Genomic DNA, 57,671 nt, shown 5'->3' with positions numbered 1-57,671 from the left:
CATCCAGAAGGCCATGCAGGCCGGGCAACTCGCTGTATTGAAGGACCCAAAGATGTCCCATCCCTTCTTCTGGGCGCCGTTCAACCTCATCGGCAACTGGCGCCTGACGGTAGGGAGCTGAGCCATGCGCAATGCCATGAAAAGAAACCGCTCTCTTGCTCTTGATCCGCGCAGCGCATTGCGTCCCGTTGCCTGGGCTACCGGCGCGCTGGTGTCGGCCATGTTTTTCATGGCTGCCGATCGCGCGCATGCCCAGGAGCAGGCGCAGGCCGAGTCGCAAGCCACGTCGGCCAACGATGCCGGCGACAGCACCGAACTGCTGCCCACCAAGGACCCCTGCGGCACCTGCGACCGCCCGCTCGCGCAAGCAACCGGCGCCGTCGCACCGCAGAGCCTGCCCGCACCACCACGCCCCACAGGCGCGACATTCAAGCTCAACGACCTGCGGCTCAACGGCGTCAAAGCGCTGACAAACGAAGAGCTGCAGACCATCACCGGCCCCTACATCGGCCGCGACGTCACGCTCACTGACCTCGAAGAACTGGCGAAGGCCATCACCGCCCGCTACAAGGAACGAGGCTATTTCCTCGCGCAGGCCGTGGTGCCCGTGCAGACCGTGCGCGACGGCATCGTCGAGATCAGCGTCATCGAAGGCCGCCTCGGCAAGGTCGACGTGGTGGTTGCGCCCGACGCGCCCATTGCCGAGTCGCGCGTGCGCGGCTTCCTCGCGCCACTGCAGCCCGGCGAGGCCGTGAGCGCGCCGGCTTATGAACGCGCGATGCTGCTGCTGTCGGACCAGCCCGGCGTCAAGGTGTCCTCGGGACTGCAGGAAGGAGCGCAGGCCGGCACCACCGACCTGTCGGTCGAAGTGGCGGCCGCGCCGCGCTGGGCCTTCACGGCCGAGGCCGACAACCACGGCACCAAGGAATCGGGCCGCTACCGCGTGGGCGGCACGGCGCGCTGGCTCAGCCCCTTCGGCATCGGCGACAACCTCGACATGCGCGTGATGGTGTCCGACAGCAACGCGCTGCAATACGGCCGCATTGCCTACGAGGCGCCCATCGGCACCAGCGGGCTTCGCGCGGGCGTCGGCCTGTCGCGGGTGAGCTACGAGCTCGGCGGCCAGTTCGTCGACCTCGATGCACGCGGCCGTGCCAACGTGCTCGACTTTTCGCTGAACTATCCGCTGATCCGCCAGCGCCAGCAGAACCTGTTCCTGCGCCTGGGCGTCGATGTGAAAGACCTTACCGACGAACTGCGCGCAGCCGACTTCAGCTCGAAGAAGCGAGTCAACGGCCTGAGCCTGGGCTGGACCTGGGAGCGCCGCGACGATCTGCTGGGTGGCGGCTACTGGGCCAGCTCGGGCACGCTGTACCACGGCAACCTCTCGATCCGCGACCCGGAAAGCCGCGACTTCGATCGCAGCATCACCGGCCACAACACCGAAGGCGGCTTCACCAAGCTGAGCTTCCAGCTCTCGCGCCTGCAAGCCATCGTGCCGCGCCACTCGCTGTACCTGTCGCTGGGCGGCCAGTGGGCGAGCAAGAATCTCGACGCCTCGGAAAAACTCGCACTCGGCGGCGCGCGCGCGGTGCGTGCCTACCCCTCGGGCGAACTGCTGGTGGACCAGGGCGTGATCGGCACGGTCGAATGGCGCTGGTCGCTGAACGAAGAGCTCACGCCCTTCCTCTTCTACGACGCCGCGCACGGAAAGATCGTGCGCAACCCGACGCCCTACGACGGCATCAACAGCCACAGCCTGCGCGGCTACGGCGTGGGCCTGAGCTGGTCGCGGCCGGGCAATTTCTCGATCAACGCCACGCTCGCCTGGCGCGCCGGCACGCCGCCTGCGCTGACCGATGGCGGGGGCCGCAACCCGCGGCTGTACGTGCAGCTCATCAAGGCGTTCTGACCATGAAGCAACGCAATCGAATTCCACAACAGCGGCGGCTTCAACTGCGGCCCGTTGCGCTGTCGCTCCTGTGCGCGGGCCTCGCGCCGGCGATGGCGCAGGTACTGCCCGCCGTTTCGACGCTCCCTGGCGCCATCGTCGGCAACGTCACGATGACGCGGAACGGCAACGTGCTGAACATCAATCAGCCGTTCCAGCGCGGCATCGTCAACTGGCAGACCTTCTCCATCGGTGCGGCCAACACGGTCGACATCGCACAACCCAGCACGCGTGCGGTGCTGCTCAATCGCGTGGTGGGCGATGGCGGCACCATCCAGGCGTCGCGCATCGACGGCACGCTGAAGACTTCGCTGATCGGGAGTCCGAACCTGCCGGGCGGCAGCGTGTTCCTCATCAACCCGAGCGGCATCGTGTTCGGCAAGGGCTCGTCGGTCAACGTGGGCGGGCTGGTTGCGTCCACGCTGGACATCGCCAACAACAACTTCATGCCCGCGGGCTCGGAGAACAAGGCCTTCGACAAGAGCGAGCAGCTTGTCTTCGTCGGCCCCTCGGGCAGCATTGCGCAGGTGAGGGTGGAGGGCGGCGCGTCGATCACCGCATCGCAGGGCGGCACCGTGGCGCTGGTCGGCGGCTCGGTGCGCAACGACGGCGAGATCAACGTCGCGCGCGGCTCGGTGGGCCTGGTGTCGGCCAGCAAGCTCACGATGAACCTCGACTTCGACGGCGACGGGCTCACGACCTTCAAGGTGCCGCTGGACGGGCAAACCACCTTCAAGCTCGCGGACCTGCAGGCCACCGACACGATCGGGGACAAGAACAGTCCCACCACCGCGCAGCTCATGAACACCAGCAACATCACGGCCAATGGCGGTCGCGTGGTGTTGATGGCGGCCGCGGCGGATGTCGATGCACGCCAGCTCGTGGTGAGCCAGACCGGCGTGATCCGGGCGCTCTCGCTGTCCACGCGCAACGGCGAGATCGTGCTCGACGGTGGCCAGTCGCCGGCGCGCTCGAACGAGATGCTGCTCGGCGGCACCCTCGATGTGACGGGTACCGAAGCGGGCGTGGCCGGCGGCTCGATCACCGCGAGCGCGGACTACGTGCGCCTGTCCGCCCTGACCGCGGATGCAGGCGGCAGCAAGGGCGGGCAGATTCAGATAACGGGCAACAGCGCAGTGAGCATGTCGCCCGATTCGGTGCTTCGCGCGAACGCCACCGGTGCCAACGGACAAGGCGGCACAGTGGACCTGAGCGCCGACTACACGCACGTCTCCGGCCAGCTCCAGGCGCGCGGCGCGGGCAGCGGCGCGGGCGGCACCATCACCACCACGGCGCGGCAGGTCGAGGTGACCGAGCTGGCGCAGATCGACGCGGCGGGCGGCGCGAGCGGTGCCAATGGGACCTGGATCGTCGAGTCGAAGGGCACGCTCAATGTAGACAACACCGTGCCGGCCTACGACCCGTCGGACTACGCGCAGAACACGGCCGACACGCGCATCAGCACGACAGCCATCGGCAACGCGCTGGGCCGCTCGACCGACGTGACGCTGCGCACCGGCTCCAACGATGGCGAGTCGCACGACGTGGTGTTCCAGGACAACGCGAGCATCGTCAAGTCGCAGGGGCGCGATGCGCGCCTCACGGTCGATTCGCTGCGCGACATCCAGATGTCCAGCGGCTCGTCGATCCGCTCGGAAAGCGGCGCGCTGCACGTGGACTTCAACGCCAACTCGGCCGGCGGCACCGACGGCGGCGTGATCGAACTCAACAACGCGAGCATCGCCACCAACGGCGGCAACATCCGCTTCTACGGCCAGGGCGACCCGGTCAACGGCCACGCCGTCGGCGGCATCGCGCCCACCGACGGCGGGCCGAATATCGGTCGCGCGGGCATCTCGCTCTTCGACAGCACGCTGAACACCTGCGCGATGGCCTCGGGCGCTTGCGGCGGCAGCGGCGCGATCACGCTGCGCGGGCAGGGCACCAGCAGCTCGGCGGGCGATCCGAGCTACTACGTGAGCTCCGATGGCGTGCAAGTCTCGGGCAGCAGCCTGACCACCGGCGCGGGCAACATCGCGATCACCGGCGCGGGCGGCATCGGCGCGGGCGGCGTGCTGATGGACGGCACCGAGAGCAACGACACGGTGCTGCGCACCGGCACCGGCGACGTGAACATCACCGGCAGCTCGCGCAGCTGGACGGCCACGGACGCCGTCGCGGTGTACGGCAGCACCGTGGACTTCGTCGACAGCTCCTTCCCCGACGTGACCACGGGCAACATCGGCGGCATCTCGATGCGCGGCGCGATCATCGATGCCGGCGGGCGCGTGGCCATCGACGGCACCGGCAGCGACATGCAGGGCCTGACGGCGAACAGCGCCTTCCTGACCTCGGCATCGGCCGCCAACGGCGGCGCCGGCATGAGCTACGGCGCGGGCAACGGCGTTTCCATCCTCGGGGGCAGCATCACGGCCGGCAAGGGGCGCGACGTGTCGATCTCGGGCACGGCGGGCGGCAAGGGCTTCGACGTGGCGAACGGCGCCGCGACCGTCGGCAATGACGCATCGGCGGTGGTGCTCGGAATGGAAGCCGGCGGCACCGTGCGCGCCGAGGGCGGACGCATCGCGATCGACGGCCGCGGCGGCGACGTGCGCGTGGGGCGCGTGAACCTGCGCGACCTGGAGTCGGGCATCACCATCCTGCCGGTGCTCGACGTCTCGAGCAGCACCGGCGCGGGCGGCACCGTCAGCCTCAGCGGGCGCAACGTGCTGGTGACTGACGCGTTCGACAACGTGACCACCATCGACGCCGGCGGCGCGGGCCAGGCCGGCACCATCGACGTGCGCGCCACCGGCACCATCGCCATCAGCGACCAGGCCAGCCTGCGCGCCGACGCGAAGTCGGCCACGGGCAACGGCGGCACGGTGAACGTGATCGCGGGCGACACGCTGCGCGGCTACGGCAGCCTGTCGGCGCGCGGCGGCAGTGCCGGCGGCAACGGCGGCAACATCGAGACCTCGGCGCCGCACTTCGACCTGACCGGTGTGCGCGTGGACGCCTCGGCGCCTGTAGGCACGGCCGGCACGTGGACTATCGACCCCTACAACGTCATCATCGCCCATGGCACGGCCAGCGGCAGCCTGACGGGCGACCCCTTCGCGCCGATGGCGAATTCGACGGTGCAGGACGGCGACATCAACGCCGCGCTCGACAAGGGCACCAGCGTGACCATCACCACCGGTACCGGCGGTGTGGCGACCGACGGCAACATCAGCTTCGACACGCTGGCGGCGATCCAGCGCACGACCGGCGGTGCGCCCCTGACCTTCCAGCTCGACGCCGCGCACAACATCAGCGGATCGGGCAACAGCAACACCATCCAGTCGGCTGACGGCGCACTCAACGTGGTGTTCAACGCGGGCGTGGGCGGGCAGGGTGGAACGATCAGCTTCAACGGCACGATCAATACCAACGGCGGCAATGTGACGATGAACGCCGATGCCGGTGCGAACAGCAACTCGGCGCTGTCGCTCAACGGAACGAAGATCGACACGCGCACCATCGCGGGCGGCGACGGCGGGCCGAGCGGTTTCTTGCAACTGAGCGGCAGGCGTACCCTGCCGACCACCGTCTTCAGCACGGTGCCCACGGTCGACCTCACGGGCGTGACCATTCAGAGCAGCACCGGCGATGTCTCGATCACCGGCGTCGGCCAGCATGGCGATGGCGTGCGCATCCAGAACGGTACGGCGGCAAGCCAGATACTGACCACCAGCGGCGACATCGACATCGTGGGTATCGGCGCCAGCTACAACTACAGTCTTTCTCCGTTGTCCGTGCAAAGCGTCGAGATCACCGGCGCGACGGTGGTTCGCAGCGTAGACGGCAACATCGGCATTCGCGGCCTTGTGACGCCTGGTCCGCTGGATGCGCCTTCGGGCGGCGTGCTGCTGGCTGGTACAGCGCTGGTCACTACGCTCGGCGTGGGCAACATCGACATCGCGGGCGAGTCGCAGGCCAACGGTACTGGTGTCACCATCGCCGCAGGCGCGCAGGTGAACGGCAACAACAACGTGGTGCTGCGAGCCAGCAACAGCGGCACCGTCGATGCCCTGGTCGTGGGCGGAAACGTGCGCGCGGGCAATGTGCTCAACCTGCGCCCCGGAGGCGTGGACGCGGCAGGCAACGCGGTCGATCGCACGGCCAACCCGATCACGCTCGGCGGCACGGCGGCCACCGGCTTTGCGGTGTCGGCCGACGAGTTCACGCGGCTCGACGCGCCCACCATCGTCGCCGGCAGCAATGCGCATGCGGGCAACATCAACGTCGTCGGGCCGCTGAGCGTACCCAACGCGCTGACGCTGCAGAACGGCGGTGGCGGCAACATCCAGCTCGGCGGTGCGCTCACGGCATCGAAGGTGGGGCTGATCTCGGGCGGCAACATCACGCAGACAGCCGCCGCGCCGATCACCGCCGGCACGCTGCTGGCGCGCTCCACAGGCGGCAGCGTGCTGCTCGACCAGGCGGCGAACAACGTCAGCGCCGACACCGTGGGCGGCGGCGCGGCCGGCGCCTTCCGGTATGTCGATGTCGACACTGTGAAGCTGGGCTCGGTGAGCGTCACCGGCTACGACGCCGCCGGCAATGCGCCGCAGGTCGTGTCGGCCACCTCGATGGCGGCCGAGACCGTGTTCGTGCGCACGCTCAGCGGCGACCTGCTGCTGGGCGCCAACGTGAGCAGCACGAGCGGCACCGATCTCGTGGCGGCCTCGCGCTTCCAGAACACCGGCGGCTACACCATCGCCGGCGCGCCGTGGCGCGTGTGGGCCGACACCTGGGTGGGCGAGACGCGCGGCGGCCTGGCGGGCTCGGGGCTGTACCCCAACCTGTACCACTGCGCGTACTCGGGCCTGTGCGCGGTGAGCATTCCCGCGGGCGCCAACCACTTCATCTACGCGCAGCAGCCGGTGGCGACGGTGATCATCGCCAACGCGAGCCGGCCCTTCGGCTATCCGAACCCGCTGTTCAGCTACGGCATCGGCGGGCTCATTCTGGGCGATACGGGTGCGGGCTTCGCCGGCTTCCTGTTCTCGCCGGCGCTGCAGGCCAGCCCGCAGGGCGCGTACCCGATCAACGGAACCTTCACCTCGGCCGAGGGCTATGCGGTCAACGTGGTGCCGGGCACCCTGTTCGTCGGCGGGCTGCCCAACCTGCCGCGCCCCGACGTGTTGCGCGACCTGCCCGCCACCTGGGTGTACGACCGCAACATCGGCCCGCCGCCGATCTGCTTTGCCACCGGGCCGCTGGAAGGCGACCGCGCAACGCAGGGCAGCGACGTGCTGGCGCGCGAATGGTCGCGCGTGCGCTCGCGGCCCAACCTGTCGAGTTGCGTGGACACCGAAAAGCGCAACGGCTGCGCGGACTTCTGACTGATCCGCGTCCGGTTCAGGCGACGCCGCGTGCTCGGCGGTTGGACATCACGACGTTGTCCTTCGGGATGACCTGGCCTTCGCGCATCGCAGAGATCCACGCTTCGGTCGAAGTCACGGCCGCGAAGTTGCTGTGGAAGACAACGCTGAACACGCGATGGATCTCTTCCGCCGTGACCTTGCCCGCCGCGTTCTCGTACGGCAGCGCGCCGCTGGCGTCGGCCAGGAACTCCACGTTCAGCCCGCGGTGCATGGCCTCGAACACAGTGGAGGCGTCGCAGTTCTGCGTCATGTAGCCGGCCACGCTCAACGTGTCGATTTCGTGGCGCGCGAGCCAGTCGGCGAAGTCGGTGCCGGTGAACACGCTCGGAAAGCTCTTGGTGATGAGGTGGTCGTGCGGCCGCTTCGCGATCTCGGGGTGCAGCTGGCCGTTGTGCGTGTCGGCCTGGAACACCGGCGCGCCCTTGGGCGCATGGTGGCGCACCACGATCACCGGCGTGCCGGCGGCGCGTGCCGCATCCATGGCCTTCGTCACGTTGGGCAGCGTGTCTTCGATGGGTGGGTATTCGATCGGCAGGCCGCCGCCTTCGAAGTATTCGTTCTGCACGTCGATCACGACGAGGGCGCGGCGTGGGGCGTTGGCGGTGTTGTTGCTCATGAAATGCTCCTTCTCTCTGGTTGTTCGGATGGCCTGATTCTTCGCCTTTGCACTGTTTCGCGACAGTGGCCCGAAAGCCATTCATCGATAAGATCGGGCCATGCGCAACCAGGCCATCGAAACCATCGCCGTCGTCGCCTTCGACGGCATCAGTCCCTTTCACCTGTCCGTGCCTTGCATGGTCTTCGGTGAAGACCGCACGGAGACCGGCGCGCCGCGCTTTCGCATGCGGGTGTGCGCGCCGGAGCCCGGAGCGCTGCAGACCAACGCGGGCTTCACGCTCGTGGTGCCGCACGGGCTCGAGGCGATACGCCGGGCGCAGATCGTGGTGGTGCCTTCATGGCGCGACGACGGCAGCGCGGCGCCGCCCGAGCTGATCCGCGCGCTGCAGGCCGCGCACCGGCGCGGCGCCACCGTGGTCGGCCTGTGCCTGGGCGCCTTCGTGCTGGCCGAGGCGGGGCTGCTCGACGGCCGGCCCGCCACCACGCACTGGAAGTTGGCCCCCGCTTTCGCCAAGCAATATCCGAAGGTGCAGCTGCAGCCCGAGGTGCTGTACGTGGACGACGGCAGCGTGCTCACTTCCGCCGGCACGGCCGCGGGCATCGACTGCTGCCTGCACCTGCTGCGCGTGCGCTACGGCGCCGAGACGGCCAACCGCGCCGCGCGGCGCATGGTGGTCGCGCCGCACCGGCAGGGCGGACAGGCGCAGTACATCGAGCAGCCCGTGCCCGCAACAGCCGAGCGCGACCGCCTCGCGCCGCTGCTGGAGTGGCTGGGTGGCCACCTCGACACGCCGCACGAGCTCGACGACCTCGCGCGGCGCGCGCTGATGAGCCGGCGCAACTTCACGCGGCGCTTTCGCGAATCCACCGGCACCACCGTCGGCCAGTGGGTGCAGAACCAGCGCCTTGCGCTGGCGCAGCGGCTGCTGGAAACCACCGATCACCCGGTCGAGCGCGTGGCGACCGGTGCCGGCTTCGGCTCGGCGGTGTCGTTGCGCAAGCATTTCATGTCGGCGTTCAAGGTGTCGCCGACGGCGTATCGCCGGCAGTTCTCGCGGGCGTAGACACAGAAAGAAAGCGCTGGGGTCAGGCGATGTGCACGTGCCGCCGCGTGGTGAGCAACGCCCGCAGCTTCGCCGGCGCAACCGGCTTGGTCAGCAGCATCACCCCGCCATGGCGCAGCCGCTGCAGCACCTCGGGCCCGGTGGCGCCCGACACCAGCACCGCCAGCGCGTCGGGCTGCAGGCGCTTGGCGGCGTCGATCACGTCCACGCCGTCGCCTTCGCCCGCCAGTTGCAGGTCGCACAGCACGGCGTCGTAGTGGATGTCGCCGGTGCCCAGCCGCGCGATGGCCTCGGGCCCGCTGGTCACGCATTCGACCTGGCAGCCCCATTGCTCCAGCAGCGCGCGGCTGCCGTCGAGGATGGCGGGGTCATCGTCCACCACCAGGCAGCGCAGGCCGGCCAGGGGCGCGACGGCGAGCGGCGGCGGCTCGGGTGGCGTGATGTCCGCCAGGCGCGCCTCGGGCAGCGTGAAGCTGAAAGTGCTGCCCGCCTGCAGCGCGGAGCGCACGGTGATGCGGGTTCCCAGCAGCGCGGCAATGCGCGCGCAGATGGCCAGCCCCAGCCCGAAGCCGCGGCGCCGGTCGCGCTCGGTGTTGGCCACCTGGTAGAACTCTTCGAAGATGCGGCCCTGGTGGATTGGCGCGATGCCCACACCGTTGTCGCGCACCTCGATGCGCACGCCGGCCGGACTGCGCCGTGCGGCCACCAGCACGGTCCCGCCCTCGGGCGCATGGCGCAGCGCGTTGCTCACCAGGTTGCCGACGATGCGCCGCAGCATCGCTGCGTCGGTGCGCACGGCCAGGCCGCGGTCGCTCCAGCGCAGCCGCACGCGGGCCTCGACGGCGGTGGCGGCGTGCTGCGCATCGAGCTGGTCGAACAGCGCGGCGAGCGGCACCTTGGCAATCGCCGGCGTCAGCACCTGCGCATCGAGCCGCGAGATCTCGAGCAGGTCGTCGAGCAGCACGCCCATGAACTCGGTGCTCTCCTGCAGCCGCAGCACGGCCGGGCGCTGCGTGGGCGAGGCGCCCGGCAGCAGGCCGTCGATGAACAGGCCCATGGCATGCAGAGGCTGGCGCAGGTCGTGGCTCGCGGCCGCCAGGAAGCGCGCGCGCGACAGTGCTGCCTGCTCGGCCTCGGCCATGCGCTGCAATGCGACGGCGGTGGCCTCGCGCACGCGCTCCTCGCTGACCTGTCGGTTGCGCTGCAGTCGCTCGGCGAGGCGGTCGATGTCGTGCGCGAGCACCGCGAGTTCGTGCGTACCGCGCGTGCCGCCCTCGACCACGTCGCAGCGCACCTCGAAATGGCCCGACTCCAGCGCCGCCACCGTGCGCGACACGCGCCGCAGCGGCCGCGCCACCGTGCGCGCCATGTGGCGCACCGAGGCCCAGGCCGCCACCAGTGCCACCAGCGCTATGCCGATGCCCGCGAAGAGCGAGCGGCTGCGCTCGCGCGTGTAGGCGGTGGTGTCGCGGAAGGTCTGCACCAGGCCGATGGGCGTGTCGCCCGCAGCGGTGGAGCCGGCGGGTGCGAAGGCGCTCGCGCGCGAGGCCTCGCGCAGCGTGACCGGCGAGGTGAACATGCGCAACTGCGCCAGCGGCGGTGTCTTGGGCCCGGCCGTGACGTAGACGCCCGCGCTGTTGCTGATCTCCACGCGCGTCACCTGGCCGCCGCGCAGTGCGGCATTGGCCACGTTCTGCAGTGCAGGCAGGTCGCCGGCGTAGAGGCTCAGGTCGGACATGGCCGCCACCTGCCGCGCCACGGCCTGGCCTTCGGCGTCGAATGCGGCTTCGAGGGTCTGCAGCCGGTTGTGCGTGAACCAGCCGGTGAGCGCCAGCGCCACCGCCGCACACGGCACCACGCCGAGGCGGAACAGATCGCGCTGCAGGTTGCCGCGCACGACCAGCGTGTGGGGAGACTGGGGGGGCGGTGGTGTCGGCGTGGGCATGGGCGCACCGGCCCCGTTTGTTCCCGGCGGGCCTTGAGAGGGCGGTGCGGTGCTCATCGCGGGGCTGCGAGCCGGTCGGTCAGTTCCCGTTCCTCCGGCATGCGCAGGCCGAGTCCGCGTGCCACGGTGGCGTTGACGCGCACGGTGGCGGGCGTTGCCGCTTCCACCAGCGGCGCATTGCTGTTGCTGCTGCCCGTGCCCGCGCTCGCCACTTTCTGGCCGAGCAGCCGGGCCTGCTGCGCGAGTTGCGACGGCGTCGATACCGCCGCGGCCAGGCCACCCGAGCGCACCAGTCCTTCGCTTGCGCCGAACACCGGCAGGCCCGCGCTCGCGCCGGCGCGCAGCACAGAGAGCGTGGCCGCCTGGCTGTCGCCGATCAGGTCGGGCAGCACCATCAGCGCGTCGCTCAGCGGCACCACCTGGCGCAGGGCGTTGGCCAGCGACTTGGCGTCGGGCGCGTATTCCACGCGCAGGTCCCAGGGCGGGTTTGCGCCTTGCGCCGCGCGCTGCAGCTCGCGCACCAGCGGCTCCGACTCGGGCGTGGCGACCACGCCGATGCGGTGCTTCTGCGGCAGCACGGCGGTGATCAGCGCAAGCTGGTCGGCCATGGCGGGGTCGCGCAGCAGCACGCCCACGCGCCGGTCGCCGCGCCGCAGGGCGGGGCTGCTGGCCTTCAGGGTTTCGTATTCGAGCCGGCTCAGCATCGCCAGCACCAGCGGCTCCTGGCCCGGCCGCTCGACGGCGGCGCGCGCGGCGGCAGGGCCCACGGCCATGGTGAGGGGCGCATCGGAGGCGATGCGCAGGCTGCGCGTGCGCACGCCGGCGTTCGCGGCGCGCTCGGTGTCTGTTGCCTCCGCGGGCGGTTGCGGATCGGTGCCACCGGGCGTGAGCCGCACCAGCTCGAACTTGCCGCCGGGCTCCTGGTCCGCACGCAGCTGCTGCACGAACTCGGAAGACGCCGCGGCATCGTCGCCCATCAGCACCGTGAGGCTGGAGGCCGAGGCCGGAGCAGCGAACGAGGCGGTACCGGCCCACACGAAGCCCACGGCCAGCACGGCGCGGCGCAACCTTCCGGGGAAGGGCGAGAGAAAGGAATTCACGGCAACAAACATGGACTGCTTCCGCAGCGAGGGGGCGATAGTCCAATGTAAGGACGGACCCGGCTTGGCGCGATAAGGCGGAGGGCTTATGTCCCTGTCGGCGGGGGCCTGCTCGTGTGACGGATTCCACACGGCAGCAGCCGCACGGCCTATGTCCGATGGACTACCTACGCACCTACCGCCAGCGCTGCAACGGCCCTTTGCGCCTGGATGGCCTGGCGCAGCACGCGCGGCGACACCGGCTTGTATAGCACCGTGATGCCCGCGCTCGCCACTTCGCGCAGGCGGTCGGGCTTGGTCTCGCCGGTGACGAGCAGGCGCGCGGTGCCGGCGCCGATGCCGCGCGGATGGCGCTCCAGCGCGGCGATCACGTCGAGCCCGTTGTCGCCGCCTTGCAGCAGCAGGTCGCTGATGACCACGTCGGGCGGCTGCTCCCAGGTGTCGGCCAGCGCCAGCGCCTCGGCGCGGGTCTGCGCGGGCAGCACCTCGGCGCCCCAGTTGGAGAGCACCACCGTCAGGCCTTCGAGGATGGTGCGCTCGTCGTCGATCACGAGGATGCGCACGTTGGCCAGGCTTTCTTCTTCCTCGATGGCGGCAACGGCAGGCGACCCCGCCGGCGGTGGCAGTGCGGCCGGAGCCGAACGCACCAGCACCCGCACGCAGGTGCCCTTGTGCAGCTTCGAGCTCAGCTCGACGCGCGTGTTGAGCAGCTCGGCCAGGCGCTGCACCGTGGCCAGGCCCAGCCCCATGCCGCGCGCGCCGCGCGCCGCCTGGCGGCCGGTGGGCTCCACCTGGTAGAACTCCTCGAACACCCGCGCCTGGTGCTGCGCGGCAATGCCCACGCCGGTGTCGACCACGTCGATGCGCACGCCCCTGCCGCGTCGCCGCGCGCCGATCAGCACGCCGCCCTCGATGGTGTGACGCAGCGAGTTCGACACCAGGTTGTTCAGGATGCGCGACAGCATCACGTAGTCGCAGCGCACCCACATGTCGGTCTTGCGCACCACCAGCCGCAGGCTCTGCTGCTCGGCCACCGGGCGGAAGTTGCGGCTGATTTCATCGAACAGCCGGTCGAGCGGAAAGTCGATCCACTGCGGCTGCAGCACGCCCGCGTCGAGCTGCGACAGGTTCAGCAGCTCCGAGAACAGCCGGTCGAGCGAATCGACGCATTCGCGGATGTGGCCGATGCGCTGCAGCTTCACCGGGTCGTGCTCGCCGTTGGCCAGCCCGTCGGAGAACAGCGTGAGCGCATGCAGCGGCTGGCGCAGGTCGTGGCTGGCGGCGGCCAGCAGGCGGGTCTTGGCCTGGCTCGCCACTTCGAGCTGCTGGTTCTTGCGGGCCAGCTCGGCTGTGGCCTCGTTGATGCGGCTTTGCAGCAGCCGATGGCTTTCCGCGAGTGCGCGCGCGGCCTGGTTGAAGCCGTGCTGCAGGTGGCGCACTTCAGACGTGCCCTCGATGGCCACGCTCGCGTCCTCGCCAGCGCCGAGGCGGTCGACCGCCTTGCCGAGCGCGCGGATCGGCTCGCTGATGCGCCGCGCCGCCCACCAGCCCGCCAGGCCCACGCCGACGAGGCTGATCACCAGCACCAGCCCCACGTTGAACCAGACCGAGCGGCGCGCGCTCTGCACCGCGGCCAGGCTCATCTCGACCATCACCTGGCCGTTGTGGCGACCGTCGTCGCCCACGATGGGCACCACCACCTGCAGGCCGTCGCCGCGGGCGCGGTCGACGGTTTCGGAGTTGGCCACGATCTCGCCGTCTTCCGTCCAGATCTGCACTTGCTGCACGTTGGGCTGGTAGGTGCCCGACTGGGCGGTGCGCGCCAGCGCGCGGCGGTCCATGCGTGCCAGCGGCGCCTGCGCCACCGTGGCCACCTGCAGCGCCACCGTCTGCGCATTGGCGCGCATCAGCTCGGTGAGGTTGTCCAGGTGTTGCCGCGTCAGCACGGTGATGGCCGCCAGCGTGGCCAGCGTTGCCGGCACCATCGCCAGCAGGATCAGCTGCTGGGCGAAGGTCAGGCGCGCCAGGCCGCGCAGGACACGGAAGTTCCAGTTCATGGGGGCATCGGACGCATGGGCGCCGAGCTTGGGGGGGCGGTCCGGAACTGGAAAGACAGGAAAAACATCACAAAAATTGCTTGCAATTGATATTTAATGGCGTCCGCGCTGCCCATGTTAGACCCGCCGGTGCGCAACGGCCCTATCTCTTTAGGTCCAGAAATGCAGGCTTTCATGCGCCGATTCGTCGATTTCCCGGGTGCCCTCCGTACGGCGGCACTGGCCTTGCTCATGGGCTTTCCGCTGTGGGCCGCGGCCCAGGCCAGCCCGCTGGACGGGCCGGTGCGCTTCGGCATCCTGCCGCTCGGAGGCGCCTTCGAGTCGCGCAGCGACTGGGACCCGCTGCTGGCCGAACTGAGCCGCGCCATCAACCGCCCGGTGAGCGTGCTGTCGGTCAACTCGTACGAGGCGCTGGAGCAGGCCATCCAGCGCGACGAGGTCGACATGGCTTTCCTGTCCGGAAAGATGGCGCTCGACGCCGTGACCCAGCGGCGCATGAAGGTGGTGGCGCAGGTGGTGCGGCACGACGGGCTGCCCGGCTACCGCGCGCTGCTGCTGGCGCGCAAGGCGCCGCCCTTCAACTCGCTGAAGAACATGCTCGACCAGCCCGAGCGCTGGCGGCTGGCGCGCGGAGAGAAGCAGTCGGTGTCGGGCTTCATCGTGCCCCAGCTGCAACTCTTCCTGCCGAACCACATCGCGATGGAGACGCGCTTTCGCAGCGAGATCGTGGGCACCCATCAGGCCAACGCACTGGCCGTGGCCAACAGCGAAGCCGACGTGGCCACCAACAACACGGCCGACTTCGAGCGCTTCAAGCTGCGCTTTCCGGCCGAGACCGAGCGGCTGCAGGTGCTGTGGGAGTCGGACCTGATCCCGCACGCGCAGATCGTGGTGCGCCGCGAATACACGCCCGAGCTGCGCAAGCGCGTGCAGGCCTTCCTGACCGGCTACGGCCGCGCCAAGGGGCCGCGCGGCGACGCCGAGCGCCTGGTGCTCAAGTCGCTGCACGACCTGGCCGGCTTCGTGGCCGCCGACAACAGCTCGCTGCAGCCTGCGGCCAAGCTGGCCTACCAGCTCGCCAAACAGAACGCCATGACCGCGCAATGGGTGAACGACGCCGCGCGCGAAGCCCGCCTGCAGCGCATCGAGAGCGGCTACGCTGAGCAGGTCAGCGTGCTCAAGGACGTGACGCCGTGATGAAGCCTTGGCGCGTGGCTGCCGTGCTGGTGCTGGCCTTCGCCGCCATGCTGGCCGGGCCGATGCCGGCCATGGCGCAGGGCGCCGCCGCATCATCCGAGAAGACGGCCGAGAAGGCCGCGCCAGTGCCGATCAGGATGATCCGCTTCGGCGTGCTGCCGCTGGGCGGCACCGTCGAGTCGCGCGCGTTGTGGACCCCGCTCATGGCCGACATGAGCCGCAGCCTCGGCATTCCGGTGAGCGCCTATTCGGTGCCGACGTACGAAGAGCTCGACCGCGCCATCGGCCGCGACGAGATCGACATGGCCTTCCTCTCGGCCAAGATGGCGCTCGACGCCGTGATGCAGCGGCGCATGAAGGTGGTGGCGCAGATCGCGCGGCACCCCAGCGTGCCAGAGCACCGCGCCGTGCTGCTGGTGCGCAAGGCCGGGCCGCTCAACACCCTCGAAGGCGTGCTCGCGCAGCCGGAGAAATGGCGGCTCGCGCGCGGCGACAGCCGTTCGGTCACTGGCTTCATCGTGCCGCAGAGCCAGCTCTTCCTGCCGAACAACATCGAAATGGAGACGCGCTTTCGCAGCGAATTCGTCGGCACCCACCAGGCCACCGCGCTGGCCGTGGCCAACGGCGACGCCGACGTGGCCACCAACAACACCACCGACCTGGAGCGCTTTCGCCAGCAGTTCCCGGTGGAGGCCGAGCGGCTGCAGGTGGTGTGGCAATCGGAGCCGCCGCCCGGCGCGCCGATGGTGGTGCGGCGCGACTTTCCGCCCGAGTTCCAGGCGCGGCTGCAGAACTTCCTGACCGGCTACGGCAAGGGCAAGGGACCGCGCGCGGACGCCGAGCGCGAAGTGCTCAAGACCCTGCGCGCGGCCTACGGCTACGTTGCGGCCGACGACAGCGCACTGCTGCCGGAGGCGCGGCTGGAGCATCAGCTGGGCAGGCAGCGCGCCATGGCCGCCTCGTGGGTCAACGACGCGGCGCGCGAACAGCGGCTGCAGCGCATCGAGAAGACGTACGCGGAGCAGGTCGAGATCCTGCGCGTGGCTCCGGCGCGCTGAACGCCGGGTTTGACTCTCAACCTAGTCCCTTCGCCGTAGCTCCAAATCCCCCCGCCTAGGCCATTAGCTAGGCCTTAAGGCGGATTTGCCTCCCGTCCCCCGCGCCGGAAACTTCGTGTTTCTTTCAGGCACCCTTGCCGTTGACGGAGTGCGGATGAGTTGGCGAACAAAAGTGGTCTGGAGCGAGGGGATGCTGTTGCAGCCTCAGCACCTGCAGCAGAGCGAGCGTCATGCCGATCATGCGAGGCATGTGCTCCTGCGTTCGACCACCCCCTACGCCTGGGGCTTTGCCGAGCTGGAGATCGACGCCGCTGCGCTCACGCTGGGCAAGCTGGCGCTGGTGCGGGCGGTCGGCGTCTTCGGCGACGGTACGGTCTTCGACATGCCGGCGGTCGACCCGCTGCCCGAGCCCATCGACATTCCCTCATCGATGCGCGACGAGGCCGTGGTGCTCGCACTGCCGCTGCGCCGCGCCGGTGCGCGCGAGGCCGACGCCGAAGAATATGAAGAGCTGGTGCGCCACCGCGTGCTCGAATCTGAAGTGCCCGATTCGAACACCGCCGGCGAGCGCACGGCGATGCTGCAACTGGGCCAGCTCCACACGCGCCTGATGCGTGCCGGCGAAGCCACCGACGCCTGGACCACCATCGGCGTTGCCCGCGTGGTCGAGCGCCGCGTCGACAACCAGGTGCAGCTCGACCGCGCCATGCTGCCGCCGCTGCTCGACGTGGCCGGCCATGCCGTCATTCGCGCCTGGCTCGACGAACTGCTGGGGCTGCTGCGCCAGCGCGGCGAAGCGCTGGCGGGCCGCATGACGCAGGGCGGCACCGGCGGCGTGGCCGAGATCGCCGACTTCATGCTGCTGCAGGCCGTGAACCGCAACGAAGCCATCTTCGCGCACCTGGCGAAGAGCGCGATGCTGCACCCGCAGCATTTCTTCGAACATGCCCTCGGGCTGGCCGGCGACCTTTCGAGCTTTCGCGACTCGCGCCGCGTCGCGCGCTTCGGCCCCTACATCCACGACGACCTCGCGCTGAGCTTCCGCCCGGTGATGGACGACCTGCGCCGCAGCCTCTCGATGGTGTTCGAGCAATCGGCCATCCGCATCGAGCTGCACGACCGCAAGCACGGCGTGCGCGTGGCGATGGTGACGGACGTGGAACTGCAGCGCAAGGCGACCTTCGTGCTCGCGGTGAACGCGAACATGCCGAGCGAAGCGCTGCGCGCGCGCTTCCCCACGCAAGTGAAGATCGGCCCGGTCGAGCGCATCCGCGATCTGGTGAACCTTGCGCTGCCGGGCGTCACGCTCACGCCGATGCCGGTCGCGCCGCGGCAGATTCCCTTCCACACCGGCGCCAACTACTTCGAACTCGAAACGCGCAACAGCGACCTGTGGCGCCAGCTCGAGCAATCCGGCGGCATCGCGATGCACATCGCCGGAGATTTCCCGGGCTTGGACCTCGCGTTCTGGGCCATTCGTTCCTAGCCACACCGGGCTGACGGAAACGGAACACCATCATGAGCACACCTCCCGACCCCTTCGCCGCCTTCGAGTCGGAACGCACGGTCATCAAGCCCAAGCCGCGCACGCCCGGTGGCACGCCGCCCGCGCCGGCACCGGCGCCTTTCTTCGGCGGTGCCGATCCCACACCGGCCGCCGACGTCGGCGAGCTCGGCCTGCTCAACCCGCTGGTGTCGGCCGCCGGCAAGCTACTAGTGTTGATCGGCAAGCTGCGCAACCTTGCGCAGCCGCCCAACGTGCCGGCGCTGCGCGCCTCCACTGCCGATGCTGTCAATCAGTTCGACGCCAATGCGCGGCGCGCTGGCGTCAGCAATGAATCGGTGCTCGCCGCGCGCTACGTGCTGTGCACCGCGCTCGACGAAGCCGTGGCCAACACGCCCTGGGGCGTGCAGGCCGGCTGGAACAAGCAGAGCCTGCTGGTGCAGTTCCACAACGAAACCTGGGGCGGCGAAAAAGTCTTCCAGCTGCTCGCCAAGCTCGCGCAGGACGTGCCCACGCACCGCCAGCTGCTGGAGCTGATCTACAGCGTGCTCGCGCTCGGCTTCGAAGGCCGCTACCGCGTGGTCGACAACGGCCGCGCGCAGCTCGACTCGGTGCGCCAGCGCCTGGCCGACCTGATCGCGAAAGACCGCCCGGCCGTGGAGCCCGAGCTTTCTCCGCACTGGCGCGGGCAGGGCGCGGGCACGGTGCGGCTGCGCGAGTCGCTGCCGCTGTGGGTGTTCGCGGCCGGCTTTGCGCTGTTGCTCGCGCTCGCGTGGTTCGGCCTGCGGCTCACGCTCAACTACCGCTCCGACACCACCTACGCCGCGGTGTCGAGCCTGCGTGCGCCCAACATCCAGATCGCGCCGCCCGCCTTGCCGGCGAAGACGCCGCGCCTCGCACGCTTTCTCGAACCCGAGATCAAGCAGGGCCTGGTCACGGTGACCGACGAGGCCGACCGCAGCGTGGTGCGCCTGCGAGGCGACTCCTTCTTCGGCTCCGGCAGCGCCGAGCCGATGGCGCAGTCTCTGCCCGTGCTGCGCCGCATCGGCCAGGCGCTGGCCGAGGTGAAGGGCGAGGTGTTGATTACCGGCCACTCGGACAACCAGCCGATCCGCTCGCTGCGCTATCCCTCCAACTGGCACCTCTCGGCCGCGCGCGCCGATGCGGTGAAGGGCGCGCTGACAACGCTGGTCGACCCCGCGCGCATGCGCTCCGACGGCAAGGCAGACGCCGAGCCCGTCGCCGCCAACGACACGCCGGCCAACCGCGCGAAGAACCGCCGCGTCGACATCGTGCTGCTGACCGAACCCGATCGGCTCGCTGCCGCCGCGCCGGCTGCTCCCGCACCAGGAGCGACGAAATGATCAAGAAAATCTTCGGCTTCCTGTTCAGCCCGTTGCTGCTGACACTGCTCGCGCTGATCGTCGTCGCGCTGCTGATCTGGTGGATCGGCCCGCTGGTGAAGATCGGCTCGCTCGCGCCGCTCGAAAGCGAAATGACGCGCGCCATCGTCATCGGCGTCATCGTGCTCATCGTGGTGCTGCGCGCGCTGTACCGCCGCTGGCGCGCGCGCCGTGCGAGCCAGCACCTGACAGACGGCCTCATGAAGGCGCCGGCCGCGAAGACCGACGCACCCGTCAACGGCGAGCAGAAGATCCTCGACACGCGCTTCAGCGAAGCCGTGGCCACGCTCAAGCAGATGCGCCTGCATGCCGCCGGCAAGAAGCCCGGCTGGCGCGACTGGATGTCGATCTCGGGCGGTAGCTACCTGTACGACCTGCCGTGGTACGTCTTCATCGGCGCACCGGGCGCGGGCAAGACCACGGCGCTGGTCAACTCGGGCCTGAGCTTCCCGCTCGCCGAGAAGTTCGGCCCCGGCGCCATCCGCGGCGTGGGCGGCACGCGCAACTGCGACTGGTGGTTCACCGACGAGGCCGTGCTCATCGACACCGCCGGGCGCTACACCACGCAGGACAGCCACCAATCGGAAGACAAGAGCGCATGGGAAGGCTTCCTGGGCCTGCTGAAGAAGGCGCGCCCGCGCCGTCCGCTGAACGGCGTGTTCCTCACCGTTAGCGTGGCCGACCTGCTGAGCCAGGGCCCCGAGGCGCGCACCCAGCTTGCGGCTTCGATCCGTGCGCGCCTGCTCGAACTCGACAGCAAGCTCACCACGCGCCTGCCGGTGTATGTGCTCGTCACCAAGAGCGACCTGCTGTACGGCTTCACCGACTACTTCGACGACCTCGGCAAGGAGCAGCGCGCACAAGTGTTCGGCTTCACGCTGCCGGCCAACGAGAACGTGCAGCTGGAAGAGAAGGGCCTTTCCACGGCCTTCAATCGCGAGTTCGCGCTGCTGCACAACCGCGTGAACGACGGCCTCATCGCGCGCATGCAGCGCGAGACCGACGGCACGCGCCGCGCCGCCATCTTCGGTTTTCCGGCGCAGTTCGGCTCCATCGGCTCGCTGCTGTCCGACCTGCTCGAACAAGTGTTCACCGGCTCGCGCTTTGCGCAGCCGCCGTGGGTGCGCGGCGTGTACTTCACCAGCGGCACGCAGGAGGGCAGCCCGATCGACCGCGTGATGGGCAGCCTCGCGCGCAGCTTCGGCATCGAGCGCGCGATGCTCGCGCCGCAGAAGTCGAGCGGGCGCAGCTACTTCCTCACCTCGCTGCTGCGCGAAGTGGTGTTTCCCGAGCAGCGCCTGGCCGGCGCCGACGTGAAGCTGGAGCGCCGCCGCCACGCGCTGCGCGTGATCGGCGTGACGGCGATGACGCTGGTCACCGTCGGCCTGCTGGCGGCCTGGGGCTACAGCACGCTGCAGAACATGAACTACCTGAAGTCGGTCGAGGCCCGCGTCGAGCCCGCCAAGCAGAACCTTGCGGCGCTGCCCGCGCGCGTGCAGAACCTGGTCGAGGTCGCGCCCGTGCTGCAGAGCCTGCGCGACATCTGGAAGACGCCCGACAACCACCAGGGCGACGAGCCGCTGTCGATGACGCTGGGCCTCTATCAGGGCGACAAGCTCGACGCCGCCGCCATGCTCACGCACCAGCGCGCGCTCAACGATGCCTTTTTGCCGCAGATCGCCAAGCGCATCGAGGACCAGCTGCGCACCGCGCAGAAAGACAACCTCGAATACACGTACGAGGCGCTCAAGAGCTACCTGATGCTCTACCAGCCCGAGCACTTCGATGCCGAGGCCCTGAAGGCCTGGATCACGCTCGACTGGTCGCGCAATCTCGATCGCGGAATTCCCGAAGACCAGCGCAAGGCGCTCGAAGACCAGCTCGACGTGCTCATTGCCCAGGGCCCGCCGCGCTCGCCGCTGAAGATGGACGAGAACCTGGTGCGCAGCGTGCGCGCCGTGCTCGCGAGCTACCCGCTGGAGCAGCGTGTGTTCAGCCGCCTGAAGCGCCAGCGCGCCACCAAGGACATTCCGGCCTTCAGCGTGGCCACCGCCACCGGCCCCTCGGGCCCGCTGGTGTTCGAACGCATCAGCGGCAAGCCGCTGACCGAAGGCGTGCCGGGCATGTTCACCTACGACGGCTATCACAAGCGCTTCCAGAACGAAGTGACCGTGCTCACCGGCCTGCTCGCCAACGAAGATCCGTGGGTGCTGGGGCAAGACCGCAACGCCGCCGACCGCCTGCGCGACGTGGCCGCGCTCGGCGCGCTGACCGACCGCGTGCGCCGCCTGTACCTGGAGGAATACGTCAAGCAGTGGGAAGCACTGCTCGCCGACGTGCGCCTGATTCGCGCCACCGGCCTGGAGAAGAACATCGAGACCGCGCGCATTCTTTCGGGCGTCGATTCCCCGCTTGCGAACTTCCTGCGCGCGGTGGTCAAGCAGACCACGCTGATCCCGGCGGCCGACGCCAACAAGGACGTGGTCAGCAAGGCGACCGAGACAGTGCGCAACACGCGCAAGGGCCTGGAAGACCTGTTCGGCAGCGACCCCGGCCGCCAGGTGGCCCCGGGCAAGCGCATCGAGAGCATCGTCGACGACCGCTTCGAGTCGCTGCGCCGCCTCGTCACCGCCGGCGGCCCCAACCAGCCTGCACCCATCGACGACGCGTTGAAGCTCTTCAACGAGGTGTACGTGTACCTCAACGCCGTGGACACGGCCGTGAAGGGCCGCACCTCGCCACCGCCCGGCGACGTGGCCGGCAAGCTCAAGTCAGACGCGGGCCGCCTGCCAGAGCCGGTGCGATCGATGGTCGAGAACCTCAGCCAGTCTGGCGCCGCGCAGGCACAGACGGCCGAGCGCGGCAACCTGAGCCAGGACCTGCGCCCCGTGGCCGAGTTCTGCGCACGCGCCATCGCGGGCCGCTACCCCTTCGTGAGCACCAGCAAGCGCGACGTGCTGCCCGAAGACTTCGGCCAGATGTTCGGCCCCGGCGGGTTGATGGACGACTTCTTCCAGAAGCGCCTGGCCGCGCTGGTCGACACCAGCACCAAGCCGTGGCGCTACAAGCCCGTGGCCGAACGCGGCGCCATCACCACGCAGGCGCTCGCGCAGTTCGAGCGGGCCGCGCGCATCAAGGACATCTTCTTCCGCGGCGGCGGCCGTGGGCCTTCGATGCGGCTGGACTTCAAGCCGGTAGAGATGGATGCGGGCATCACGCAGTTCATCCTCGACGTCGACGGCCAGCTCGTGAAGTACGCGCACGGACCGGTGGTGCCGATGGCCGTGCAGTGGCCGGGGCCGAAGGGCAGCAACCAGGTGCGCATCCAGGTCAGCCCGCCTTCGACCACTGGCAGTTCGGGTGCGGCTGTGGATGGGCCGTGGGCGCTGTTCCGTGCGCTTGACGACGGGCAGCTCGAAGCCGGCGATGCACCGGAGAAGTTCTTCATTACCTTCCAGATTGGTGCTCGGAAGACGCGCTTCGAGGTGACGACTAACAGCGTGCAGCATCCGATTCGCTTGCGTGAGCTGCGGGAGTTTTCTTGTCCGGAGGGGCTGTGAACGAGGCCTCCTCTTCTTCACCGTTGCTCTTTGCCTCGACTGCGTTGCCGGGGTGGTTCGGCAAGTTGCCGGGCATGGGGGACTTTGCGCATCGGCGGCTGCCGGAGGCGTTTCGTGCTGTGTGGGATCAGTGGCTGCAGCGGGGCATGGCCCGGCTGCGGGATCGGCATGCGGACTGGACTGAGCGGTATCTCGAAGCGCCTATCTGGTGTTTTGCGTTGGGGCGGCAGGTGGCGGGGGAGCAGGCGTGGATTGGGGTGCTGATGCCTTCTGTCGATGGGGTGGGGCGGTACTTTCCGTTTGCTCTGGCTATGGAGCTTGATCAGTCTGTTTCCGGGCAACTGCAGGGGGAGGCGCTGGCTATGGCGTTGCAGTGGTGGGCTCATGCGACGCAGGCTGCGTTGGAAGGGCTTGATGGGGATCTGGATGCGCTGCGGTTTGATGCAGTGTTGCATCGGCTGTTTGTTGACGGTGCATCTTCTGACGGGCGTGAGAGTGGTGTTGAATCGCTGGCTTTGCCGCTGGCGGGGGCTTCGCTTTGGTTGGGTGATCCTGCTGCTGAGCATGGGATTCGGATGCTCTGTACCGGGTTGCCTCGGGATGAGCAGTTTGAAGCCTTGTTTTTTGGATTTGCGGAGGAGGGGTGATGGAGGCCTCTTCTCGTTTGTTCTTCCGAGGCCGGGTCTCGCCCCGGCGGGCGACTTACTTTCTTTTGCTTCGCCAAAAGAAAGTAAGCAAAGAAAAGGCGACCCTACTGTCTGCGTCCCTCCGCTTCGCTGCGGGCAACCTGCGGTGCTCGACTACGGAGGGGGTCCGCAGAACTCGCTTCGCTCAAACAGCTGCGGCCCTGATCCCTCCTACGTCTGCGCTCCTCGGCGCAGCCAGAAGGGATTTGGGGAACCGAACGGGCCATCGCTTCGCTCGGCCACCATGCGACTGCAGGCGCTACGCGCCTGCAGTCGCACCGTGCCGAGGAGCGGAGCGTTTCGCGGATCAGGGCCGCAGCTGTTTGAGCGAAGCGAGTTCTGCGGACCCCGCGAAACGCGAGCACCGCAGGTTGCCCCTTCGCTACGCGAAGGGGTCGCAGACAGTGGGGTCGCCTTTCTTTTGCCTACTTTTCTTTGGCGAAGCAAAGAAAAGTAGGTCGGCCGCCGGGCCGAGACCCGGCCTCGGAAAGCAAACCCACAACAAAGGAGCCAGTCAATGACCGACTCCAACGACGACCGCACCCGCGTAGTCCCCAAGCAAGGCCAGCCAACAACAACCGGCGACACGGCCTCCACAGTCATCACCGCAGGCGCAACCCCGGTGACCAGCCCAGCCACAGGCACCACAGACGCCGGCCTGTTGCCAGTAGGCAGCCGCCTAGCCGAATTCGAAGTCACAAGAGTCATAGGCCAAGGCGGCTTCGGCGTCGTCTACGAGGCTTGGGACCACACGCTAGAACGCGTAGTAGCAATCAAGGAATACCTCCCAACGTCACTGTCGACAAGACAGAACGACGGCACAGTAGTCCCCCTGTCCGAACGCCACAGGGAAACCTTCGACCTCGGCATGCGCAGCTTCATCAACGAAGCCCGCCTGCTCGCCCAGTTCGACCACCCGTCGCTCCTGAAGGTCTACCGCTTCTGGCAAGAAAAAGGCACCACCTACATGGTCATGCCTTTCTACAGAGGCGACACGCTGAGAGAAGCCCTGGTAGCCATCCCCGCAGGCGTAGACGAGTCATGGCTCATCCGCATCATGGACGGCGTCACGCAGGCGCTCGCGGTGATGCACAACGCCAACTGCTACCACCGCGACATCGCCCCCGATAACATCATCCTGCTCGAAGGATCGGGCCGCCCGGTGGTGCTCGACTTCGGCGCCGCGCGCCGCGTGATCACCGACAAGACGCAGGCGATCACCGTCATCCTCAAGCCAGGCTACGCACCGATCGAGCAGTACGCCGAGATGCCTGACATGTCGCAGGGCGCGTGGACCGACGTCTACGCGCTCGCGGCCGTGATGCACGTGGCGGTGTGCGGTCGCGCGCCGCCGCCTTCGGTGGCGCGGCTGCTGTCCGACAGCTATGTGCCGCTTGCGGGCAACGAGATCCTGCGGCAGCGCTACAGCCTGCGGTTGCTGGAGGCGATCGATGCGGGCCTCGGCGTGCGGCCCGAGCAGCGGCCGCAGTCGATGGCCGAGCTGCGCGCCGCGCTCGATCTTGAAGTGGGGCACAGCATCGCGCCGACGCCGCGCACGCAGCCGCCTTCGGGCGCGCGCAGCGGCAACAGCAATGCCGACGCCGCGACAGTCATCGCGAGCGGAAAGAGCAAGGCAGGTGGCAAGGCACCGGCGCCCGCGCCCGCTCCCACCAGCGGCGGGGGCAAGAGCAACAAGACCGTTGCCGCACTCGTATCGGTCGCCGTTCTCGCAGCCGCGGCCGGTGGCGGCTGGTGGTGGTTCCAGGGCCGCACCGGCGGCAACACGAACGCCGATGACACGAAGGTCGTCACCACCACGCCGGCCCCGCCACCCGACACAAAGATCGCAGAGGCTCCCCCAGCACCGCCGCCACCACCACCGCCCCCTCCGGCCCCGCGCACGCCCGCCGAATCGCTGCAATCTCTCGCCAGCGGTGCCGCACCCGGCTTCGACGTGACGGCCACGCCGAAGAAGGCCGAAGTCGCCATCGGCAAGGACCGCCTTGCCTTCGAGGTGCGCAGCAAGCGCGAAGGTTTTGTCTACGTGTTCCTGCTGTCCAGCGGCGGCGAGATGTTCCTGCTGTTCCCGAACCTGCTCGACAAGTACAACAAGATCACAGCCGGCGGTTCGCTCTCATTGCCGCGGGCTTCGTGGCCGATGGACGCGGGCGGCCCGGCCGGCACCGACCAGTTCGCGGTGCTCGTGAGCGAGCACGAGCGCGACTTCAGCGCCGCCGGCGTGCAGAACGACGGCGTGTTCCCGGTGTTCCCGCTGCCGGTGCTGGCCGCGCTCGAAGCCACGCGCGGTACCGGCCCCTCGCCGTTGCTGGGCAAACCCGTGTGCGCACCCGGCGCCCCGTGCAACGACGTCTATGGCGTCGGGAATTTCAAAATCGTCGAGAAGTAATCGTCTGTAGAGCGTTGGCCCCTCGGGTCGCCACTTTCCGGACAAGGAGACTTTCATGACCACCTCGCAAGCACTGCAGCAGCAACAACAACAGCAACTGCAACAGCGCCTCAACTATGTGCTCCAGTGGGCCGCTACTGCCGCCGTTGTTGCCGTCATCGCCTCGCTGGCAGGCTGCGCCGTGCCGCCACCAGCTGCCACGGGCAGCGGCGCGGCCACGACAGACACCGCCGGCACGAGCAGCAGCGCCTCGCGCCCGCCGCCGACCGGCGCCAGCGTGGCAGGGCAGGCGCGCACCTTCTCGACCCAGCTCGCCACCTACACCTCGGTGGGCTTCGACTCGGTGCCGGGCTGGTCGCGCGACGACTTCTCCGAAAGCTGGCCCGCCTTCCTCGGCAGCTGCAAGGTGCTGACCGGGCGCGGCGCCGAATGGAAAGAGGTGTGCGACCGCGCGCTCAAGGTCGACGGCAAGAACAACAACGCCATCCGGGGCTTCTTCGAGGGCGAGTTCTCGGCCTACCAGATTCGCGACGACGACCGCAAGCCCGACGGCGTGGTCACCGGCTACTTCGAGCCCGAGATCGCCGGCGCCCGCCAGTACGGCGCGCCCTTCATCTACCCCGTGTACGGACAGCCCGACGACATGCTGTTCGCCGATGCGCGCAAGCTGCCCGCCGGCAACGGCACCGTGGCGGCCCGCGTGGAAGGGCGCAACGTGGTGGTGCAGACTGGCCTCAGCACGCGCGACATGGGAGCGCCGGGCCTCTATGCGCTCGACCTCTCGGCCATCTCGCGCGACACGCTCGATCGCAAGGTGCGCCTGCGGGTCGAGGGCAAGCAGCTGCTGCCGTACTACACGCGCGAAGAAATCGAGACCAAGGGCGCGCCCAACGCCAAGGTGCTGGCCTTCGTGAGCAGCGCCACCGCGTTGTACGAAATGCAGATCCAGGGTTCGGGCCGCATCAAGCTGGCCAACGGCGACATCGTTCGTGTCGCCTACGCCGAGCAGAACGGCCAGCCCTTCCGCCCGACGCTGGCGCAGGCTTCCAACGGCAAGCCGCGCAGTCCGGTGAAGGTGCGCGGCTCATCCATCGAGCTGCAGCTTGACGACGGCGATGACGACGACGTGGGCGCGGTCGACAGCGGCACCATCCGCACGCGCGGCTTCACGCTCGCGCGGCCCGTTGCCAGCGGCCCGGTCGTGGTGCCGGGGCGGCGCGCGGCCGGCGCGGTGTCGGGCTCGGGCATCAAGGACCCGAGCTATGTGTTCTTCAAGGAATCGACCTCGCCCGTGGGCGGACCGGTGGGCGCTTTCGGCGTGCCGCTGTCGGCGGGGCGCTCGATTGCGGTCGATCCGCGCAGCACGCCGCTGGGCTACCCGGTGTTCGTGTCGACGCGCACGCCCGGCAGCGGCGCGCCGATGCAGCGCCTGACGATCGCGCAGGACACCGGCGGCGCCATTCGCGGCGCGGTGCGGGCCGACTACTTCTTCGGCAACGGCCAGCAGGCCGCGACCAATGCGCGCCGCATGAAGGAGCGCGGCCAGCTGTGGATCTTGCTGCCGCGCGGCCTGGCCGTGGCGCAGGCCGCGGTGTCGTCGGCCATCCGCACGCGCGGCGGGCCGGTGGGCGCGAACCTGCCGCAGTGCCTGGTGCCTTCGGAGGGCAGCTGCGTCGACGACTGATCGATCGGGCGCCTTGACTCCTCATGCAGGAAACCCTTTCGTCCGCGGAAAGTTCTGAACTCGTCCGCCTCTGGCGGCGCAGGCAGACGCTGTCCCCGAACGACATGGGCGCCATGTACCGCATCGTGGGCGATGCGCTGGTGGCCTGCAATCCGCCCGAGCTGCAGGTGCTGGGCGAGGGCCGGCAGGAGCTGGTGGCGCAGTTCATCTACGTGAAGGTGCTGCGGCTCGATGCCGACCCGGACGAGGCCGACGAGCGCGCCAGCCACAGCGCGCCTTCCACCGCCTTCGCCCTGTGCGCGTACTTCCGCCGCTACCTCATCGACTGCACGCGCGCCAGCTCCTTCCGCCGCAAGCTCTCCATCGGCGACCAGATCACAGAGGCGCAGCTCGAAGACGAGATCGGCGCGGGCGAAGACCTCGACGGCTGCCTGGCCGAGCATGGCCTGAGCGCGCAGGCCGTGCAAGTGGCCGCGCGCGCCTTCATCGCCGAACTGCCCGAGCCCGAGCGCCTGCTGCTGTGCGAGGGCTTCGGCAAGGAGGCCGAGGGCGGGCTGTCGGGCATCGCCTCGCGCCACGCCATTGCTTCTTATCACTACCGCGCGGGCCGGCTCGGCCTCGTGCACAAGCGCGAGGGGTTGACCGCGGACTACGCCAAAACCCGGATCGGCGGCTGGCTCCAGCAGACGCTGGGCATCGCCATCGAGCCCGACAACATGGCCGCGATCCTGCAGGTTTTCAAAATCCTCGGTGCTGAAGCGTCTTATGCCTGAAGACATAGCCATTCAGGAACAGACGCCATGACCCACGACCTCTGGCCCCCGCTCAGCGTGATCCGCCACGCGTTGGAAACCGGCGCGGCCGTGCCCGACGATGCGCCGGACAGCGCACCCGGCACGGCCACCGTGGCCATGCCGGGAACGTCCCCTCCAACGGGCGCTGCACCGGCCCCCCGGGTGGCCGCCGCATCCGACCTGCTGCTGCCTCTTGTCGAATTGGCCCGGCGCCGCGAGGCTGTCGCTCAGCGCGCCTTTCCGGCCCGCTGGGCGCCGGGCCGCCTTGTCAGCGTGGTGCACGAAGGGCGGCTGCTCGGCGTGCTGCTCGACCGCTGCATTCAGGGCGATCTCTGGCAGGGCTGGATGGCCGCCGGCGAGGCCGATTGGGCCTCTGCCTTCGACGTGCTGCTGGAGCCCGACGACGAGCCCTTCGAGCCGATGTTCGGCGTGATCCAGTCCTGGAACGTGCTCACGCTCGAACCCAGTCCGCAGCTTTGCGCGCGCGTGCTCGGCGAGGTTTCGGCCACGCGGCTCGCCGCGATCCGCGCGGTGCACGACGAGTGGGCCGCGCATGCGCCGCTCGCCATTGCGCCGGAGCCAGGGCGCATTGCATTGCGCAGCGTGGGCGGCGTGTTCTCGGTGCTGTCGGGCACGCCGCTCGGGCCTCAGGACCCGCGTGCCGACTACCAGGAGCTGTACCGCGACGCGGGCCTGCAGCTGGGGAAGGCGCTGACGCGGCCGCAGGGTGACGAGGCTTCTTCTTCTCCCGCTCCATCGCCCGCGCGGCCGCAGCCCCGTCCCGAAGGCGGCTGGTGGGGCAGCATCCGCCGCTGGTTCGGCGCGGAAGGCTGGGCGCGCCCGGCCTTCGCGGTGCTGGCGCTGGTCGTGGTGATCCAGAACGTCGGGCTGCTCGGCGGCCGCGGTGCTCCCGAGGAAGACGAGGTGCGCTTCCGCGACGTGCCAGCCGCACCCGCGCCGGCGCGCGCCGACCTGGTGGTGCGCTGGAAGGCCGGCGTGCGCATGGACGAGGCCGACCGGCTGCTGCAGTCGATATCGGCCGACGTGGTGGGCGGGCCGGGCGATCCGGGTGGCAATGGCGTATGGCGGCTGCGGGTGCCGGAGCCAGTGGATGCGCTGGCGGTGCTGGCGGCTTCGCCGCTGGTCGAGTCGGCCGGGCCGGCCGGGGAGCAGCGGCCATGAGACACGCCACGCGCCAGTCGTCTTTCTCCCTCCCCCTTTTGGGGAGGGCAGGGGCGGGGGCACGCGGCGCATCCGGTGGGCGCTCTGCCAGCCCCCATCCCGGCCTTCCCCCAAAGGGGGAAGGAGCAAGACAACTTCGCTTGTTGCAGGCGCTGCTCATCCTGTGGCTGCTCGCCTGCGGCAGTCTCGCCTTCGCCACCCAGCGCGCCCTGCTCGTCGGTGTCTCCGAACTCGTCAACCAGCCGCAGGCGCTGTGGCTGCAGGCGCCGCGCAACGACGTGATGCTGATGCGCGACGCGCTGCTCAAGCAGGGCTTCGCGGCGCCCGACATCGCAGTGCTCGCCGACGGCGTGAGCGGCGCCGCGCTGCCCGAATCGCAAGCCATCCACGACGCGCTGGCCAGGCTGCTCGCGCAGTCGAAGAGCGGCGACTTCGTGCTGCTGTATTTCTCCGGCCACGGCACCCGTCTGCGCGACATCGCCAAGCGCTACCAGGAGCCCGACGGGCTGTCGGAGAACTTTCTCGCGCGCGACGTGCGCGGCACGCTCGGCAGCGACAACGTGCTCACGGGCGACCTGCGCGACGTCGACTTCGACGCGTGGATCCAGTCCTTCCTCGCGAAGAACGTGTTCGTCGCCTCGGTGTTCGACACCTGCTCCGCCAACTCCATGACGCGCGGCACGGCCGATGCACCCGCCACCGCCGAAGGTCCGCCCGACGACGAAGTGCGCTGGCGCGGCCTGCGCGTGACCCAACTGACGGGCGGCGCACCGCCAGCGCGACCGCAGACGCCGCCCGTGCCGGCCGAAGCCGTGCCACGCGCCCGCTACGTCGCCTTCTTCGCGTCCGAAAGCCACCAGATCACGCCCGAGCTGCGCCTGCCCCGCAAGGCGCGCAACGCCCGGCCGCAGGGCCTGCTGACTTGGGCGGTGGTGGAGGCGCTGTCGCGCAAGCCCGCCACCTGGCGCGACCTGTTCGACGGCGTGCTCGCGCAGTACCCGCCGGTCATCGACGAACTCGCGCAGCGCTTCCCTACGCGCGAGCTGCCGTCGCCGGTGGCCGAAGGCAACCTCGATGCGCCGCTGTTCGCCAACAGCGGCGCACCCGCATCTACGCGCCCCGTGTGGCGCGCGCAGCGCAGCGGCGACAGCCTGGCCATCAAGGCCGGCTTGCTCGACGGCCTCGCGCAGCAGCAGGAGCTGCGCGTGCTCGCCACGCTCGAAGACGGCGCCGTGCGCAGTGCGCCGGCCACCGTGTCGCAGATCAAGCTCGGCGGCGCATGGCTGGCCGTGCCGGCGGCGCTGAAGGATGTATCGGGCGCTGCGTTCTGGAGCGTCACGCCGATGAGCGAGCCGGCCGCCACCGCCTTGCGCGTGCGCGCGGACAAGCCGCTGCCCGCCGGCCTCAGCCTCGACTACCCGGCCGCGATCCGCCCCACCGACGATGCGGCCACCGCCGACGTGCGCTGGACCGACCTCGGCCCCTCGGGCCAGCGCCTCGAACTGCTATCACCGCTGTTCGGCGCCGCTGTCTCCACCGTGGTGCTGCCCGACACCGCCACGTTGCGCCGCCGCCTGCAGGCCCTGGCGCAGCTCAAGTGGCTCGCGCAGCTGCAGGCCTACGGCAAGGATGGCCAGCTCGACGGCTTCGATGCCGCGCTCGAAGTGTGGAGCGCCGACCGCATGTTGCGCAGCACGCCCGTTGCTCAAGCGGCGAGCGCGTTGCCCTCGCTGCGCACCGGCGAGCGCCTGCGCCTGAACGTGCGCAACACCAGCGGCCGTTCGCTCGATCTCGTCATCGCCGGCATCGACGCGCGCGGCAACCTGCAGTCGGTCTACCCCGACGAGCTCGTCGGCGAAACCAACCGCTTCAAGCGCGGCACGCCCGATCAGCCCTCGGTCAAGCGCTTCGACCTGCCCTGGCTCGATGCTGCTGGCGATGCGCGACTGCTGGTCATGGCCGTGCCCGCCACGCCCTACAGCGCGCCGCGCCTGTTCGGCGTGGCCTATGCGCAGGCCGATGTGTCCGAAGTGCGCGTGCGCGGCGGCCAGCCACCTGCAGAGAGCGGCGAGCGGCAAGTGTTCGCGGCCCTGCTGCGCAGGAGCGGCGGCGCAGCGGACGGCGGAGCCCGGCCATGACGACGCGGCCCGAGATCACGGTTTCTTTTCTTCGTTTCGATTTCCGGAGGTGATATGGCATTTCTAGACGACGGCTCCTGGAGCCCTGAAGACGCCCAGCGGTTCTACGAACTGATCGGCACCGGCTCGGCCGAAACCGACCTGGTCATGCTGATCGAGAACAAGGGTGCGCCAGTCGAAGGCGAGCTCGACCGCCCCTTCGACGACGGCAAGGCGCGCATGAACATCGGCGGCTACTACTGGTCGGTGCAGGTGCCCGAATCTTCCAGCCAGAACCAGGTCGTGCCCAACAACCTGATCGTCGCGCGCCGCAGCGACGCGGCCACCGCCACCATCGCCAGCCTGCTGCGCGCGCAGGAGAAAGACCTGAAGGTCGTCATCAGCGCCTTCAAGTCGGGCGGCGACGAGCGCTCGCCCGATGCGCAGTCGACCTTCGAGATGGTGCTGGAGAACGCGCGCATCTGCCGGCTGGTGCTCAACTCCGGCGGCCACTGGGGCGTGCCCTCGGAGCTGATCTCCATCAGCTACCGCACGGTGAAGGTCAAGTCGGCACCGCAGAAGACCACCGGCTTGCGCGGCGCGGTGCGCGAATGCCAGTTCACCCGCGCCTGAGCCTCATCACCCCACCCAGGAGCCGCACACCATGACGACCGCCGCCGAATTCCTCAAGGCCGCCGATCCGGCCGCCGCGCTCAAGGCCCTGAGCGACGACGTGCGCGCCAAGCCTTCCGACAGCAAGCACCGCGTGTTCATGGCGCAGCTGCTGTGCGTGCTCGGGCAGTGGGAGCGCGCGCTCAACCAGCTCACCGTTGCGGCCGAGCTCGACGCACTCGCCGTGCCCATGAAGCAGGTCTACGGCGAGGCCGTGCGTTGCGAGGGCCTGCGCGCCGAAGTGTTCGCCGGCACGCGCACGCCCATGATCTTCGGCCAGCCCGACCAATGGCTGGCGCTGCTCATCGAGTCGCTGCTGCGCCAGGGCCGCGGCGAGAGCGAACTGGCCGAGGACCTGCGCCAGCGCGCCTTCGACGGCGCGCCCGCCATCAGCGGCACCATCGACGGCGCACCCTTCGAATGGCTGGCCGATGCCGACATGCGACTGGGTCCGGTGCTCGAAGCCTTCGTCAACGGCAAGTACTACTGGATTCCGTATGCGCGCCTCGCGCACATCAAGATCGATCCGCCAGAAGACCTGCGCGACTGCGTGTGGATGCCCGCGCACCTGCAGTTCGAGAACGGCGGCGAAACCCTTGCGCTGATTCCCACGCGCTACGAGGGCACAGAGAAGGTGGAAGACGGCGAGCTGCGTCTCGCGCGCAAGACCGAGTGGCGCGAGTTGCGCCCCGAAGTCTGGGCCGGCTACGGCCAGCGCGTGCTCGGCAGCGACGCGGGCGAGTACGCGCTGATGGACGTGCGCGAGATCCTGTTCACGCAGGCTGAGGACACCTCGGCGGGCGAAGCCGAAGAGGGCAGCGTCGATGGCTGAGCTCACCGCGCAGGAGCGGCTGCAGCCCTCGCTGCTCGATCGCCTCGTCGACAACGCCCCCGACGAAAAGCGCGAGGGCGACGAGAAGCGCACGCTGACCAAGCAGGCACTGCGCCAGGCCGTGCTGCGCGACCTCGGCTGGCTCTTCAACGCCACCGGCTACGGCCTCTCGATGGACGACAAGCAATACCCGAACGCGGCGCGCTCGGTCATCAACTACGGATTGCCTATGCTGTCTGGCCAGTTCACCTCGTCGGTGCAGCGTGTCAGCATGGAACAGGCTTTGAAGAACGCAATCCTGCAGTTCGAGCCGCGCATTTTGTCCCGCACACTCGAAGTGGAACTCGTCATGGAAGGCCCGGCACTGGACTCCCACAACAGCATCGGCCTGCAGATACGCGGCATGCTGTGGGCGCAACCGGTGCCGCTCGAGTTCCTGATGCGAAGCCGCGTAGACCTGGAAGAAGGACGCATCGAGATCGTGGACATGGCGCAAAACCCAAGGTGAGTCCCGCATGGACCCTCGGCTGCTGAGCCTGTACGAACAGGAGCTGCGCTACTTCCGCGAAAGCGCCTCCGAGTTCGCGCGGGCATTTCCAAAGATTGCGCATCGACTTGGCATCGAGGGCCAGGAAGTGGCCGACCCGTATGTGGAGCGGCTCATCGAGGCCACGGCGTTTTTGTCGGCACGGGTGGGCCTGAAGCTCGACGCCGAATACCCGCGCTTCACGGGCCACCTGCTCGACATCGTCTACCCGCACTTTCTTTCGCCGACTCCGGCGATGGTGGTCGTGTCTTTCGTGCCCGACCCCGACGACGCGAACCTTGCGACCGGCCCCACATTGCCGCGCGGCAGCGGCCTGCGTGCAAGGCAGGCGGTGGGGCAGAACACGCACTGCGAATTCCGCACGGCCAGTGCTCTGCGCATCTGGCCCGTCGAAGTGCAGCGCGCGCAGTACTTCACCTACGCTCCCGACCTTCCGCTGAACACGCACCCGCAGTCGCGGTCCATCCGCGGCGGCCTGCGCATTGCGCTGCATGCCACGGCCGGCCTGAACTTCAGCCAGATCACGCTAGACGACCTTGTGCTGCACTTCGGCGGTGCCGAAGACGTGGCCTGGCAACTGCACGAATGCGCGCTGGGCCAGCCCATCGGCGTGCTGGTGCGGCCGCTCGCGCCCAGCGGTGCGCTGCAAGGCACAGCGCAGAGCCTGCCGGCCAGCGCCATCGGCGCGGTCGGCTTCGAGGAAGACGAAGCGCTGCTGCCCACTACCGCCACCGGCTTCTCGGGCTTTCGGCTGCTGCAGGAGTACTTCGCGTTTCCGCAGCGCTTCCAGTTCGTGCGCATCGGCGGACTCCAGGCGCTGCTCGCGGCCATGCCGGTGACCGACGTCGAAATCGTGCTGCTGTTCTCGCGCGGCGACGCAGCACTCGAAAAGCTGGTGAGCGCCGACAACGTGCAGCTGCACTGCGTGCCTGCCGTCAACCTGTTCAGCAAGCGGCTCGACCGCGTGCCCATGAGCGAGGGCGTGAGCCAGTTCCACCTGGTGCCCGACCGCACGCGCCCGCAGGACTTCGAGGTGCACACCATCACCGAAGTCATCGGTCACGGCGCGCCCGGCGCCGATGCGGTCGCGGCCGAGCAGCCTTTCAGGCCTTTCTATTCGGCCTTTCACGGCAGCCGCAACAGCCACCCGGCCTACTTCACGACCACTCGCGAGCCGCGCATGCTGTCGGTGCGACAGCGCACCGAGGGCAACCGCAGCAGCCACATCGGCTCCGAGGTCTACATGCAGATCGTCGATCCGCAGCAGGCACCGTACGCGGCCACACTGCGGCAGCTGGCGGTGACGGCGCTGTGCACCAACCGCGACCTGCCGCTCCTGATGCCGCTTGGCCGCGAGAACGACTTCGACTGCGTCGATTCCTTTCCCGTGCAGCGCGTGCGCATGGTGCGCGGGCCGTCGCGGCCGGTGTCGCCGGTGGTGAGCCAGGGGCTGGGGTGGCGCGTGGTCGACCACCTCGCGCTCAACTACCTGTCGCTGTCCGACAGCACGCCGGAGCAGGGCGCGGCAGCGCTGCGCGAAACGTTGATGCTCTATGCCGTGCATGCCGACGAGATGCGCCAGGGCCAGGTGCGCGGCCTGCTGTCGGTGAAGTGCAAGCCGGTTGCGCGCCGCCTGCCGCTGAAGGGCCCGATCGCTTTCGGGCGTGGGCTGGAGGTGACGCTCGAAGTCGACAAGGACGCCTTTCACGGCCACAGCGCCTTCGTGTTCGGGGCCGTGCTGGCGCGCTTTCTCTCGCGCCATGTGGAGGTGAACCATTTCGTCGAGACCGTGCTGCGCATCGCAGGCAAGGGCGAGACCATGCGCTGGAGGCCGCTGTGCGGGACACGACAGATTCTGTAAGCACGCGGGTGGACAACGCGCTACGCGGGTGGTCCGCGGAGCCGTGGTCGTTCGATTACTTCGCGGTGATGCGCCGGCTGGAGTCCGTCGCCAAGACCACGCCGCGCTGGGGCCGCGCGCTGCTGCCGAGCGCCGAGCCGGTGCGCGTGGGGCAGGAGCCATCGCTCTCGTTCGCACCCGCGAGCTTCAGCCGCTTCGAGCCCGCCACCGCCTATTCGCCGCCGCGCCTGCGCCAGCACTTCTTCAGCTACATCGGCCCCAACGGCCCGCTGCCGGTGCACCTGAGCGACTTCATCCGCGAGCGCAGCCTGAACCATGGCGACCCGACGTGGCTGGCCTTTCTCGACAGCTTTTCGCACCGCTTCTCGCTGCACTTCTATCGCGCGTGGGCGCAGTCGCGGCCGGCCGTGGCGCTCGACCGGCCGGGCGAAGACCGCTTCCGCCTGCAGGTCGGTGCGCTGGTCGGCATCGGCACGCCGGGCCGTGTGGACCGCGACGAGATCCATGACGACGCGCGTCTGCATTTCTCGGGCTGGCTCGCGCGCCGCGTGCACAACGTGGAGAGCGTGGAGTCGGTGCTGTGCAGCTACTTCGGCGTGCCCGTGAAGCTGGAGCGCTGGGTTGGCCACTGGATGAGCCTACCGGTAGCAGAGCTCACGCGGCTGGGGCAGGGCGAGAGCTCGCGCTCGATGGGCATGGGCGCCATGCTCGGCACCCGCGCCTGGGACCGCCAGCACCGCGTGCGCCTGCACCTGGGCCCGCTCAAGCTGGAGCAGTACCGCATGTTTCTCCCCATCGGCAATGCGCGCCCCGTGCTGCAGCGCTGGATGCAGCAACTGCTCGGCGACGAGCTCGAGTGGGACGCCGAGCTGGTGCTCGAGAAAGCACAGGTTCCGCTCACGCGCCTTGGCGACGCGAAGGGCAATGCACCGCGCCTGGGCTGGGTGTCGTGGCTCGGGCAGCGCAAGCGTTCGCGCGATGCAGCGGACGTGCGCATCGGCAATCAGTCTTTCAACAAACCCATCTTCATTCGTTCAGAAGAGATACGGAGTCCCTCATGAGTGAAATCAGCCGCACCGCCCTTTTCGGCAAACTCAACTCGCTGGCCTACAAGGCCATCGAAGGCGCCACCGTGTTCTGCAAGATGCGGGGCAATCCGTACGTGGAGCTGGAGCACTGGTTCGCCCAGCTGCTGCAGGCGCAGGACTCCGACCTGCACCGCGTGATCCAGCACTACGGGCTCGACGTATCGGTCATCGCGAAAGACATGACCACCGCGCTCGACCGCCTGCCGCGCGGCGCCACTGCCATCAGCGACTTTTCTCCGCACATAGAGAACGCCATCGAGCGCGCATGGACCTATGCCACCCTGCAGTTCGGCGAAGCGCAGGTGCGCACCGGCTACCTGCTGGTCGGCATGCTGAAGACGCAGAGCCTGCGCAACCCGCTGTTCGGCTTGTCGAAGCAGTTCGAGAAGGTCAAGGTCGAAGACCTGGCCGACAACTTCGCAAAAATCTGCGATGCCTCGCCCGAAGCGCAGATGCGCGCGCAGGACGGCACCGGCATGGGCAGCGGCGCACCAGGTGAAGACTCGGGCGCGATGGCGCCGGCCGCCATGGGCAAGGGCGACGCGCTGAAGAAGTTCGCGGTCGACCTCACCGAGAAGGCGAAGAAGGGCGAGATGGACCCGGTCACGGGCCGCGACGAAGAGATCCGCCAGATCGTCGACATCCTCATGCGCCGCCGCCAGAACAATCCGCTGCTCACCGGCGAGGCTGGCGTTGGCAAGACGGCCGTGGTCGAGGGTTTTGCGCAGCGCCTCGCACGCGGCGACGTGCCACCGCAACTGAAAGACGTGAAGCTGCTCACGCTCGACATCGGCCTGCTGCAGGCCGGCGCGAGCATGAAGGGCGAGTTCGAGCAGCGCCTGCGCCAGGTGATCGACGAGGTGCAGAGCTCGCCCACGCCCATCATCCTGTTCATCGACGAGATCCACACGCTGGTGGGTGCGGGCGGCGCGGCAGGCACGGGCGACGCGGCCAACCTGCTGAAGCCGGCTTTGGCGCGCGGCAACTTGCGCACCATCGGTGCCACCACCTGGGCCGAGTACAAGAAGTACATCGAGAAAGACCCGGCGCTCACCCGACGCTTTCAGGTGGTGCAGGTGCCCGAGCCCGACGAGACCAAGGCGATCCTGATGCTGCGTGGCGTGGCCAGCGTGCTGGAGAAGCACCACCGCGTGCAACTGCTCGACGAGGCCATCGAAGCGGCCGTGAAGCTGTCGCACCGCTACATTCCCGCGCGCCAGTTGCCCGACAAGGCCGTGAGCCTGCTCGACACGGCCTGCGCACGCGTGGCCGTGTCGCAGCACGCGACGCCGCCCGAGGTGGAAGACTGCATGCGCCGCATCGAAGGGCTCACGGTCGAGCAGGAAATCATCGGCCGCGAAGAAGCCATCGGCATCGACGTGACCAAGCGCGCAGCGCAGGTCACAGCGCTGCTGGCTGAGTCGAAGGTGCAGCTCGATGCGCTGAATGCGCGCTGGCAGGAAGAAAAGGGGCTGGTCGACCGGCTGCTTGAATTGCGCAGCAAGCTGCGCGCGGGCAACAAGCCGGTGGATACGCCTGCGGCGGCCACCGCCACCGACGCGGCACCAGCCGCCGCGGCAGAGCCCGCGCACGACCGTGCAGCGCTGCTCGCCGAGCTGCACGAGCTGCAGGCCAGGATCCACGCGGTGCAGGGCGAGTCGCCGCTCATCCTGCCTTCGGTCGACGAACAGGCCGTGGCCTCGGTCGTCGCGGACTGGACCGGCATTCCCGTCGGCCGCATGGTGAAGAACGAAGTGGAGGCGGTGCTCAAGCTTGCCGACACGCTCAACCTGCGCGTCATCGGCCAGAAGCACGGGCTGGAAATGATCGCGCGCCGCATCCAGACATCACGCGCGCGGCTCGACAACCCGCAAAAGCCCATTGGCGTGTTCATGCTCTGCGGCACCTCCGGCGTGGGCAAGACCGAGACCGCGCTTGCGCTGGCCGAGGCGCTGTATGGCGGCGAGCAGAACATCATCACCATCAACATGAGCGAGTTCCAGGAGGCGCACACCGTCTCCACGCTCAAGGGCGCGCCTCCGGGCTACGTGGGGTACGGCGAGGGCGGCATCCTGACAGAGGCCGTGCGCCGCCGCCCCTACAGCGTGGTGCTGCTCGACGAAGTGGAAAAAGCCCACCCCGACGTGCACGAGATCTTCTTCCAGGTGTTCGACAAGGGCTGGATGGAAGACGGCGAGGGTCGCATGATCGACTTTAAGAACACGATCATCCTGCTGACCACCAACGCCGGCAGCGAGCTGGTGATGAGCATGTGCCGCGACCCCGAGCTGCTGCCCGACTCCAATGCACTGGCCGATGCGCTGAAGGCGCCGCTGATGAAGGTGTTCCCGCCCGCGCTGCTGGGCCGCATCGTCACCATTCCCTATTACCCGCTGTCGCCCGAGATGATGAAGAAGATCGTGCGGCTGCAGCTGGGGCGCATCAAGAAGCGCGTCGAGACCAATCACGGCGTGCCCTTCGAGTACAGCGAAGCGGTAGTGGAACAGGTCGTCGCGCGGTGCCAGGACCCGGAGTCGGGTGGGCGCGTGATCGACGCGATCCTTACCAACACTGTGCTGCCTACGATTTCTGTCGAGTATCTGCAGCGTCTGGCTTCCGGTGGGGAGATCCGCCGGGTGGCGCTCGACGTGAAGGATGCGGACTTCACCTACGCGTTCGACTGAGATGTCGCCTTGCTCTTTTATTTGCTGCGTTGGTTCGGGGCGCGATCACGCCGACGGGGTACCTTGCTCCGCGAATGTCCCCCGGCCTGCGGCCTCCTCCTTTATTTCGCTGCGCAAGGCACCCCATCGGCGTGATCGTTCAGCGCAGTGGTTGAACGACCGGCACAAGCGCGGCGCTCACCGTGCACAGGGCATCGGGTGCTCCCCGCAGCGAAATAAAGGAGGAGCCGAAGGCGGGGGACATTCGCGGAGGGGAGTACCCGGTGTCCTGTGCACGCGCCCTGAACAAGAACACCTCGAACGACCCAACTGAGAAAAAAGAAAATGGCCGACCACGAGTTCCGCATAGAAAGCGATTCACCCGCGAAGGACGACCTGATGTTCTGGCGCATCGTCGGCCACGAGGCGCTTGCGCGTCCGTCGGCCTACGAGCTTACGGTGATCTCGCAGAACAAGGCCATCGAAGCCAAGGACATCCTCGGACATGCCTTCGACGTGGTCATCGAGTTCCAGGACGCCGACGGCGGCACGCACGAGCGCCACTGCCAGGGCCACGCGGTGCGCTTCGTGCGCGCCGGCCACATGGGGCGGCACTACGAATATCGCATCACCCTGCGCTCATGGTTCTGGCTGCTCACCAAGCGCGCCAACTCCCGCATCCTGCAAGAAAAGAAAGTTCTCGAAGTGCTCGACGCCGTGTTCGAGGACAGCCCCATCAAGCGCTTCAAGAAGACCAAGGCCGACAACGTCGTCGGCACGCACAACCCGCGCCGCTACTGCGTGCAGCACCAGGAAAGCGACTACCAGTTTCTCTCGCGCCTGCTCGAAGACGAAGGCATCTACTACTGGTTCGACGCGCATGACGCCCCCGGCACCATGCACCTTTCGGATGCCAGCGACATGGCGCACGACAAGCTGCCCGCCGCTGACACCCTGCGCCACATGGCCACCAACGCCGCCGAGCCGCGCTTCAACGAAATCTCGCGCTGGGTCAGCGGGCGCCAGTTCGACACCGGAAAGCATGCCTCGCGCGACAGCGACTTCAAGGCCATCAAGAAAAAGCTGGGTGCAGACATCGACGCCTCGGACGACCACGAACTGGCCAACCTGGAGCTGTTCGAGTTTCCGGGCGGCTACTTCACCGGCGACGAAGCCGAGACCCGCGCCAAGCTGCGCGGCGATGAACTCAACGCGCGCCGCGACCGCCACTGGGCGGTGACGCCGTGGCCCGACGTCACCGCCGGGCGCGGCTTCAAGTACGAGGGCGACCCCGACGGTACGCGCAACGGCGACTACGTCATTGCCGCCTGCACCTTCGTCGCCAGCCACCGCGGCTACGAGGGCGTGAGCGCCAGCGCCGCGGCGCGTCCCGTGCACAACGCGCTGGCCGACGTGCTGCGCGACGACGCGGTGAACGCCGACACGCTGCCTGTGCTCGAGGAGATCATCGCCGCCACACCCGCGCTGGCCGCCGCGCAGACCGGCAACAGCATCTTCCTGCTCACCGTGATGCCGGCCGATCGCCTGTTCCGCGCGCCGCGCCTCACGCCGCGGGTGACCATGCCCGGTCCGCAGACCGCCATCGTGGTCGGCCCCAAGGGCGACGAGCTGCACGTGGACGACCACGGCCGCGTGAAGGTGCACTTTCACTGGGACCGCTACGACGAGAGCAACGAGAAGTCGACCTGCTGGGTGCGCGTGTCGCAGCCCTGGGGCGGCAAGGGCTGGGGCGGCTACTTCATTCCGCGCATCGGGCAGGAGGTGATCGTCGACTTTCTCAACGGCGACCCCGACCGGCCGATCATCGTCGGGCGCGTCTACAACGACGAGCAGCCCATCCCGTACAAGTCGCCCACGCAGAGCGGCTTCAAGACCCGCTCCACGCCCGGCGGCGGTCCAGCGAACTACAACGAGATCATGTTCGAGGACAAGAAGGGCGAGGAGAACATCAACATCCACGCCGAGCTCGACATGAGCCGCAGCGTGGAGCGCGACGACTCGACCACCATCGACCGCGACCAGACCGTCACCGTCAAGCGCGACCAGACCAGCCTGGTAGACCGCGACCGCAAGAGCACCGTCACGCGCAACGACACCAACATGGTGGTGGTCGACCAGAAGAACACGGTCAAGGGAAAGCAGAACAACCAGGTGGTTGGCACTCGCACCACCTTCATCGACAGCGACGACAAGACCATGGTCACGGGCACCAGCCTGAGCGACGTGACCGGCGCGCGCACCGACACCTCGCGCGCCGGCGAAACCCGCAACGTCACCGGCAACCAGACCATCACCGTCAGCGGCAACGTCACCTACAAGGCTGCGAAGATGAGCTTCGAGGCCGCCCACATCGACTGGTTGGTGACGGGCTCCAACTCCAAGTACATCACCGTGCCCAGCGGCCCGCTGGGGCTGATGGCGGACAAGATCAAGCTGATAAGCAACACCAAGATCGAGATGATGGCGGTGGGCGACATCAACGCCACCTCCATCGGCTCGAACACCACGGTGCTGGGCTCCAATTCGAGCGGCTACATCGGCACCAACAGCGAAGCCAACATGGGCGTGACCCGCTCGACCTTCATCGGCATGAGCATCGAGAACGCGCTGGCGCTGGCCATGGCCAACGTGCTTGGCGTGAACATCGAGAACACGGCGGGCGTGAAGCTGACCAACTGCGCGGCACCCGACATCGCGGCGGTAGCGATGGATGTCAAGCAATCGGCGCTGCACACCTTCACGCCGGGCGCTGGTGGCGCGGGCGCCGGGGCAGCCGCGGTGGCCGGCGGCCTGGCCGCCGTGGCGGGCGCTGCCTCGGCCTACGTCGACATCGGCGCCACGCTCAAGCAGTACGCCGATGCGGCAACGGCACTGGGCAAGGCCGCCGACGACGCGCATGCAGAAGGCCTGCACAGCCTGGAAGACCGGCTGCGGTCGCTGGCGGGCAAGGCCAGCAACCGGCGCTTCGACGCCATCCTCGGGCTGGTGCCGATCATGGGGCTGGGGCTGCCGATCGCGGAGGTCTTTACCAGCGACCCCAGCGGCACCGCCGATCTCGGCAAGGTCAACAACGCCGTCGAGCCCGACGGCTCGGCCCGGCCGCCCGCAGAGCGCGAGCCCGAAGACGACTAGCCGGGGCGCCGAATGCAAGTCCTCAAGCCCCAGGCGCTCGGCCTCTCGACGCGGCCCATCGAGTTCCGCAAGCGGTTCGGACTCAGCGTCAGCGCGTACCTGCACCTGCCGTTCGCGCAGGGCGAGCGCGGCACGCTGTGGGCCGAGCAGTCGATGTGGTCCTTTCTTGCGAAGGAAATGGCGCAGCCGCTGATCGACGAAGGCGTTGCCAAGCTCACGCCCGAGTTCCTGGTGCACGGCAAGGCCTTCGCGCCGGCCGACCGACCCGATGCCTGCGCGGTGCGCGCGCGCTTCGGCGCGTGCGAGAAGACGTTGCTCGTCTTCGGCGAGCGGCACTGGGAGGGTACGCGCGCCACCGCGCCGCAGTCCTTCGAGTCGTTGCCGCTCGACTGGGCTGCCGCATACGGCGGCGCCGATTTCGCGCAGAACCCGCAAGGCCGGGGCCGGCAGGCGCGTGACGGCGTCCTGTGGCTGCCGAACACCGAGTTGCCGCAAGACCGGCTGCTGCGGCCCGACCAGGCCATTGCGCCGGCCGGCTTCGGCGCGCTTGACCTGATGCATCCGCAGCGCGCGCAGTACCGCGGCACCTACGACGCCGACTACCTGAAGCTGCATGCGCCGGGCTTTGCGCCCGACACCGACTGGCGCTACTTCAACCTCGCGCCTCCCGACCAGTGGATGGCCGCGCCGCTCGCCGGCGACGAGCCTTTCGCCTTCGACAACATGCACCCGCAAAAGCCGCGCATCGAAGGCCGCCTGCCGGGCCTGCGCGCGCGCGTGTTCGTCGGCTACAGGATTGCCGGCAGCAGCGAGCCCAAGGTGCGTGAGGTGCCGCTGCGGCTGACCACCGTGTGGTTCTTCCCGCACGCTGAGCGCTGCATCGCGATCTTCCAGGGGCTGGCCGAGGTCGGCACCGACGACGGCTCCGACGTGGCCAGCCTGATGGGCGCGGTAGAGCGCACCGGCGAGCCGCGCAGCGACGCGCATTACCTTGAGGCCGCCGCGAAGCGCGCAGACCCGAAGATGGGCCCCGTCTACGCCATCATCGACAGCGACCTGCTGCCCGAAGGCATCGGCACGCTCGATCCCGACGTGGAAGCCGCCAAGGCGCCGTTCGGCATGGACGGCCTGCAGGGCGAGGCGCAGTACCGCCGGGCCGAGATGGACGTCGAGTTCGCGCGCGACAAGGCCGTGGAAATGGGCAAGGACCCCGACGCGCTCGGCATCAAGATGCCGCCGCGCGAGAAGGTGCCTGTGGGCGACGAGCTGCCCCCCTACATCGAGAAGAAGATGAAGGAGGCCAACGCGCAGGGCTGGGCTGCCGTCGAAGACGCCGTGACCGTGCTTGAGAAGGCACTGGAAGCGGCGGAGCAGCACCGCATCGACCTCGCCAAGGTGCAGCACCGCGGGCCGCCGCTCTACCACGCCGAGAAGCATCTGGCCGAGATGCAGGCGCAGGCGGCAGGCAGCACCCGCAAGGTCGACCTGACGCCGATGTTCCCCAAGCTCTGCGAACTCGAGGAAGTGCAGCGCAAGGGCTACCTGCAGTCCGCCCATGTGCAGCCGCCGGCCTTTGCGATGCCGGCCGATGCGGCAGCGGCATTGCGTGCGGAAATGACGCGTGCCATCGCGGCCGGCATCAAGCTGTTTTCGCGCGCCGACTTCACGGGCGCCGACTTCTCGGGCCTCGACCTGCGTGAGGTGAACTTCGAAGGCGCATGGCTGGAGAGCGTCAACTTCAGCAATGCCAACCTCTCGGGCGCCACTTTCGCGGGGGCCGTGCTCGCGCATGCGAACCTCGAAGGCGCCATTGCCATCGGTGCCAGCTTTCGCGAGGCCAACCTCGGCAAGGCGCGGCTCGCGCGCGGCGTGTTCGACGGCAGCGATTTCTCGCAGGCCATGCTCATGCACTGCGCCTTCGGCGGCACGCAGATGCGGCGCGCCAACTTTACGAAAGCCCAGCTGCTCGACACCACCTGGGGCGAGGCGGACTGGACCGGTGCACTGCTCGCGGGCCAGGTCTTTCACAAGCTCGACCTGAAGGGCATGCGCTGGCCCGAGGCCGACCTGTCGGCCTGCAACTTCATCGAGTGCGACCTCACGGGCGTGGACATGCACGACGCCACACTCGCAGCCGCCACCTTCGTCACCTGCAAGCTCGACGCGGCCCGGCTCATGGGCGCGAAGTGCGCCGGCGCCGTGGCGGTGAAGGGCACCAGCCTCGCCGATGCCGAGATGGGCGTGGCCGACCTGCGCAACTTCAACTTCGGCGCGTCCGACCTGCGCGGCGCGAAACTGGTGCGCGCCATGCTCGACGGCGCCAACCTCTGTGATGCGCGGCTCGACGGGGCCGACCTGCGGCTGGCCAGCGCCAAGGGCGTGCTGATGCGCAAAGCCGTGTGCACTGGCGCGCTGCTGTCGGGCGTGAACTTCAGCGACGCGGTGTTCCAGTCGGCCGACCTGCGCGGCGCCGACCTGCGGCGCAGCAACCTCTTCGGTGCCGACCTGAGCCGCGTGCGGCTCGACGGCTCGACCAGCTTCGACGGCGCGTTGCTCCAGCGTGCGCGCACCTGGCCCCGGCTCACCCCTGAGCAGCAGGCAGCAGCATGACACCCCAACTGCTCGCCATTGCCGTTGGCGTCGGAGAGACGCTGGAAGGGCTCGACCTGCGCAAGGGCCAGTTCGCGAAACTGCCGTTGGGCGGTGGCGTGTTCTCCAAAGTCAACCTTGCCGAAGCCGACCTGCGCGCAGCAGACCTTCGCGAGACCGTGTTCGACCAGTGCGACCTGCGCGGCGCGCTCGTCTCGGGTGCGAACCTGCGCAAGGCCGTGTTCAATCGCTGCCTGCTCGACCACGTCGACCTGCGCGAGGCCAACCTGCACGGCGCGGTGTTCACCGAATGCGACCTGACGCACGCGCAGCTGGCCGGCACCGTGCTCACCATGGCCACCGTCGCGAAGTGCCGGCTCGACCATGCGGTGCTGCGCGGCGCGCAGCTCGACTCGGCGGTGTTCAGCCAGTCGGTGCTGCTGGACGTGTGCGCCGACGACACCAGCTGGCACTACACCACGGTGAACGAGTGCGACCTGTCGCACCTCACGTGGACCGGCGCGCGCATGCTGCGCAACGTGTTCTTCAAGACTTCGCTGAAGGGCATGTCGTTCGCGGGGCTGGAGCTGGAGGGCTGCCAGTTCTCGTTTACCGACCTGGGCGGCGCGGACTTCAGCGGCATCGTGCTGCGGCAGTGCAACTTCCAGGGTGCACGGCTCGACGGCGCGAAATTCGCGAAGGCGGTGGCGCCCTCGTCGATCTTCTGCGAGGCGAGCGGCACGGGGTGCGACTTCTCGGGCGCGAAGCTGAGGCAGGCGCTGTTCACCGGGGCCGTGCTGCCGCAGGCCAACTTCTCGGGCTGCGACCTGTACCAGACGCACTTCGCGGGCGCCAAGCTGCGCGGCGCCAACTTCACGGGTGCCGAACTCACCTATGCCGATTTCCGCCATGCCGACCTGGGCACCGCCGACCTGCGCCACGCCACGCTGATGCGCACCGTGCTGCATGGCGCCAATACGGAAGACGCGCAGATGACCGACCGCGCACGCGCCATCGAGAGCGACCCTGAGCTGGAGAAATCCGAGCGCTGGCAGCCGTTGGTCGCATGACGCCACATCGCAGCCACACCACATCGAAGCACGTAACGGAGGAACACACCATGAAGACAAGCAGCCTGAAACCAGCGCCCGCCCAGGCCATCACCGGCCAGTGGTGCGTCGGCGTGCTCGGCCTCGACGAGGTCGGGGCGCTCGTCGTCGACAGCGGCGGTCTGCGGCTTCGCACGCGGCGCGCGGCGAGCTGCCTGCTCGAACCGGCGGCCGGCGACAGCGTTGCCTGCCTGCGCATCGCGCCCGACGAGGTCTGGGTCATGGCCGTGTTGCAGCGCGAAGAAGGCACCGCCAACGTCGTCAGCTGCGAAGGCAACAACATGCGCATCGCCGTGGAAGGCGGCCGGCTCGAACTCGCGGCCGGAGAGCTCGACGTGGCCACCCAGCGCACGCGCCTGGCCACCGACACCGCCGACGTCGTCGGCCGCCAGCTCACCGTGGTGGGCACCGGCATCAAGCTGGTCGGCTCGGTGCTGTCTTCGGTAATGGACCGTGTGCAGCATTTCAGCAAGCACTACCTGCGCACCACCGACGGCATCGACCGCGTGGCGGCAACGCACCTGGAGTGCGAGGCGAAACAGCTGCTGCGGCTCGAAGGCGAGCACACGCTGGTCAACGGCCGCGAGCTCATCAAGGCGCGCGGCGCGCAGATCCACTTCGGCTGAAGCGAAAAGGGAGAACAGGAAATGTTCGCCAACTGCCAGCTGATGGGCACCGACATGGGCTTTCCCGATGTCTGCATCACGCCCGCCGCGCCGTCGCCCATTCCGGTGCCGTATCCGAACATCGCGATGGGGCCGATGGCGATTCCGAACTGCCCCACGATCCTCATCATGGGCGGGCCGGCGCACAACCTCGGCACCACCATTCCCATGACCAACGGCGACAACCCGGGCGTGATGCTGGGCGTGGCCTCGGGCACGGTGATGGGGCCGAGCCGCCATCTCACCGGCGCCTTCACGGTACTGTGGATGGGCATGCCCGCGTCGCGGCTCACCAGCACGTCGCTGCAGAACAGCACGAATTGCCCTGGTGTGCGCACGGTGCCGAGCCAGCCGCTGGTGCTGTTGCTGGCGCCGTAGGCGGAGGTAGCTGCGCGGCCGCACGGCGGTGCGGCTCGCGAGGGAGGGGAACGCAAAAAAAGGGACGGGAAGCATGGCCGATCACAAGTTCAGCATCCAGGGCGATTCGCCCGTAGTCGACAAGCTCATGTTCTGGCGCATCGTGGGCCACGAGGTGCTTGCGCGCCCGTCGGCCTACGAACTCACCGTGCTGACCGACAACGAAAGCATCGATGCAGCGGACGTGCTGGGCCGCTCCTTCGACGTGGTGATCGAGTTCGCCGATGCCGACGGCGACATCCACAAGCGGCACTGCCAGGGGCATGCCGTGCGCTTCACGCGCGTGGCACAGAGTGGGCGCTTCCTCGAATACCGCATCAGCCTGCGCTCGTGGTTCTGGCTGCTGAGCAAGCGCGTCAACGCGCGCATCCTGCAGAACAAGCCGGTGTTGGGCGTGATCGATGCCGTGCTCGACGACAGCCCCATCGGCAGCCTCAAGAAGCTCAAGGCGGGCGGCGTGGTCGGCCCCCATGAGCCCCACGTGTACTGCGTGCAATACCGGGAGAGCGACTACCAGTTTCTCTCGCGCCTTCTGGAAGAAGAGGGCATCTACTACTGGTTCGACGCGCACGACGCGCCCGGTACCCTGTACCTGTCGGACAGCAGCACGCTGGCGCACGAGAAACTGCCCGTTGCCGACACGCTGAACCATGCAGAGCGCGGTGCGTCGGAAGGGCGCTTCAACGAGATCACGCGCTGGATCAGCTCGCGCCAGTTCGAATCGGGCAAGTTCGCGTCGCGCGACCGCGACTTCAAGGTCATCAGCAAGCAGCTGCGCGCCGACAAGGGTGATCCCGACACGCACGAGCTGTCGGACCTCGAAGTGTTCGAGTTCCCGGGCGGCTATCAGTCGGGCGACGACACCGACAACCTTGCGCAGCTGCGGCTTGACGAACTCATCGGCCGGCGGCAGCGCCATTGGGCATTGACCAGCTGGCCCGACGTGACGGCCGGGCGCAGCTTCGCGTTCAAGGGCGACCCCGATGGCAAGCGCGACGGCGATTACCTGATCGCGGCCTGCACCTTCGTCGCGAGCCACCCCGGCTACGAGGGCGCGAACTTTCCCGAGAGCCGGCGTTCGATCGACGTCGTGCTGCACGACGCGCTGGCCGACGACCCCGTCAACACCGGGCTGGGCGAACTGGTGGGCGACCTGATCGCAGAGACGCCGGCGCTGAGCACCGGCCAGCGCGCGAGCAGCAGCTTTCTGCTCACGGTGATTCCGCTGAACACGCCCTGGCGCCCGCCACGCCTGACGCCGCGCGTCACCATGCCCGGCCCGCAGAGCGCCATCGTCACCGGCCGCAGCGGCGAGCAGATCTGGACCGAGGAGCACGGCCGCGTGAAGGTGCAGTTCCACTGGGACCGCTACGGCAAGAACGACGAGAACAGCTCATGCTGGGTGCGCGTGTCGCATCCCTGGGCCGGCAAGAGCTGGGGCGCGATCAGCATTCCGCGCATCGGCCAGGAAGTGATCGTCGATTTTCTGGATGGCGACCCCGACCAGCCCATCATCGTCGGGCGCTTCTACAACGGCGAATCGATGGCGCCCTTCGGCTTGCCGGCCGGCGCCGTGGTGAGCGGCATCAAGTCGAACACGCACAAGGGCAAGGGCTACAACGAGCTTTCGATGGACGACACCGCCGGCAAGGAGAAGGTGACCATCCACGGCCAGTACGACATGAACACCACGGTCGAGAACAACCAGACAACCACCGTGCACAACAGCCGCACCGACACCATCGACGTGGATGACTCGGAGAGCGTGGGCAACAACCAGAAGCAGCACGTGGGCGTCGACCAGACCGTGTCGATAGGCTCCAACCGAAGCGAGACTGTGGGCGGCACCGAGACCATCGTCATCACCGGCCACCGCACCGAGACCGTGAACGGCGGCGAGACCGTGACCGTGAACGGCGGGCGCAGTCACACCGTCAATGGCATGCAGACCACCACCATCTCGGTGGCCGAGGCGCACACCGTGGGCGCGGGGCGCATGCATACCGTGGGTGCGGGCGAAGCGGTCACCGTAGGCGGCGTGCAGACGGTGACGGTCGGTGGAGCTCGCATGGTGACAGTGGGCGGCGTCCAGAAACTCACTGTCGGCGCGCTTCACTCCGTGACGGTCGTCGGACCGCACAAGCTCTCGGCGGCCGCGATCAGCGAAACCGCCAAGGGTCCAATCAAGGTCAAGGCCGGCGCGCTCTGCGTGGTCGAGGCACCAACCATCATGCTCAAGGCTGGCGGCAGCAAGATCGTCATGAATGCGGGTGGCATCACCATCAAGGGAGCCAAGATCACCATCAAGGCTGATGGCAGCGCATCGTTCAAGGCGGGTGGCTCCATCAAGATCAAGGGCGCAAACTTAGGGGAGGACTGACCCATGGAAGACAACGATCTCCAGAACGCGCGCGCTGTCCTCGCAGGTGTCGCGGCCTGGTCGAAATTGTCGGGTGAGGGCGTGGCGTTGGCCGCTTTCGCGGGTTTCGACGGCGAGGGGCGGTTCCTGGTGTCGCTCAGCGCAGCGACGCCGCCAGTGCAGGCATTGTCGACCGTCGGCTTTGACAGTGCCGAGGCCGGTGCGGCCGTCGTGGTTGCCTTCGAAAAGGGAGACCTGCGGCGGCCAGTGATCGTGGGGCGGCTGCAGGCGCCACATGGCGAGCCACGAATTCCGACGACCGATGTCCGGGTGGACGGACGGCACGTCCTGCTGGAGGCGAGCGAGCGCATCGAGCTGCGTTGCGGCGATGCCAGCATCGTGCTGACGAGCGCGGGCAAGGTGCTCATCAACGGCAACTATGTTCTTTCGCGTTCGCGCGGTGCGAACCGGATGAAGGGCGCGTACGTCGGCATCAACTGACATGCGCCGATCGAAAGTCTCCTCTATGTGGCAACTCGAAAACCGCACGCCCTATGCCGCTGAACGCACCTGGGTGCGCGACCTCGACGGCGCGGAGATCTGGGTCGTCGCGGTCAAGTGCAGCTTCGACATCGGGCCTGGCGGCGAGATGGCGATCGCGGCGGTTCAACCACCCGTCTCGCAGGCGCCGGAATTCACGAATCCAGCCGCTGGTTTGGCGCTGAGCCTGAAATACGACATGGACTTGGTGCGCACCAAGCTAACTACCGACGTGGTGCTGAACGGTCACGCGTATGCGCCTCGGGGCGAGGCAGTGAGCGCGCTCGATGTCGGCCTTCGCATCGGGCCCGTGACCAAGCGGCTGCGAGTGACGGGCGACCGGGTATGGCTTGGCGATTCACCCTCGCTGCCGAGGCCCTTCACCGCGATGCCGATGGTCTATGAGCGGGCCTATGGTGGTATCGATCCGGGTACGCGCGACAGCTCGGCACCGCGGTGGGACGTACGCAATCCGGCCGGCACGGGGTTCGCATTGGATGCTTCGCACATCGAAGGTCTGCGCCTGCCCAATATCGAATACCCCGACCAGTGCGTCACGGCCTGGAGCGACCGACCGCAGCCCGCGTGCTTCGCACCGCTTTGCAACCACTGGCAGCCGCGCGTCGCGTTGGCCGGCACCTATGACGACGCGTGGAGGCAGGACCAACTGCCCCTGCTGCCGCGGGACTTCGACGACCGGCACTATCAGTGCGCGCCCCAGGATCAGCAGGCGCCCGATTTCCTTGTGGGTGGCGAGCTCGCGATGTTGATTCACCTGTCGCCGCATGCTGAGCAACTGTGCTTTGAATTACCGACGGTGGTCCTTGGCTTCGAGACTTCTTTTTCGGACGGTGGGCGTGTGCGGCACGGGCCCGCGAATCTGCACACTGTGATCTTGGAGCCAGACGAATCCCGTCTTTCCATGGTGTGGCACAGCGCGCTGCATTGCCACGCGGAGGTTCACCGGCTGCTCAGAACATGCATCGTCGAGGTTCCATGATGGGACACACCTCCAGCCAAGTCCTCGGTCTCGGTGCCTGTACGCCGGTCGGCCTGAACGCATGGGCCAGCGCGGCCGCGGTGCGTGCTGGCCTGTGCGGATTCGGCGAGCACTCTTTCTTGGCCGACACGGCAGGAGAGCCGATGCGTGTTGCGCGCGCGCCGTGGATTCCCGCCGGCATGGACGCGATCAGCCGCTATGTCTCCTTGCTGATGCCTGCCGTTGACGAAGCCTTGGCGGGTGCGGGCCTGGCCCTCGGAGGGGCATCCCCGCGCCTCGGTCTTGTGCTGGCTTTGCCTGCGCCACGCCCAGGGAGACCGCCAGACTTGGCCGACGCGCTGCTGGATTGCATGCAACGTCGCTACCCGTCGGTGTTCGAGGCGGCACAGACCTTCGAAGTCGGTCACGCGGCGGGGCACCTGGCGCTGGATGCTGCTGGGCGCGGCTTTGCGGCCGGCGCGTTCGATGTCTGCTTACTCTGCGGTGTCGATTCCTACCTAGCGCCCGAAACGCTGGCGTGGGTGGAAGCCTGCGAACAACTCCATGGCGGCGGTCCGCTCAACAATGCCTGGGGCTTCATTCCCGGCGAGGCCGCGGGCACTGTGCTTGTGGGCTCGTCGGCGTTCACGCGGCGCCATGGACTTTCTCCACTGGCAGAGATTGGCGGGGTGGGCATCGGCCGGGAGCGCAGCCTCATCAAGACGAGGGACGTGTGCATCGGCGAAGGCCTGACGCAGGCGTTTCGTGCCGCACTGCAGGCATTGGCGCCCGGCGAGTGCATCGACAACGTCTTTTGCGACCTGAACGGCGAACCCTATCGGGCCGATGAGTACGGCTTCACCACGCTGCGAACGGGGGCGTGCTTTCGTGCGGCCAGCGAGTTCGTGGCACCGGCGGATTGCTGGGGCGACGTGGGCGCCGCGAGTGCGCTGCTGTACATCGCGCTGGCGGCCGTCGCTCACCGCAAGCGCTACGCAAAAGGAGCGCTGTCGCTGGTGTGGGCGAGCTCCGAATCGGGCGAGCGCGGGGCGGCCCTGGTACGCGGCAGCGATCCGCATCGAGGTTGAGCCATGCCCGTCACGATCAAGGTCAACGGCACGAATCTCTCGCTGGTGCACAAGTTCAGCACTGGAATTACCAACGCGACTCTGCCCGACGTGTGCAAGACTCCAAGTCCTGGTGGACCCGTGCCGGTTCCCTACCCCAACATCGCGAACTCGATCACGCTGTCCGATGGGACCACCACGGTCAAGGGCGACAAGGCGATGGCGGCGAACAGGGGGTCCAAATTCACGCTTTCCAATGGAGACAACGCTGGCGTCACAGGTGGCGTGAAGTCCAGTACCTTCATGAAAGAGGCCACATGGATCCTCTATTCGTTTGACGTCAAGATGGACGGCAAGAGCGTTGCCCGCCTGACGGACAAGATGTTCCACAACGCCGAGAACGCGGCAAACCTGAGTGGATTGAAGCAGCCGTTCGTCAACCAGAAACCCGAAACCCTCGAAGCCGAGATGGCCGACGCCGAGGAGCTGGGCGTGAAACCGATGGACCCCACCGGCAAGCAGTTTGCGAGAATCGCCAACGAAGGCACGATCAAATGGGCGGTGACGGAGGGCGGCCTGAAAGTCGTGCCTGCCGTGGTCGACGGCGTCGAGATTTCGCACGCCGTGATCAGCGCCGGCGCGCCGGTGATTGCAGCGGGGGAAGCCACGGTGGTCGTTTCGGGTTCTACGGCGATCGGCATCGAGATCACTGCCTGGAGCGGGCACTTCCTATTCGGCGCGACCGCCGCCCAGTCGGCGGCGGCCATTGCGGCAGGAAAGGTCGCGTTCGAAGCGTTTGGCATCCTCTTCCGTTGAGACATCTATGACATCTATCCCCATTCCAACCTTGCAGATGCTTCTGGCCAAAGGCCCTCTGGAGCTTGGCGCATGGTTCGATGCGCAAGGCAGCGGCCCCACGTTCGACGAGACGGTGCACTGGCATGGGTTAGCCGAAGCCGCAGCGCAGCAGGCAAGAGCTGAGGTCGATCTTGATTGGGCGGCACTCGCTATTCGTCTCTATGCGCATTGGGGCTGCATCATGGGCGATTCGGCGACCCGCTCCGGTCGCCTCTCGGTGATGTTCATGCGCGCGTGGCTGATCCGCAAGTTAGGCGCGGAGCCCGGCGACCCGGTCCTCGACATTCACACGCTCGCAAGCCAGTTCGAAGAGGACTTGACGCTGTCGATCACCGAAGCGAGCGCACTGGCCTTGACATGGCGAACGCAGGACATCGCGGTCATTCGCGAGTTGCGAGGCATCAAGAACCAGCTCGGTCCCTTCGAGTTGCTCGATCCGCAGTTGCTGTCAGAGATTCCGCGCGTGCGGGACTGGCTGGTCATACGTTCGCAATTGCCGTAGGAGGGCGTAATCATGGCGGCGTTGTCGGAGATGGTGCAGGAACACGTGGACGAAGCCTCCTTCCTCTGGCTCCAACGCGCCAGCGCAGTCCACGCCCCCAACTACTCGCCCCAGCAATTCGCCGACCTCGACGAACGCCTCGCGGCCCACATCGACGGCCTGCGCGTTGCCGGTGACGAAGGCTGGCAACACGCACTGGCGCTCACCGACAACGAAGGCCCCGAAGACTTCTTCGTCGCCGCCGTGCTCGCCATGGAGGCGGTCGATGGCCGCTTCGACGACTTGGTCGAGCGCGCCAAGGACCTGCCCGAGGTCGTGCCCGGCCTGATCTCCGCGCTGGGCTGGGTCGAGCCGAAGTATCTCGGCGGCCGCGTCAGGGCTTTGCTCGAAGACACCTCTCCGCTGCGGCAGAAGCTCGGCGTGGCAGCCTGCGCGCTGCATCGGCGCGACGCAGGTTCGCTGCTCGGGCAACTGCTCGCGAGTGCGCCAGACAGCGTGCGCATCCGCGCGCTGCGCGCGGCCGGCGAGTTGGGCCGTGCCGACCTGTTGCCGCAGGCCCAATCGCTGCTCGGCGAGGCCAAGCCCGAGCTGCGTTTCTGGGCTGCGTGGGCGGCGGTGCTGCTCGGCGACCGGGCGCAGGCGCTCGATGCGCTCTCAACCTTTGCGCTGAAGAGCGGGCCGCGCCAGCCGCGCGCGTTCCAGCTCGCGCTGCAGGCGATGGAGCTCGCACCGGGCCACGCGCTGCTGCTCGACAGCGCCGCGCTGCCCGAGGCGCAGCGCCTGCGCATCATCGGCTCGGGCTTCATCGGTGACGCGCGTTACGTGCCCTGGCTCATCGAGCAGATGGCGCAGCCGGCCACGGCGCGCATCGCGGCCGAAGCCTTCGTCACCATCACGGGCGTTGACTTCAACCTCGCGCAGATGGAAGTTCCGCCGCCCGACGGCTTCGAGGATGGGCCGACCGACGACCCCGACGACGACAACGTCGAGCTGCCCGAGGACATCGCCTTGCCTTGGCCCGATGTCGACAAGATCCGCGCGTGGTGGCAGCAGAACGGCGCGCGCTTTGCCCTTGGTGTGCGGCTCTTCATGGGGCAGCCGGTCTCGCCCGACAGCTGTACGGGCGTACTGCGCCAGGGCTTCCAGCGCCAGCGCGTGGCAGCGGCGCTGCACCTTGCGCTGCTCGATGCGCGCGCGCCGCTGTTCGCAACCAGCGCGCCGGCGTGGCGGCAGCAGCGCTGGCTCGGCGACGGCATACCTCTTTAGGCGAGATTGCCAACATGCTCTACGGAATGAATACTCCTTGCGAGTTTGTTCGGGCGCATTCAGGCACAGAGCCTTCGGGGGCCGATTCATGATCCATATCGCTGTCATCACCCGGCAAGGCGCTCCGGCGGGGCAGGCCATTGCCGCGGACTTCGGACCCAATGGCGGAACCATCGGCCGGGCCGACACCAACACGCTGGTGCTGGACGACCCGGACCGTACCGTCTCGCGCGTGCATGCGCAGGTGCTGTGCCGCGACGGGCAGTACTTCGTCATCGACCGGGGCAGCAACCCTATGCAGTGCAACGGCGTGTCGTTGGGCTCGGGTAAAGAGGCCGCGCTGACCGATGGCGCGCGGCTGGTGGTAGGCAGCTTCGAGCTCACGGTGCGCGTGACTGCCGCCGTCGCGCCGCCGTCGTTGGCCATCCCGAACACGGTGCTTGGAGGGGCTGCCATGGCCGCGCCAGCCGCACCTTCGAGCGACGACCCCTTCGCCGACCTGCTGGCCGGCCTCGCGCCGCCGGCTGCACCAGCCGCGGCGCCTGCCCCGACCCCTGCCGCGGCACTGCCCGATTCGCTGCTGTTCCCCGACCCGATGGAAAGCGGCTCGCGCAACGTGCAGGCCGCGCAGATCGATCCTTTCGCGAACCTGCTCGGACCCACGCCGTCGTCGACGCCAGCGGCCGGTCTTGGCGCGCTCGACGATTTCTCCGACCTCGGCGCGCCGCCCGCGCATGGCAAGGCCGCGGGCATCGACGAGCTGTTCGGCGGCATGGGTGGCGGAGGTGGCATCGGCGGCGATCCGCTCGCGCTGTCGCCGCTGGCCGATCCACTGCTGCAGCCCAACACCGCTTCCGAAGCCGATCCACTGGCCGCGCTGCAGCACGCGGCGCCGCGTACGCCCACGCCGCGCTCGGACCATCTGCCGATCGACCAGTTCGGCTTCACGCCGCCGAAGGCCATCGAGCCGCCACCACCGTCGCCGCCACCCGCACCGCCTCCGGTGGCTGCACCGGCGCCCGTGCAACCGCTGGCGCAGTTCGACGACATCACCGGCCAGCCGATACGCATCAGCGGACCCGAGAGTTCCGGCAGGCCCGTCGAGTCGCTGCCGCCGCCCATCGACATCGCGCCCGCGCCGCCAGCCAGGCGCACTGCGGCAACGTCGCCGCCCGAGCGCATCGCCACCGACGACGAGCTGCTCGCTGCCTTCCTGCGCGGCCTGGCCAGCACGCACCAGCCGCCCGAGATGCTCACGCCGGGCCTGATGGAGCGCATTGGCTCGATGCTGCGCAGCGCCACCGAGGGCACGCTGCAGCTGCTGCTCACGCGCCAGGAGTTCAAGCGCGAGGTGCGCGCCGAGGTCACGATGATCGCGGCGCAGGCCAACAATCCGCTGAAGTTCTCGCCTACTGTCGAGGTGGCGCTGGCCCATCTGCTGGGGCCCGGCGTGCGCGGCTTCATGCCGCCAGAGGCCGCGATGCGCGACGCCTTCAACGACCTGCGCGCGCATCAATTCGGCGTGATGGTGGGCATGCGCGCGGCGCTGGCCCACGTCATCGGGCGCTTCGAGCCGGCGGAGCTGGAGAAGAAGATCAGTGCCAAGTCGGCGCTCGACGCGCTCTTCAGCGCCAACCGCAAGGCCAAGCTCTGGGATCAGTTCGTGTCGCTCTACGGCGGCATCGCGAGCGAGGCGGAGGACGACTTCCACAGCCTCTTCGGCAAGGCTTTCCTCGAGGCCTACGAAGAGCAGATGGCGCGCCTGAAGTCCGACGCCTGAAGAAAACCAGAACAACCCCAGCACCCGCGAGGCACCCCGCTTGGAAATCGAAATCGTCACGCTCTCCCGGCAGGGAGGCCGCACCTACAACGAGGACGTGCACGGCCATTGGCACGACGAGCGCTATGTCGCCTGCCTGGTGGCCGACGGCGCGGGCGGCCATGGCGGCGGCGACGTGGCGGCGGCCACCGCGCGCGGCAGCATGCTCGGCGGCTTCTCGGCCGCGCCGGGGCTCGACGAGGCCACGCTGCGCCGGCTGGTGGAGCAGGCCAACCTCGACGTGGTGGCGCGCCAGGCCGAGGGCGGCAAGCTCGCGGGCATGCGCTCGACCATCGTGTTCGCGGCCATCGACCTCGAAAGCCAGGCTCTGGCATGGGTGCACAGTGGCGACAGCCGGGCCTACCTGTTCCGTGGCGGCGCCATCGTGGCGCGTACCACCGATCACAGCCTGGTGCAGCAGATGGTGGCCGGCGGCATGCTCGACGAAGAAGGCGCGCGGCTGCATCCGCAGCGCAACATGCTGCTGTCGGCGCTGGGCTCGGTAGAGGAGGCGCCCGACATCGCGGTGTCGGACCGCATGCGCCTCTTGCCCGGCGACGTGCTGCTGTTGTGCAGCGACGGCATCTGGGAGCCGCTGGGCGACGAATGCCTGATCGACACGCTGCACGCCTCGCGCACACCCAGCCAGTGGACCGAGCTGCTCGATGCGCAGGTCAAGGCGAATGCCAAGCCGGGCTACGACAACTACACGGCGCTCACGCTGTGGGTGATCGAGGACGACGAAGACGACGCGACGCGGCTGATGCCCGAGAGCGCCGCATCGATGGACACCTGAGCCCCTAAAGAAAAACGCCCGTCCACCGGACGGGCGCCAGGCTGGCGGTCGCTGGGGCCGCTCAGCTGTACTTCCTGGCCGTCTTCTTGACCTTCTTCAACGCGCTGCGCAGCAACAGGGGCATGTCGTC

Annotated in this window: 40 protein-coding genes (2 of these 40 running past the window's edge); 35 read left to right on the top strand and 5 right to left on the bottom strand. The window is 68.4% G+C overall.

Annotated features, from left to right (window positions below; translation table 11 throughout):
• The 3 genes in view from ACSFCA_RS33195 to ACSFCA_RS33185 are tightly spaced (at most 15 nt apart) and all read left to right on the top strand, a layout consistent with a single transcriptional unit that may run on beyond the window.
• Positions 1–121, top strand: the end of a protein-coding gene (locus tag ACSFCA_RS33195; RefSeq protein ID WP_435462410.1) for a CHAT domain-containing protein. 2,024 nt of this gene lie to the left of the window's left edge; only the last 121 of its 2,145 coding nucleotides appear in the window; the start codon falls outside the window, past its left edge; the stop codon is at positions 119–121.
• Between the two features lie 15 nt (positions 122–136).
• Entirely contained in the window at positions 137–1,912 is a 1,776-nt protein-coding gene (locus ACSFCA_RS33190) for a ShlB/FhaC/HecB family hemolysin secretion/activation protein (protein ID WP_435462411.1), read from the top strand.
• A gap of 2 nt (positions 1,913–1,914) precedes the next feature.
• The gene (locus tag ACSFCA_RS33185) at positions 1,915–7,341 is read left to right on the top strand and encodes a two-partner secretion domain-containing protein (protein WP_435462412.1); all 5,427 of its coding nucleotides are present in this window, start codon (positions 1,915–1,917) and stop codon (positions 7,339–7,341) included.
• Between the two features lie 16 nt (positions 7,342–7,357).
• Here the strand turns inward: ACSFCA_RS33185 and ACSFCA_RS33180 are convergent, their stop codons facing one another.
• The gene (locus tag ACSFCA_RS33180) at positions 7,358–7,999 is read right to left on the bottom strand and encodes a cysteine hydrolase family protein (protein ID WP_435462413.1); all 642 of its coding nucleotides are present in this window, start codon (positions 7,997–7,999) and stop codon (positions 7,358–7,360) included.
• A gap of 100 nt (positions 8,000–8,099) precedes the next feature.
• On the opposite strand from ACSFCA_RS33180, the gene ACSFCA_RS33175 reads away from it, so the two are divergent.
• Positions 8,100–9,065 (top strand): GlxA family transcriptional regulator, encoded by a 966-nt coding sequence (locus ACSFCA_RS33175; RefSeq protein WP_435462414.1) that lies wholly within the window; start codon positions 8,100–8,102, stop codon positions 9,063–9,065.
• A 22-nt stretch (positions 9,066–9,087) separates the two neighbouring features.
• Here the strand turns inward: ACSFCA_RS33175 and ACSFCA_RS33170 are convergent, their stop codons facing one another.
• The 3 genes from ACSFCA_RS33170 to ACSFCA_RS33160 form a co-directional block, all read right to left on the bottom strand.
• The gene (locus ACSFCA_RS33170; RefSeq protein ID WP_435462415.1) at positions 9,088–11,010 is read right to left on the bottom strand and encodes an ATP-binding response regulator; all 1,923 of its coding nucleotides are present in this window, start codon (positions 11,008–11,010) and stop codon (positions 9,088–9,090) included.
• Between the two features lie 53 nt (positions 11,011–11,063).
• Positions 11,064–12,122: an ABC transporter substrate binding protein gene (locus ACSFCA_RS33165; protein ID WP_435477468.1), complete on the bottom strand. Its 1,059-nt coding sequence runs from the start codon at positions 12,120–12,122 to the stop codon at positions 11,064–11,066.
• Between the two features lie 155 nt (positions 12,123–12,277).
• Entirely contained in the window at positions 12,278–14,167 is a 1,890-nt protein-coding gene (locus tag ACSFCA_RS33160) for an ATP-binding response regulator (protein ID WP_258351519.1), read from the bottom strand.
• A 162-nt stretch (positions 14,168–14,329) separates the two neighbouring features.
• Here ACSFCA_RS33160 and phnD (ACSFCA_RS33155) point away from each other — a divergent pair, with 162 nt between their 5' ends.
• The 31 genes from phnD (ACSFCA_RS33155) (at position 14,330) to ACSFCA_RS33005 (ending at position 57,541) form a co-directional block, all read left to right on the top strand.
• On the top strand, positions 14,330–15,364 hold the full coding sequence (gene phnD, locus ACSFCA_RS33155; RefSeq protein WP_258351518.1) for a phosphate/phosphite/phosphonate ABC transporter substrate-binding protein: 1,035 nt from the start codon (positions 14,330–14,332) through the stop codon (positions 15,362–15,364).
• Positions 15,364–16,422 (top strand): phosphate/phosphite/phosphonate ABC transporter substrate-binding protein, encoded by a 1,059-nt coding sequence (gene phnD, locus ACSFCA_RS33150; protein ID WP_435462474.1) that lies wholly within the window; start codon positions 15,364–15,366, stop codon positions 16,420–16,422. Before phnD (ACSFCA_RS33155) ends, phnD (ACSFCA_RS33150) begins: the two co-directional genes overlap by 1 nt.
• Positions 16,423–16,576: 154 nt before the next feature.
• Entirely contained in the window at positions 16,577–17,908 is a 1,332-nt protein-coding gene (tssK, locus tag ACSFCA_RS33145; protein WP_435462417.1) for a type VI secretion system baseplate subunit TssK, read from the top strand.
• Between the two features lie 32 nt (positions 17,909–17,940).
• Positions 17,941–19,290 (top strand): DotU family type VI secretion system protein, encoded by a 1,350-nt coding sequence (locus ACSFCA_RS33140; protein WP_258351516.1) that lies wholly within the window; start codon positions 17,941–17,943, stop codon positions 19,288–19,290.
• Positions 19,287–22,889, top strand: a complete 3,603-nt coding sequence (tssM, locus tag ACSFCA_RS33135) for a type VI secretion system membrane subunit TssM (protein WP_435462418.1) — start codon at positions 19,287–19,289, stop codon at positions 22,887–22,889. The genes ACSFCA_RS33140 and tssM overlap by 4 nt, the downstream gene beginning before the upstream one ends.
• Complete coding sequence (tagF, locus tag ACSFCA_RS33130; protein ID WP_435462419.1) at positions 22,886–23,536, top strand: type VI secretion system-associated protein TagF; 651 nt, start codon at positions 22,886–22,888, stop codon at positions 23,534–23,536. The genes tssM and tagF overlap by 4 nt, the downstream gene beginning before the upstream one ends.
• A 556-nt stretch (positions 23,537–24,092) precedes the next feature.
• Positions 24,093–25,982 (top strand): protein kinase domain-containing protein, encoded by a 1,890-nt coding sequence (locus ACSFCA_RS33125; protein WP_435462420.1) that lies wholly within the window; start codon positions 24,093–24,095, stop codon positions 25,980–25,982.
• A 55-nt stretch (positions 25,983–26,037) separates the two neighbouring features.
• A complete protein-coding gene (gene mltA, locus ACSFCA_RS33120; RefSeq protein WP_435462421.1) occupies positions 26,038–27,666 on the top strand; it encodes a murein transglycosylase A in 1,629 nt (542 codons plus the stop codon).
• 104 nt (positions 27,667–27,770) lie between these two features.
• The gene (locus ACSFCA_RS33115) at positions 27,771–28,439 is read left to right on the top strand and encodes a hypothetical protein (protein WP_258351511.1); all 669 of its coding nucleotides are present in this window, start codon (positions 27,771–27,773) and stop codon (positions 28,437–28,439) included.
• 27 nt (positions 28,440–28,466) lie between these two features.
• Entirely contained in the window at positions 28,467–29,642 is a 1,176-nt protein-coding gene (locus ACSFCA_RS33110) for a hypothetical protein (protein ID WP_435462423.1), read from the top strand.
• Between the two features lie 140 nt (positions 29,643–29,782).
• Positions 29,783–31,780: a caspase family protein gene (locus ACSFCA_RS33105; protein WP_435462424.1), complete on the top strand. Its 1,998-nt coding sequence runs from the start codon at positions 29,783–29,785 to the stop codon at positions 31,778–31,780.
• A gap of 54 nt (positions 31,781–31,834) precedes the next feature.
• On the top strand, positions 31,835–32,392 hold the full coding sequence (locus tag ACSFCA_RS33100) for a type VI secretion system tube protein Hcp (protein ID WP_258351508.1): 558 nt from the start codon (positions 31,835–31,837) through the stop codon (positions 32,390–32,392).
• Positions 32,393–32,423: 31 nt separating this feature from the next.
• A complete protein-coding gene (locus ACSFCA_RS33095; RefSeq protein WP_093058743.1) occupies positions 32,424–33,263 on the top strand; it encodes a type VI secretion system accessory protein TagJ in 840 nt (279 codons plus the stop codon).
• Positions 33,256–33,771 (top strand): type VI secretion system baseplate subunit TssE, encoded by a 516-nt coding sequence (tssE, locus tag ACSFCA_RS33090; protein WP_093058744.1) that lies wholly within the window; start codon positions 33,256–33,258, stop codon positions 33,769–33,771. The genes ACSFCA_RS33095 and tssE overlap by 8 nt, the downstream gene beginning before the upstream one ends.
• 7 nt (positions 33,772–33,778) lie before the next feature.
• Positions 33,779–35,671, top strand: a complete 1,893-nt coding sequence (gene tssF / locus ACSFCA_RS33085) for a type VI secretion system baseplate subunit TssF (RefSeq protein ID WP_435462425.1) — start codon at positions 33,779–33,781, stop codon at positions 35,669–35,671.
• An 8-nt stretch (positions 35,672–35,679) separates the two neighbouring features.
• Positions 35,680–36,732: a type VI secretion system baseplate subunit TssG gene (gene tssG / locus ACSFCA_RS33080; protein ID WP_435462426.1), complete on the top strand. Its 1,053-nt coding sequence runs from the start codon at positions 35,680–35,682 to the stop codon at positions 36,730–36,732.
• Positions 36,729–39,443 carry a type VI secretion system ATPase TssH gene (tssH, locus tag ACSFCA_RS33075; RefSeq protein WP_435462427.1) on the top strand — a complete coding sequence of 905 codons (2,715 nt, stop codon included), beginning with the start codon at positions 36,729–36,731 and terminating at the stop codon, positions 39,441–39,443. Before tssG ends, tssH begins: the two co-directional genes overlap by 4 nt.
• A gap of 324 nt (positions 39,444–39,767) precedes the next feature.
• Positions 39,768–42,575 carry a type VI secretion system Vgr family protein gene (locus tag ACSFCA_RS33070; RefSeq protein WP_435462428.1) on the top strand — a complete coding sequence of 936 codons (2,808 nt, stop codon included), beginning with the start codon at positions 39,768–39,770 and terminating at the stop codon, positions 42,573–42,575.
• Positions 42,576–42,587: 12 nt separating this feature from the next.
• Positions 42,588–45,185, top strand: a complete 2,598-nt coding sequence (locus ACSFCA_RS33065) for a DUF2169 family type VI secretion system accessory protein (protein WP_435462429.1) — start codon at positions 42,588–42,590, stop codon at positions 45,183–45,185.
• Entirely contained in the window at positions 45,182–46,234 is a 1,053-nt protein-coding gene (locus tag ACSFCA_RS33060; protein WP_435462430.1) for a pentapeptide repeat-containing protein, read from the top strand. The genes ACSFCA_RS33065 and ACSFCA_RS33060 overlap by 4 nt, the downstream gene beginning before the upstream one ends.
• 50 nt (positions 46,235–46,284) lie before the next feature.
• Positions 46,285–46,899, top strand: coding sequence for a DUF3540 domain-containing protein (locus ACSFCA_RS33055; protein WP_435462431.1), 615 nt, complete (start codon positions 46,285–46,287; stop codon positions 46,897–46,899).
• A gap of 21 nt (positions 46,900–46,920) precedes the next feature.
• Positions 46,921–47,316 carry a DUF4150 domain-containing protein gene (locus ACSFCA_RS33050; RefSeq protein ID WP_093058752.1) on the top strand — a complete coding sequence of 132 codons (396 nt, stop codon included), beginning with the start codon at positions 46,921–46,923 and terminating at the stop codon, positions 47,314–47,316.
• A 73-nt stretch (positions 47,317–47,389) separates the two neighbouring features.
• Positions 47,390–49,735, top strand: coding sequence for a type VI secretion system Vgr family protein (locus ACSFCA_RS33045; protein ID WP_435462432.1), 2,346 nt, complete (start codon positions 47,390–47,392; stop codon positions 49,733–49,735).
• 3 nt (positions 49,736–49,738) lie between these two features.
• Positions 49,739–50,215 (top strand): DUF6484 domain-containing protein, encoded by a 477-nt coding sequence (locus ACSFCA_RS33040; protein WP_435462433.1) that lies wholly within the window; start codon positions 49,739–49,741, stop codon positions 50,213–50,215.
• A 25-nt stretch (positions 50,216–50,240) separates the two neighbouring features.
• Positions 50,241–51,254, top strand: a complete 1,014-nt coding sequence (locus ACSFCA_RS33035; protein WP_435462434.1) for a DUF2169 family type VI secretion system accessory protein — start codon at positions 50,241–50,243, stop codon at positions 51,252–51,254.
• A 143-nt stretch (positions 51,255–51,397) separates the two neighbouring features.
• Entirely contained in the window at positions 51,398–52,321 is a 924-nt protein-coding gene (locus ACSFCA_RS33030; RefSeq protein WP_435462435.1) for a hypothetical protein, read from the top strand.
• 3 nt (positions 52,322–52,324) lie between these two features.
• Positions 52,325–53,116: a DUF4150 domain-containing protein gene (locus ACSFCA_RS33025; RefSeq protein WP_435462436.1), complete on the top strand. Its 792-nt coding sequence runs from the start codon at positions 52,325–52,327 to the stop codon at positions 53,114–53,116.
• Positions 53,117–53,123: 7 nt separating this feature from the next.
• A complete protein-coding gene (locus ACSFCA_RS33020; protein ID WP_435462437.1) occupies positions 53,124–53,660 on the top strand; it encodes a hypothetical protein in 537 nt (178 codons plus the stop codon).
• Between the two features lie 12 nt (positions 53,661–53,672).
• The gene (locus tag ACSFCA_RS33015) at positions 53,673–54,926 is read left to right on the top strand and encodes a TIGR02270 family protein (RefSeq protein WP_435462438.1); all 1,254 of its coding nucleotides are present in this window, start codon (positions 53,673–53,675) and stop codon (positions 54,924–54,926) included.
• Between the two features lie 88 nt (positions 54,927–55,014).
• Positions 55,015–56,706, top strand: a complete 1,692-nt coding sequence (gene tagH / locus ACSFCA_RS33010; protein WP_435462439.1) for a type VI secretion system-associated FHA domain protein TagH — start codon at positions 55,015–55,017, stop codon at positions 56,704–56,706.
• A 40-nt stretch (positions 56,707–56,746) separates the two neighbouring features.
• Positions 56,747–57,541 carry a PP2C family protein-serine/threonine phosphatase gene (locus ACSFCA_RS33005; RefSeq protein WP_435462440.1) on the top strand — a complete coding sequence of 265 codons (795 nt, stop codon included), beginning with the start codon at positions 56,747–56,749 and terminating at the stop codon, positions 57,539–57,541.
• Between the two features lie 61 nt (positions 57,542–57,602).
• Here the strand turns inward: ACSFCA_RS33005 and ACSFCA_RS33000 are convergent, their stop codons facing one another.
• Positions 57,603–57,671, bottom strand: the 3' end of a protein-coding gene (locus ACSFCA_RS33000) for a peptidoglycan-binding domain-containing protein (protein WP_258351490.1). The gene runs 432 nt beyond the window's last position; 69 of the gene's 501 nt are visible here — the last part of the coding sequence; the start codon falls outside the window, past its right edge; the stop codon is at positions 57,603–57,605.

Origin of the sequence: Variovorax multivorans, from assembly GCF_051216835.1 — a bacterium.
Taxonomy (GTDB): Bacteria; Pseudomonadota; Gammaproteobacteria; order Burkholderiales; family Burkholderiaceae_C; genus Variovorax.
This window is presented reverse-complemented; position numbering and strand designations above follow the sequence as displayed.

Coding starts and splice junctions, on each gene's coding strand:
- ACSFCA_RS33185 (WP_435462412.1), top strand. CDS start 1,915: ATGAAGCAACGCAATCGAATTCCACAACAGCGGCGGCTTCAACTGCGG.
- ACSFCA_RS33055 (WP_435462431.1), top strand. CDS start 46,285: ATGAAGACAAGCAGCCTGAAACCAGCGCCCGCCCAGGCCATCACCGGC.
- tagH (WP_435462439.1), top strand. CDS start 55,015: ATGATCCATATCGCTGTCATCACCCGGCAAGGCGCTCCGGCGGGGCAG.
- ACSFCA_RS33035 (WP_435462434.1), top strand. CDS start 50,241: ATGTGGCAACTCGAAAACCGCACGCCCTATGCCGCTGAACGCACCTGG.
- ACSFCA_RS33045 (WP_435462432.1), top strand. CDS start 47,390: ATGGCCGATCACAAGTTCAGCATCCAGGGCGATTCGCCCGTAGTCGAC.
- ACSFCA_RS33180 (WP_435462413.1), bottom strand. CDS start 7,999: ATGAGCAACAACACCGCCAACGCCCCACGCCGCGCCCTCGTCGTGATC.
- ACSFCA_RS33165 (WP_435477468.1), bottom strand. CDS start 12,122: ATGTTTGTTGCCGTGAATTCCTTTCTCTCGCCCTTCCCCGGAAGGTTG.
- ACSFCA_RS33040 (WP_435462433.1), top strand. CDS start 49,739: ATGGAAGACAACGATCTCCAGAACGCGCGCGCTGTCCTCGCAGGTGTC.
- ACSFCA_RS33140 (WP_258351516.1), top strand. CDS start 17,941: ATGAGCACACCTCCCGACCCCTTCGCCGCCTTCGAGTCGGAACGCACG.
- ACSFCA_RS33030 (WP_435462435.1), top strand. CDS start 51,398: ATGCGTGTTGCGCGCGCGCCGTGGATTCCCGCCGGCATGGACGCGATC.
- tssK (WP_435462417.1), top strand. CDS start 16,577: ATGAGTTGGCGAACAAAAGTGGTCTGGAGCGAGGGGATGCTGTTGCAG.
- mltA (WP_435462421.1), top strand. CDS start 26,038: ATGACCACCTCGCAAGCACTGCAGCAGCAACAACAACAGCAACTGCAA.
- ACSFCA_RS33070 (WP_435462428.1), top strand. CDS start 39,768: ATGGCCGACCACGAGTTCCGCATAGAAAGCGATTCACCCGCGAAGGAC.
- phnD (WP_435462474.1), top strand. CDS start 15,364: ATGAAGCCTTGGCGCGTGGCTGCCGTGCTGGTGCTGGCCTTCGCCGCC.
- ACSFCA_RS33100 (WP_258351508.1), top strand. CDS start 31,835: ATGGCATTTCTAGACGACGGCTCCTGGAGCCCTGAAGACGCCCAGCGG.
- tssE (WP_093058744.1), top strand. CDS start 33,256: ATGGCTGAGCTCACCGCGCAGGAGCGGCTGCAGCCCTCGCTGCTCGAT.
- ACSFCA_RS33110 (WP_435462423.1), top strand. CDS start 28,467: ATGACCCACGACCTCTGGCCCCCGCTCAGCGTGATCCGCCACGCGTTG.
- ACSFCA_RS33050 (WP_093058752.1), top strand. CDS start 46,921: ATGTTCGCCAACTGCCAGCTGATGGGCACCGACATGGGCTTTCCCGAT.
- tssM (WP_435462418.1), top strand. CDS start 19,287: ATGATCAAGAAAATCTTCGGCTTCCTGTTCAGCCCGTTGCTGCTGACA.
- ACSFCA_RS33115 (WP_258351511.1), top strand. CDS start 27,771: ATGGGCGCCATGTACCGCATCGTGGGCGATGCGCTGGTGGCCTGCAAT.
- ACSFCA_RS33125 (WP_435462420.1), top strand. CDS start 24,093: ATGACCGACTCCAACGACGACCGCACCCGCGTAGTCCCCAAGCAAGGC.
- ACSFCA_RS33175 (WP_435462414.1), top strand. CDS start 8,100: ATGCGCAACCAGGCCATCGAAACCATCGCCGTCGTCGCCTTCGACGGC.
- ACSFCA_RS33095 (WP_093058743.1), top strand. CDS start 32,424: ATGACGACCGCCGCCGAATTCCTCAAGGCCGCCGATCCGGCCGCCGCG.
- ACSFCA_RS33170 (WP_435462415.1), bottom strand. CDS start 11,010: ATGCCCACGCCGACACCACCGCCCCCCCAGTCTCCCCACACGCTGGTC.
- ACSFCA_RS33015 (WP_435462438.1), top strand. CDS start 53,673: ATGGCGGCGTTGTCGGAGATGGTGCAGGAACACGTGGACGAAGCCTCC.
- ACSFCA_RS33060 (WP_435462430.1), top strand. CDS start 45,182: ATGACACCCCAACTGCTCGCCATTGCCGTTGGCGTCGGAGAGACGCTG.
- tssF (WP_435462425.1), top strand. CDS start 33,779: ATGGACCCTCGGCTGCTGAGCCTGTACGAACAGGAGCTGCGCTACTTC.
- ACSFCA_RS33020 (WP_435462437.1), top strand. CDS start 53,124: ATGACATCTATCCCCATTCCAACCTTGCAGATGCTTCTGGCCAAAGGC.
- phnD (WP_258351518.1), top strand. CDS start 14,330: ATGCAGGCTTTCATGCGCCGATTCGTCGATTTCCCGGGTGCCCTCCGT.
- tssH (WP_435462427.1), top strand. CDS start 36,729: ATGAGTGAAATCAGCCGCACCGCCCTTTTCGGCAAACTCAACTCGCTG.
- ACSFCA_RS33065 (WP_435462429.1), top strand. CDS start 42,588: ATGCAAGTCCTCAAGCCCCAGGCGCTCGGCCTCTCGACGCGGCCCATC.
- ACSFCA_RS33160 (WP_258351519.1), bottom strand. CDS start 14,167: ATGAACTGGAACTTCCGTGTCCTGCGCGGCCTGGCGCGCCTGACCTTC.
- ACSFCA_RS33025 (WP_435462436.1), top strand. CDS start 52,325: ATGCCCGTCACGATCAAGGTCAACGGCACGAATCTCTCGCTGGTGCAC.
- ACSFCA_RS33190 (WP_435462411.1), top strand. CDS start 137: ATGAAAAGAAACCGCTCTCTTGCTCTTGATCCGCGCAGCGCATTGCGT.